This is a genomic window from Actinophytocola sp. KF-1, assembly GCF_054661535.1.
Map to the genome: position 1 here is coordinate 110,840 of NZ_BAAFVK010000009.1, position 45,847 is coordinate 156,686.

Consider the following 45,847-nt stretch of genomic DNA (forward strand, 5'->3'; position numbering starts at 1 on the left):
GGCAACAGAGTCAACGTCGACGAAGGGTCCCCTGCGATGGTCACCAGACGAACGGTCCTCGGCGCGGCCGCCGGCCTCGGTATCGGCATCGGGCTCGGTGGCGCCCGCCCCGGCACCGCGGCCGCCGCGCCCGCCGGGTTCCCCGACTACCGGTACCTCGGGGTGGCGTTCGACAAGAACGCGCTCGCCTACAACCCGACCGGCGAGCTGATCTTCCCGTGCATCCGCGGCACCGCGGGCCGGGTGGCGAACGCGCTCGGGCGCTACTACCTCTACTACGCGCCGCACGACGCGCCCGGCGGCATCTGCCTGTCCTACGGCGACCACCTGAACGAACGGTTCACCGAGTACCGGGGCAACCCGATCGTGACGCGGAGCTGGGCGCCGCACTACAACGTCTCGCACGTCTCGTCACCGCACGTCATGTGGAACGACGACGTGAACGAGATGTGGCTGTACTTCCACGGCGAGAACACCACGACCCGCCTCGCCCGGTCGAAGAACGGCATCGACTTCACCTACGACAAGGTGGTCCTGTCCACGTCCATGCTGTACGCGGGCGCCACCGAGGCCTCCTACGCCCGCGTGTTCCGCCACGACCTGCCCGCGGTCGGCGGCCGCTACGTCATGGTCTTCATGATCAACGACACCACGAACCGGCGGTCCATCGGCTGGGGCTGGTCGGGCGACGGCCGGAACTGGACGTTCTCGCAGACCCCGCTGATCCGGCCGCAGGACGTCGGCGTGCAGAACATCAGCGGACCGCACATCGTCAAGCGCAACGGCAGCACGTACGTGGTCTACCACTGCAACAAGGAGGCGGGCGGCACGCTGCTGATCACCGAGGTGGGCAACGACTTCACGCGTCGCGACCACCTCGGCGTGTTCCACCGGCCGCTCGCGGGCGCCCCCGACAACGGGCGCTGCGCCGCGCCGTCGTTCGGCACCGAAGGCGGTGTCGAGTACATGTTCTACGAGGCCGGTGAGCGCCTGTCCGGGGCGATCGCCGTGGCCCGCGCGGTCTGACCGGTCAGGTGGCGGTGTCCCGCACCGTCCTGGTCGCGCCGACGGACGCGGCCACGACGAGGAGCACCGCCACCCACTGGACCGGGGCCAGCACCTCCCCCAGCACGACCAGCCCGACGAGCGCGGCGACCGCGGGCTCGAGGCTCATCAGCACCCCGAACACGCGCGGCGGGATCTTGCGCAGCGCCTCCAGCTCCAGCGAGTACGGGATGACCGACGACAGCAGCGCGACGCCGAGCCCCACCGCGAGCACCCACGGCTCGAGCAGCGCGGTGCCGCTGTCGACGATGCCGACCGGCGCGACGACGAGCGCGGCCAGCGCCATGCCGAGCGCGAGCCCGCCGCCGTCGCTGGAGTGCCTGCCGAGCGCCGCGCCGAGCAGGATGTAGCTCGCCCAGCAGACGGCCGCGCCGAGGGCGAACAGGATGCCCGCGATGTGCAGGTCGCCCCGGCCCTCGGTGAGCAGCACGACCCCGCCCGCGGCGAGCAGCGCCCACAGCCCGTCCAGCCAGCGCCGCGACCCGCCGATCGCCACGGCGAGCGGGCCGAGGAACTCGATGGTGACCGCGATGCCCAGCGGGATCTTCGCCAGTGCCAGGTAGAAGCACAGGTTCATGGCGCCGAGCACGAGCCCGTACCCGGCCACCACGGTCCACGCCGGCCGCCCGATCCGCATGGTCGGCCGCCACACCACGAGCAGCACCAGCGCGGCGAAGAACAGCCGCAGCGCGACCGTCCCCGCGGAACCGACGACACCGAACAGCTGCTTGGCGAGCGCGGCGCCGACCTGCACGCTGAGGATCCCGGCCAGCACCTGCGCGGGCGGCGGCACCGCGCCCAGCGCCCGCCCCGCCAGCGCGACGAGGCCATCCCTCGGGATCGGACCGGGCCCCACCCGGTCGACACGCATCGTGGTCATGGCCGCATCCTCCGGGAGACCACCGACAGTCGTCGCGGGGCTTTCCAGATCGTGGGACCGGTAGTGTTTTTCGCATGCTGGGGAATGAAGTGGCGGCGCTGCGGGCGCTGACGGACGGGGACGTGGCCGCGGCGCGGGCGGCACTCGAGGACGGGGTGACGCGGCCGCTGCTGAACGCGGCCCTGCGCACCTACCTGGCCGCCGACGACGACGGGCACGTCTACGACCAGCCCGCGGCCTTCACGGCGTTCATCGCGGGTGGCGGCAACGTCGGGCTCTACCAGGCGGTCTCGTCGGCGCTGGCGGACCAGTACGACCGGCACGGCGTCACCTCGCTGGTCGACATCGGCTGCGGCAACGGCATGGCGGTGGTGCCTGCGGTCGCGGGCCGGGACGTGGCGGTGACGCTGGTCGAGCCGTCGCCCGCGCTGCTCGCCGAGGCGGTCGCGCAGCTCCCCGGCGCCACGGCGCACAACACCGACGCCGCGTCGTTCGTGTCGGGGCTGACCGGGCGGTTCGACCTGGCCGAGTCGACGTTCGCGCTGCACACGCTGCCGCACGAGGACCGCTCGGCGGTGCTGACCGCGTTGCGCGGGCACGTGTCGCGGCTGGCGCTGGCGGAGTTCGACGTGCCGGCCCACCCGGTCGGCAGCGACGAGCACCTGGCGTTCCTCGCCGACACCTACGAGCAGGGCCTCGCCGAGTACGACGCCGACCGGGACCTGGTGGCGCAGGGGTTCCTCATGCCGGTGCTCACCGGCCAGCTCGCCCCGGGCGCGACCCGCAACACGTGGGAGCAGCCCGCGTCGGCGTGGGTGGCGCAGCTCGAGTCGTGCGGGTACCACGACGTGAAGGTCGAGCCGCTGTTCGACTACTGGTCCTCGCCCGCGTTCCTGCTGACCGCCGAGGCTTCGCAGGTCTCGTAGACGTACCCGTCGTCGTCCGGTGTGGACACGTCGACGTCGCGGAGCACGATGCTCAGTTCGTCCGCCCACCCGGCACAGGCCCGGTCCAGGCCCTCCTGTGTGTACTCGACGACCACCACGTGGTCGCCGAACGCCTCGGTGTAGGCGCCGCATTCGCTGTCGTGGTAACCGCATTCCTCCACGACCGCGAAGTCCAGCCCGTTGTCCTCGCGGGCGCCGGCCAGCTCGGCGGTGTTCTTCTGCGCGATCGCCAGGCCGCGGGCGTGGGCGTGCGCGGACAGCAGCCGGATCAGCGCCTGGTTGTCCGCTGCGTCCAGCAGACCGTCCGGCACGCGCGTGAACGAGTCGTAGTTGTCCGGTTCGACCGCCTGGAAGCCCTTGTCCGCGCACTCGTCGACCCATGCGTTGACCGTCGCGGCGATGCGGTCGCGCTTGTCGCCGGAGCCGGTGTCGAGGATCGCCTCGCCCCAGTCCTCGTCGTACACGACCGCGCCGTCGGCGTCGCGGAGCAGCAGGTCGCCCCACTCGTCCTCGGCGCCGGGCTGGGCCTGGAACGCGTTGACGTAGCAGATGTTTTAGCGCCCGCCGGCCGGTTCCGCGCCGTGGTCGCGGGCGACGACCCGCACGCCGTCGGGCGGGGTGTAGGCACCGCCGATCTGGTAGTCCCAGAGCGCGTGCGGCGGTGGCAGCGGGATCGGGTCGCCCGCGGCGGGTGCCGTGGCCGTGCAGCCGGCGAGCGCCAGGACGACGGACAGTGCGCAGGCTCGGACCACGTCGGCCAACCTACCGGCCGCCGTCGTCGTGCTCACCGGTGACGTGCCACGATCGGGTCATGGACGGTGTGGTCTCGAAGGTCATCGAACGGCTCACGGCGGCGGCCGCCGAGCACGACGCGGGGCAGGCGAACCGGCTCGACCGGTGGCGGGTGCTGGAACCGGACGCGGGCCGGTTCGTGTGGTTCCTCGCGCAGAGCGTCGGGGCCCGGTCGATCGTGGAGATCGGCACGTCGCGTGGGGTGTCGACGCTGTGGCTCGCCGACGCCGCCCGCGCCACCGGCGGTACCGTGACCACCTACGACACCGATCCGGCCGCCCAGGACGACGCCCGTCGCACCACGGCCGAGGCGGGCCTGTCCGACCTGGTCGACTTCCGCCTGGCGGACGGCGGCGCTGCGCTGTCCACGCTCGCCGACGGGTCCGTCGACCTGCTGTTCCTCGACGCCGAGCGCACCGAGTACCCGTCGTGGTGGCCGCACCCGGTGCGGGTGCTGCGGCCGGGCGGCGTCCTGGTGGCGGACAACGCGCTGTCGCACCCGGACGAGATCGCGCCGGTCGAGGACCTGCTGCGCGCGGACCCGGCCCTGGCGGTCACCACCATCACCGTCGGCAAGGGTGAGCTGGTCGCGCTCAAGCGCTGACGTGTGGACGGCGCCTGCCTGGGGTATTGATGTCCCATGACGTCACAGGTGGACCCCGGCACCCTCACGACCGTCCTCGATGGACGGTGGGCGGAGCTGCGCGGGCGGCTGCGGGAGCGGATGACGGCCACGAAGCTCGCCGACTCCTACGACCTCGACCGCGAGACGCACCGCGCGCAGGTGCTCGAGCAGATGCGTGAGCTGGTCGCGACCGGGCACCCGAAGCTCGGGTTCGACCGGGAGTACGGCGGCGAGGGCGACATCGGCGGTTCGGTGGTGTCGTTCGAGATGCTCGGCTACGGCGACCTGTCGCTGATGGTCAAGGCCGGTGTCCAATGGGGACTGTTCGGCGGGGCCGTGCAGATGCTCGGCACGCGGCGCCACCACGAGCGGTACCTGCGCGACATCATGTCGCTGGACCTGCCCGGCTGCTTCGCGATGACCGAGTCGGGTCACGGCTCGGACGTCCAGCACCTGCGCACCACCGCCACGTTCACCGACGGCGGTTTCACGATCGACACCCCGGACGACGACGCGCGCAAGGACTACATCGGCAACGCGGCCCGCGACGGGCGGATGGCCGTGGTGTTCGCGCAGCTCGTGATCGGTGACCGGTCGCACGGCGTGCACGCGTTCATGGTCCCGATCCGCGACGAGGCGGGGAAGCCGGTGCCGGGGGTGCGGATCGAGGACTGCGGCCCGAAGGCGGGGCTGAACGGCGTCGACAACGGGCGGTTGTGGTTCAGCGGGGTGCGCGTGCCGAGGGAGGCGCTGCTGAACCGGTACGCGGACGTGGCTCCCGACGGCACGTACTCGAGCCCGATCGAGTCGGACGGCCGCCGGTTCTTCACGATGCTGGGCGCGCTGGTGCGCGGCCGGGTGAGCGTGGCGGGCAGCGCGGGCAGCGCCACGCAGCGGGCGCTGACCATCGGGGTGCGGCGCGCCGAGACCCGGCGCCAGTTCGCCCGGCCGGGTGGCGACGAGGAGATCGTGCTGCTCGACTACCTTGCGCACCAGCGGAAGCTGCTGCCCGCGCTCGCGACGACGTACGCACTGCACTTCGCGCAGGAGGAACTGGTCGCGATGCTGCACGACGTGCACTCGGCCGAGGTGCCCGACGAACGAGCGCAACGCGTGCTCGAGTCCCGCGCGGCGGGCATCAAGGCGGTGGCGACGTGGCACGCGACGGCCACGATCCAGGCGGTGCGCGAGGCGTGCGGCGGCGCCGGGTACCTGGCGGAGAACCTGCTGCCCGGGCTGAAGGCGGACACGGACGTGTTCACCACGTTCGAGGGTGACAACACCGTGTTGCTGCAGCTGGTCGCGAAGGGGTTGCTGACGGACTACCGGGACAACTTCGCGGACCTGAGCCCCCTCGCGACGGCCCGGTTGGTGGCGGAGCAGTTGATGGGGGCCGTGCTGGAGCGGTTGCCCGCCCGGCGGCTCGGGAGTCCCGAGCTGTTCGACCGGGACTGGCAGCGGGAGCTGTTCGCGGACCGGGAGCAGCACGTGCTGGCCGGGCTGGCACGCCGGTTGCGGGCGGCGGCGTCGTCGGATGCCGATCCGTTCGAGGTGTTCAACGATGCGCAGGACCATGTGCTGCGTGCCGGGCGCGCGCACATCGACCGGTTGGTGCTGGAGGCTTTCGTCGCGGGGATCTCGCGGTGTTCGTCGTCGTCGCCGGCTTCGGCGTTGCTCGAGCGGGTGTGCGATCTGTACGTGCTGTCCAACATCGAGGCCGACCGGGCGTGGTTCCTCGAACACGGGCGGCTGACACCGCCGGTCGCCAAGCGGGTGGTCGCTGAGGTGAACGGGTTGTGCAAGGAGTTGCGGCCACATGCTCGGACGTTGGTGGATGCCTTTGCCATTCCTGAGCAGTACGTGGTGACTGCCCTTGGGTAGGGCTGTGGATTGCCGGCGCGGTGTTGTCGGTGGTGGCCGGTAGGCTGGCTGTCGGGGGCCGTCGCCTGTGGACAACTCGGGTCTTGGCGGCTGGTCTTGTCGGTGGTCGGCTCTAGGCTGGAGTTCGGGGGCCGGAGGCCGGGGTTGATCTTGCTGGCCTGTGGTTGGGTTGGCGTTTGCGCTGCTTGGGCGCGTTGCTTGGGTTCGGCCGCTGCTCGGGTTCGGGCACTGCTCGGGTTCGGGCACTGCTCGGGTCCGGGCACTGCTCGGGTTCCGGGGTGCGTTGCGGCGCGGCTTGGGCGGGCTGCCGTGGTTCCCGGGGTTTGCGTTCCGTGGTGTTCGGTGGTGGCGGCGGATTGTGCGGGCGGCGCACTCACGCGTCAAGGGCGCCTTCGGCGTCCGGCTTCGCCGGATTGCTGTGCAACCCTTGACCCGCGAGCCTCCGCCACCCTAAGACAGGCCCTAACGGGCAGGCTGACGCCTGCCCGCCTCCTTGCCCGCCACCACCACCGAACCTTTTCCGGGGTATCCCGCAGGTTCGGCTTCCCGACGGGACGGGTGTTGGCGCCTTTCGGCGCCGGGCGGCTTCGCCGCCCTCCGCTCGGGTGGGCTTAGCGCCTTTGGCGCAGGGCGGCTTCGCCGCCCTTACCACCGGGTGGGTCTTGGCGCCTTCGGCGCCGGACGGCTTCGCCGCCTCTCGCTCGGGTGGGTGTTGGCGCCTTCGCCGCCCTCGCCCATCGGATGGGCCTTGCCACCTTCCTCACGTCGAGTGGGCGAGCTTCGCGTGTGTGGTCCGCAGTTCCCGCTTGAGGATCTTGCCGCTCGGGTTCTTCGGCAACGCGTCCGCGATCACCACGTACTTCGGCTGCTTGTACCCCGCCAGCCTGCCCTTCGCGTGCGCGCGCACGTCGTCGGCCGTCACCGTGGCGCCCGGTTTGGGGACCACCACCGCGGTCACCGCCTCTATCCAGTGCGGGTGGCTGATCCCGAAGACGGCCACCTCCGCGACGCCGTCGAGTTCGTAGATCGCCTCCTCCACCTCGCGGCTCGCCACGTTCTCGCCGCCGGTCTTGATCATGTCCTTCTTGCGGTCCACCACCGACAGGTAGCCGTCCGGGGTCATCACGCCCAGGTCGCCCGAGTGGAACCAGCCGTCGCGGAAGGCTTCCGCTGTCTTCTCCTCGTCGTTGTAGTAGCCGAGGGCGGCGTGGGGGCTGCGGTGCACGATCTCGCCGATCTCCCCCGGCGGCACCGGCTCACCCGCGTCGTCGACCAGCATCGTCTCCACGTTGATCGACGCCCGGCCCGCGCTGCCCGCCCTCGACAGCTGCTCGTGCGGCTTGAGGATGGTCGCCAGCGGGGCCATCTCCGTCTGGCCGTAGAAGTTCCACAACCGCACGTCCGGCAGCCGCTCCCGCAACTCCTTCAGCACCTCCACCGGCATCGGGGACGCGCCGTAGTAGCCCTTCCGCAGGCTCGACAGGTCCGTCGTGTCGAAGGCCGGGTGGCGCAGCAGCGAGATCCACACCGTGGGCGGGCAGAAGAGCTTCGTCACGCCCTCGCGTGCGATCGTCGCCAGCAGGGTCGCCGGGTCGGGGCCCGGCAGGATGACGCTGGTGACGCCCAGGTACACGTCCACCGAGAAGAAGCAGTCCAGCTGGGCGCAGTGGTACATCGGCAGCGCGTGCGCCTCGACGTCGTCGCCGGACATCTCGCCGTCGATCGCGCAGCTCACGTACTGGCTGATCAGGGAGCGGCTCGACAGCATCACGCCCTTCGGGCGGGACTCGGTGCCCGACGTGTACATCAGGCGCAGCGGGTCGTCGTCCGCGATCCGCACGTCCGGGGCGTCCGCGGGACCCGACCGCCACCAGTCGTCCACGTTCTCCCAGTCGGACGACGCGCCGGCCAGCGGGATGACCGCGCGGACGTCGACGGGGCGGTCGCCGATCGCCGCCTCGGCCACCGGGACCAGCGCGTCCTCCGCGACGACGCCCTTCGCGCCGGAGTGTGCCAGGATGTAGCCGACCTCGGGACCGGTCAGCATGAAGTTCACCGGCACCAGCACCACGCCGAGCCGGGCCGTGGCGAACGCCAGCACCGCGTACTGCCAGCAGTTGTGCGACAGCAGCGCCAGCCGGTCACCCTTCGCCAGCCCCCGCTCCGCGAGCGCGCCCGCCGCCCGGTTCACGGCCGTGTCGAACTCGGCGTAGGTCGCGCGCAGGTCGCCGGCGACCACGGCGAGCTTGTCCGGCGTCCGCCGGGCGGTGCGGTGCAGGAGGTCCCCCACCGAGTGCTGACGGGCACGGTCTACGGCGGCTGCGGTGCCCGCGGTGAACATCTGCTCCATGCGGCGAGTCTCGCACGTGTCCGGCACACAGCCGGTGCACGTTCGGCCATATGGGCCACCCCGGCGCACGTGCCGATGGGGCCGATCGGAGCTGTGTTGCCCGCCGACGTCCGATCTACTGTGGAGCCTCGGGTGGCCGGGCGGTGACTCCCGGACGGACGAACGAGGGGCCGGGCGTCAGGCCGCACGCGGAGGTCAGATCAAGGGCACGAAGAAAAACGTGTCCCGGCGCGCGAAGGTGCCGTCGGGATTGCAGTGGAAGAAGTCGGCGAAACGGGTTTCGACCGTTTCACCGCTGTGCAACGTGCCGTGGAATTCACCCTGCACGGCGATTTCCCCACCGTTCGCGACGAGCGTGCCGACGGTGTGCTTCCCCTCCTTGATCACCCGCTGGGACGAGTAGAACCGGAGCAGTTCTTCCTTGCCGCACAACGCCGGGTACCCGGGCCGGTGGTAGACGGCCTCCGGGTCGAACAACGCGACGAGACCGTCGACGTCACCCTGGTCGACGAGATCGTAGTAACGGCGGACGGCCTGCTCACTCACAATTACCTCCCGGTGATTCGGCCCTCAGGCTATTCTCGGGTCCGAGTACGTGGAAGGGGCCAAATGGCGGCGAATTCGCGGCCGTCCACGAGCCGCTGACGCTGTTCCCGGCCGGTGCCGTGCGCGACCCCCGCGCGGTTCGAACCGGCCGAAATGGACTGCTCACGCCGTGACGGCGGGCAACGGGTAACCGGTCAGCGCACCGGTCTTGGCGGTGCGGGTGGACAGCCAGGTGAGCAGTCCGGTCATCGGCCGGGAGGACAGCACCCGGTACGTCCGGTCGCGCCTGCGGATCGCACCCTCGGTCGCGGGCACGAGGTGCTTGCCCGCCTTCGCGGCGAACTTCTGCGACGCGGTGACCGGCGGCCGCATGGCCTCCTCGTAGCGCGCGAACGCCGTCTCGTGCCCGGCACGTGCCAGCTCGCCCGCGAGGGTGTACGCGCCGAGCATCGCGTGCCCGGTCCCGTTGCCGCCCGGCCCCGCGCACCACGCCGCGTCGCCGAGCAGGACCACCCGGCCCGCCGACCACCGGTCGAGGCGCACCTGGCTCAACGGGGCGAAGTACAGGTCGGCCACGTCGCGCAGCGCCGCCAGCAGTTCCGGCGTGCGCCACCCGACGTCGGCGAAGCGCTCGGCCAGCACCGCCTTCTGCGCGTCCAGGTCACCCCGCCGCGGCTCCAGCTCGGGCGCGGCGAACATGAGCGACACGATCGCGCGGGCGGTGTCGCGAGCGCCGGCCACGCCGACGTACCGGCCCGGCGCGTTGTGGATCACGCCGGTGTGGTCGAGCCCGAACGTGTTGGGCACCTCGAACGACGCGGCGTAGTAGCCGAGGTGGTGGCGGTGCCCGTCACCGAAGGTCAGCCGCCGGACGACCGAGTGCAGCCCGTCGGCGCCGACGACGAGGTCGTACCGGCGGCTGCCGCCGCGTGCGAACGTGACGTCGACGCCGTCCGCGTCCTGGGTCATGGCGGTGATCCGGTCGCCGAACACGTACCGGGCGTGCGGGGCGCTGTGCTCGTGGAGGATCCGCGCGAGGTCGGCGCGGTCGATCTCCAGCTCGCCGCTGAACACCGCCGCCGGGTACGCCGACCGCCTGCGGCCCGCCGCGTCGACGATCACCTGGTCCCCCATGCCGGTCCGGGCGGCGCGGATCTGCTCGAGCACGCCCATGCGGGTCAGCAGGGCGAGCTGGTCGCCGCGGAAGTCGACGGCGGAGCCGCTGGTGCGCGGACCGGGTGCCTGCTCGACCACCGTGACGTCGTCGCCGAGCCTGCCGAGCCAGTACGCGAGCGACGGCCCTGCGATGCCCGCGCCGGAGATGAGAACTGATCTGGTCATGCCCGGAACCGTACGCGACTCTTATCCAGTTGGTCAATCCATTTGGATAAACCGCGTGGCTGGCTATGCTCACGCGCATGGGAAACCGGGAGGACCTGCTGGCAGGGGCACTGGCGTGCCTGAAGGACAAGGGCTGGGCCCGCACGACGGTCCGCGACATCGCCTCGGCGGCGGGCGTCAACCACGCCGCGATCGGCTACCACTTCGGTTCCCGGGAGGCCCTGCTCATCGAGGCGTTCGTGCAGGCCATGGACGAGTGGGGCGGCGAGATCGAGGCCGCGGTGCGCGCGTCCCTGTCCCCCGGCGCGACGCCCAGGGAACGCTACGAGGCGTTCTGGCGCACCGCGATCGCGTCCTACGGCGCCAACCGCCGCCTGTGGCTGGCGTCGGTGGAGGCAGCGGTCGAGGCGGAACACAACCCGCGGGTGCGTGAGCTGATGACCGCCGCCCTCCGCGAGGGCAGAAGCGGCCTGGCCGCGGGCCTGGTCGGCGTCCCGGAGGACGAGCTGGACGACACGGACGTCCGGTCCATCGGTTCCGTGCAGCTGGCGCTCATGTCGGGCGTGCTCATCCAGCACCTCCTCGACCCGGACCGCGCCCCCACGGCGGAGGACGTCACGGACGCGCTGCTCTCACTGGCGGGGAGGCTCGCACCTTCGTCCGAGAGGTGACATTTTCTCGCGTCCCGGTCACGGTCACCGCCGCCGTTGGTGTGATCAGCTGACGACAGATGGTGACTGGGGGTCAGCATTGGGTGGTTGGCGACAGCAGGTCGACGAAGCGGTCGGCAAGCTCATGGCGCTGTCGAGGAACTCCGGTGAGAGCGGCTGGCGGCCACTCGCTGGGCAGTCACAACCCCTTGTCGCAACGGACTTCCCGGGAGGTGGTGATCGCCTGCCGCGGCGCGGCGTTCGCTCGAGCGCATGCTCGATGAACTGCATGCCGATGTTCTCGGCGATCCGCCGTCGTGCGACCGGTGCGGGCGGGAACTGGAGATCCGGCGGTCGTCGGCCAGGAAGCGTGGCACGCCGTACCTGTGGCGATGCCGCTCGTGCCGGCAGCGGCACGAGGTCGACCCGCCGAAACGAGGTCGCGAGCGCGGGGCGTGGCAGGCTGTTGATCGTGACCCGTTTCGCGATCGTCGGCACCGGGTGGCGTGCCGAGTACTTCTGGCGGCTGGCGACGGCACTCGACGGTCTCGACTGCGCGGGCGTGGTGTCGCGGTCCCCCAAGGACCTGCCGGTGCCGGTGTACCTGTCGCTGGACGAGTGCCTCACGGCGGCGAAGCCGGACTTCGTGGTGACGGCGGTGCCGTGGGAGGTGACGCCGTCGCTGGTGGTGTCGCTGGTCGAACGGGGTGTGCGGGTGCTCGCGGAGACACCGCCCGCACCGGACCTGGACGGGCTGCGGGCGCTGTGGACGGCGGTCGGCGCGAGCGGTCTGGTGCAGGTGGCGGAGCAGTACACGCGGATGCCTGCCCACGCCGCACGGCTCGCGCTGGTCCGGTCGGGCGCGATCGGCTCGCCGACGAGGGCGGACGTGTCGTCGACGCACCAGTACCACGCGGTGTCCCTGATCCGGACGATGCTCGGCGTGGGCCGCGGCCCGGTCGAGGTCAGGGCCATCCGGACGGTGGCGCCACTGGCCGACCCCCTGTCCCGCGCGGGCTGGGCCGACCCGGTGGAGATCCGCCCCACCACGACGACGATCGCCACGATCACGTTCACCGGCGGCGGTTTCGGGGTCTACGACTTCACCGACAACCAGTGGCACAACCAGCTCCTCACCAGAAGGCTGCTGGTGCGCGGCACGAACGGCGAACTGAGCGACGACGAGGTGGTGCGCATGGCCGCGGACCGGACGATCGTGCGCACCCCACTGGTGCGCAGGCAGACCGGCTACGACCTCGACCTGGACGGTTTCGACACCGACCACATCACGTGCGGCGGCGACGTGCTGTACCGCAACCCGTACCAGGGACAGCGGTGGAACGACGAGGAGATCGCGATCGCCACGCTGCTGGAGGACATGGCGGCCTGGGCGCGGGACGAGGGGCCGGAGCCCTACCCGCTCGCCGAGGGCATCGAGGACCACCGGATCGCCCTCGCGGTGGAGGAGGCGGCCGACAAGGACGCGGTGGCCCGCGTGGCAGCGGAGCCGTGGCACTGACCCCGCAGGCCCGCGCCTGCTTGCCCGCCGGCACCGAGTGGCACCCCACGGCCGAGCGGCACGATCAACCGCGGCCTCCGGCCCCCCGAAACCCAGCGTAGAGCCCACCACCGACAAGATCAGCCACCGACAGCCGGGTCATCCACAGGCCTCACTCAGTCCGAATCCCCCGCACCACCAGGCGACGTGCCCGATCGTCGTACGGAGAGCCGTCGAACCCGCCGAAACACTCCACGTCCACGAACCCGGCCTGCTCGAACAACGACCGCAACTCGGCAGCGCTGTACAACGACCACACGATCGACGCGTGCCGGGCGGACGACCCGCGCACCAACGTCCAGTCGGTCCGCAACCGGGTCCAGTCGTCGATGATCGTGTCGCGGGTGAAGACCGTCCCGCCGCCGACGTCGTCAGCGATGTCGATCGCCCCCCGCCTGCCGACGCGGCTCGCGACGATCTCCTTCCCCAGCACGTCCACCAGCAACGTCCCGCCGGGCGTGAGGCTCGCGTACGCGTTCCTCAGCACGGTGAGGTTGTCGCCGGGCTCGGTGAAGTACCCGAACGACGTGTGCGTGCTGAGCACCAGGTCGTAGGCGCCCGGCTCGACGTGCTCACGCATGTCGGCGCGCACGAACCACGCCGACACCCCCGCCTTGTCACACGTGGCGCGCGCTCTGGCGAGCATCGCGGGCGACAGGTCGACGCCCGTCACCTCGGCGCCCCGCCGTGCCAGCGCCACGACGTACACCGCGGGCCCGCACGCCATGTCCAGCACCCGCATCCCCGGCCTGACCTTGAGCAACGGGGACGCGGCGACCGATTCCTCCGCCGCCCGCTCCGGCAGTTCCGGAAACATGACGGACTGGAAGTCGATCCACAAATCCTCGTCCTCGTACCAGTGCATACCACTCCCGTTCCCCAGCGCCGGCGGTCCCAGCCTCATAGTCGGACGGGCACGCCGGGACGGTTCCCGAACTCTCTTGGGTCAAGCGAAAGTCGGGCGCGGAGTGTCACCACCGGCTACCGGCCAGTGGCCGGGGACCGCCACCGGCACTGGTTCCCGCAGCTCAGACGGGCCGCCGACGCGGATCGAGCCACGCGCGCCGACGGTGGCGACTGTGCGCGCCGTGTGCACGCCCACGGCCTCGGTCCGCCGGACCGACCAGCTCACAACCGCTGTCCGCGTGACCCGCCGCGCGCTAGGTTGTGCGGCGATGGAACCGGGTGAGCTGGTCGCCGGCCGCTACCGCGTCGTCTCCGTTGTCGGGCGTGGGGCGATGGGTGTCGTGTGGCTCGCCCGGGACGAGCGGCTCCAGCGGGACGTCGCGGTCAAGGAGCTGCGGCTCGACGGCGACGCCGCGGGCGACGCGGTCGCGCGGACCATGCGCGAGGGCCGGATCGGGGCCCGGCTGCGGCACCCCAACGCGATCGCGGTGCACGACGTCGTCATGCACGGCGGCATGCCGTGCCTCGTCATGGAGTACCTGCCCGCGGAGAGCCTCGCCGACGTCGCGGCCACGCGTGGCGGGCTGCCGCCCGGTGCGGTGGCCGCGATCGGCGCGCAGGTGGCGGCCGCGCTGGCCGAGGCGCACGCGAACGGTGTGGTGCACCGGGACGTCAAACCCGACAACGTGCTGCTCACCGCGGACGGCACCGCGAAGATCACCGACTTCGGGGTGTCCAGGGCGGCCGGGCTCGCGTCGGTGACCGCGACCGGCATCCTCGCGGGCACCCCCGCCTACCTGGCGCCCGAGGTCGCGGGCGGCGCGGAGGCCGACGCCCGGTCCGACGTGTTCTCGCTCGGCGCCACGCTGTACGCGGCGATCGAGGGCACACCGCCGTTCGGGCTGGAGGACAACGCGATCGCGTTGCTGCACAAGGTGGCGCGCGATCCGGTCGTCCCGCCGCGCAGGGCCGGGCCGCTCACCGACCTGCTGCTGTGGCTGCTGCGCCGCGACCCCGTCGAACGGCCGACGATGCGCGTGGCGCACGAGGCGCTCGCGGCCGCCGCCTCCGGCCAGGCGGTGCGCGTGCCCGCGCCGCGCACGCCGACGCTGCTGCTCGACCAGCCGCGGCGGACCGTGTCACGGCGGGGCGTGGTCGCCGGTGTCGGCGCGGCAGCGCTGGTGGCGGGCGGGGTCGTGCTCGGGCTGGTGCTGGACGGCGAGGAACCGCGTGGCACCGCCTCGACGGCACCCAGCACCACGACCACCACCTCCGCGCCCACCGACCAGGCCTGTGTCGCGTCCTACGAGGTGGTCGACTCGTGGCCGGGCGGCTTCCAGGTGCGGGTGGTCGTGCGCAACGACGGCGACCGCGCGCTCACCGGCTGGGAGGTGCGCTGGACGCTGCCGGACGGCGAGGACATCGCCGGGCTGTGGCAGGGCAGGCTCAGCCGCGACGGGAACGACGTGATCGTCACCAACGAGTCGTACAACGTCACGGTCCCGGCCGGGGAGTCGACCGAGTTCGGCTTCAACGGGTCGGGTGACGACCCGAGGGTCCCGCCGGTCAGCTGCCGGGAGCCGTGACCTTCTTCGGCGCCCCGACCTCGATGAACGCCCGGAGGCCCGCGACGATCCCGTCGATCGGCACCGGCTTGGTGGTGCGGGCGGCGATGTCGCCGATGACCTTCGCGGGCAGGTCCGGCAGGCCGACCAGCCCGGTGGCGACCCACGCGGCCGTGCGGCTCGGGACCTTCGGCAACCGGGCGAGCCCGTCGGCGACCGCGGCCAGTTCGGCGTTGGCCACCGCGATGTCCGAGCGCGCCTCGTCGTCGAGCACGGGCCGGGAGACCCGGTCCTCCGCGTTCTTGCGCAGCACCACGCTCTTCGCGGCGGGCAGCGCGACCAGCGGCTCCGCGCACACCCCGCACGCCGCGTCGTGCCTGCCGAACGGGCCGCGGACCGTGCAGCTGGTCCGGTCGGGCGCGGTGGACAGGAACCAGAACGCCCAGCACGACTGGCAGCAGAACACGTCGGTGGTGGCGCCGTTCCACTGCCGCTCGGCCGCCGCCTCCTGTTCGCGCACGAGCCGCTGCGCGAACTCCTCGCGCTCGACGACCTCGCGCCGCGCCGCCTCCTCCAGCTCCGCGACCGCACCGCGCAACGACGCGTTGGCGCCGAGCAGGTCGGTGTTGGCGGCGGTCAGCTCGGCGAGCTTCGTCCGCACGTCGGTCAGCTCCCGTTCGGCGCGGGCGAGCGCCTCGCGGTGCCGTTTGCGCTGCCGGTTCTGGGCTTCCTCGGTCTCGTCCATGACGCGTTCGACCGCGGCCCGCACCTGACCCCGCACCGCCTCCCGCACCGGTGCGACATCGAGGAGCCACGACCAGACCCGTCCCGCCATGCCCGCAACCGTATCGAGCCGGGCCCATGATCCACTAGGGCCTGGTGGTACCCACGGGCGCGGCCCGCGTGTTGCTCTCCCCGTCGGGCATCAGCGCGATGCTCGGGCACCGGGCACCGGTCACCGGTCCGCGTACCCGTCGATGCCGGTCGCGAGCACCGTCAGGTCCTCCGGCAGCAGCGTGCCGGTGTCGACCAGCACCCGCTGCAGGTTGGCCTTCAGCGCCTCGGCGGGCGCGGTCTCGCGGGTCAGCCGCTCGATCCCGGCCGCGGTGAACCGGTGGCGGACCCCGTCGACGACGGCCTCGGCCTTGCGGTCGTTCCACCCGGACTGGCCGGGCACGGTGTTCAGCAGCTTGCCGGTCTCGTTCCAGGACAACGGGAGCGCCTGGTCCTCGCGGGCGAGCACGGCGGAGAACATGGCGACCAGCACCAGCCACTCGCGGCGGGTGAGCGGGAGGCGCAGGTTGCCGGTGCTCGTCTCCGGCGACACCCCGCCCCGGTGCCTGCGCCCGGCGCTGACCAGCACCTCCACCACGTGCAGCTGCGAACCCTGGATGTAGAGCGGGGTGTAGCCGACGGGCAGCGGCGCCTCGTGCGAGCGCAGCAGCGGCGCGGTGCCGGGCAGCCGGATCGGCAGCTTGCCGCCGTTGCGCAGCACCCAGCGCGTGCCGGTGCCGTGCGCGACGCAGCGCAGCGTCGCGTGTTCCCTGCTGACGTAACCGTCCGCGCCGCCGATCGCGACGTGCACGTCCGGTGCGTTCCGCCCGAGGACCAGCGACCGCCCGGCCACCGCGGCCGCCGCGTACCCGCCCGCGTCCCCGAGGACGAACAACGTGCCCGCCGGTGCCGCCGCGCCCGCGAACAGCGGCTCCTGCCGCACGAGGCTGGGGGTGAGGCGACCGAGCGGGTACATGCCCTCTGTCATGCCGACCTTCTCGGGTGTCAACGTGTCGATGTCGTGCACGCTACGGACCGGACCGCGGGAACCCTCCCGGAACCTTCCGGTGGTCGAATCCGACCGTTCCGGCCCGGAGGGCCGTGGGCGGTCAGTAATCTTCCGCTCGTGACGCTGCTCGGCGGGCGGTACCGGCTCGAAGGCCTGCTCGGCAGGGGCGGCATGGGCGAGGTGTACCGCGCCGTCGACACCGAGGGCGACCGGCCCGTCGCGATCAAGGTCCTGCCCGCCGCCGCGGGACAGCACCACGCCGACCGCCTGCGCCGCGAGGCCGGTATCGCCGCGAGCCTCCACGACCCGCACATCGTCGAGGTCCTCGACACCGGCACGGACACCGACAGCGGCGACACCCGGCTCTACGTGGCCATGCGGCTGGTCGAGGGCGCGGACCTCAAACGCGTCCTGGGCGGCGCGCCCATGGACCCGCCCCGCGCGCTCGCCCTCCTCACCCAGGTCGCGCAGGCACTGGACACCGCGCACGCGGCCGGTGTCGTGCACCGGGACGTCAAGCCGTCCAACATCCTCGTCGGGCCGGACGACACCGCCTACCTCACCGACTTCGGCATCGCCCGGCCGCTGGACCCCGAGGCCACCAGGATGACGGTGACCGGCGGCTACGTCGGCTCGCTCGACTACATCGCGCCGGAACAGTTGCGCGGCCTCGACGTCACCGGCGCCGCCGACGTGTACTCGCTCGCCTGCGTCCTCTACGAATGCCTCACCGGGCACGTGCCGTTCCCGGCGGCCGACCCGGCCGCGAAGCTCGCCGCCCAGCTCAACACCGTGCCCGCCGCGCCGTCCGCCTACCGGCCCGCCGTCCCGCCCGCGCTGGACCTGGTCGTCGCGACCGGCATGGACAAGGACCCGCGGCGCCGGTACGCGACCGCGGGCCAGCTGATGGCCGCCGCGCAGGCCGCGGTGCGGCAGGCCGAGGACCGCACCACCCCGGCCGTCCCGCTGCCGCACGGCGACCCGGCACTGCCCGGCCAGCAGGTGATCATGCGGGCCATCGTCGCGACGGCCGCGCGCCGGGGCGGCGACCCGGCCACGCCCGCCGACCGGTCCGGCGACGTGTGCCCGTACCCGGGCCTGCGCAGCTTCGGCACCGGCGACGCGGGCTGGTTCTTCGGCCGCGAGGGCGAGACCAGCGACCTGCTCGTGCGGCTGTCCGGTCAGCTCGGCGCGGGCGGCCCGCTGGTCGTGGTCGGCGCGTCCGGCAGCGGCAAGTCGTCGCTGCTGGTCGCCGGGCTGCTGCCCGCGCTGGACGAGGCGGCGCACGACGCCGGCCGCACCCGGTGGCCCCGCGTCGTGCTCACCCCGGGCGACCGGCCGGTCGACACGCTCGCGGCCCGGCTGGCCGGTGTCATCCAGGTCGACCCCGGTACCCTCGCCGCCACCGTCCGGCACGACCCCGCGCGGTTCGGGCAGCAGGTCAGGGCGGCGGCGGAACGAGCGGCGCGGGACGGCGCGCGGCTGGTGATCGTCGTCGACCAGTTCGAGCAGCTGTTCACCGACGGCGCGAGCGGGCCGGAACGGGTGGCGTTCGCGACCGCGCTCGCGAGCGCGTGGCCCGCGCTGGTGATCGTCGCGGTCCGGGCCGACTACGTGCCGGACTGCATCGCCCTGGCACCGTTGCGGGCCGCGCTCGACACCCCGTTCGTCGTCGGCCCGCTCGACGCGGCCGCGTTGCGCGAGGTGATCACGCTGCCCGCCGCGCGTGCCGGGCTGGTCCTGGAGGACGGCCTCGCCGACCGGCTGATCGGCGACGTCGGCGCCCGCGACGGTGCCGGCTTCACCCAGGGCGCGCTGCCCCGGCTCGCGCACGCGCTGCGCGCCACGTGGCAGAACCGCTGGGGCAACGTGCTGACGTTGCGCGGCTACCAGGCCACCGGCGGCGTCGACCGGGCCGTCGCCGTCACCGCGGACCAGCTGTACGGCCGCCTCCACCCGCACCACCAGGACGTGCTGCGGGCGACGCTGCTGCGGCTCGTGCGGGTGCTGCCCGACGGCGGCCTGACCCGCCGCACCGCGGCGCGCGGCGAACTCGACGCGCGGGCCGTCGCCGGGCTCGTCGAGGCCCGCCTGGTCACCGCGGACGACGACGGGGTGCGGCTCGCGCACGACGCGCTGCTCACCGCCTGGCCCCGCCTGCGCGCGTGGGCGGACGCCGAACGGCAGGACCTCCTGCTGCGCCAGCGCCTCGACGAGTCGGCCGCGAACTGGGTGGAGAGCGGCCGCGACCGCGGTGACCTGTACCGCGGCGCCCGGCTCGCCGCCGCGCTCGACTGGGCCGCGCACCACCCGCTCACCCCGCCGCAGCAGGAGTTCCTGCGTGCCAGCGAACGGGACCAGCGCCGCGGCACGCGCAGGCTGCGGACCGTGATCGCCGCGCTCGCCGTGCTGCTCGTCGCGTCGCTGGTGGCGTCCGTCATCGCCTACTACCAGACCGAGGTGGCCGACGACCGGCTCGCCGAGGCCGAGTCCCGGCGCCTCGCCACGCTCGCCGAGCAGGCGGCGGACACGTGGCCGAGGCAGTCGCAGCTGCTCGCCGCCGCCGCGTGGCGCCGGGCGCCGACCAGGCAGGCGCGGGAAGCGTTGCTGGCGACGGAGAACCAGCGGCTCGACACGCTGCTGTCCGGGCACGATGGGCCGGTGCAGGCGGTGGCGTTCAGCCCCGACGGCCGCCGGCTCGTCAGCGGCGGGACCGACGGCACGGTGCGGGTGTGGGACATGGCGACGCGCGCGGGCCGGGTCCTGTTCGAGCCGGGCGAGGCGGTCAACGCGGTCGAGTTCTCGCCGGACGGCAAGCGGCTCGCGGTCGGCAGCACCGACGAGTCGCTCTACCTGCTGGACGCGGAGACCGGCCAGGTGCGGCGCCGCATCGAGCACGGCGCGCCCGTGGTGGCGGTCGCGTTCAGCCCCGACGGCCGCACGGTCGTGTCGTCCAACGGGACCCCGCGGCTGTGGGACGTCGGCAGCGGACGGCAGCTCGGGCAGCCGCTCGCCGGCCACGACGACATCGTGACCAGCGTCCTGTTCACCGCCGACGGCGAGCGCGTCCTCACCAGCGGCCCGGACGGCACGATCCGCGTGTGGGACGCGGCGACGCAGACACAGGTCCGCTCGATGACGACGGCGGGTCCGTGCCTGTTCCTCGCGTACGACCCGGAGCACGAGCAGGTCGCGTGCCGGGACGGGATCGCGATCGGCCGGTTCGACATCGCGACCGGTGAGCACGTCGGCGAACCGCTGTCCGGGCACAACAACACGATCCAGGACCTGGCGTTCGGCATGGGCGGCCTGGTGCTGGCGTCGACGAGCGAGGACCGCACGGTGCGCCTGTGGTACCTCCCGACGGGCGAGCAGATCGGCGAGCCCATGCGCGCGAGCGACGACGACACGTTCGGCGTCGCGTTCAGCCCGGACAACCGGGTGCTGGCGGTCGCGAGCGGCGACGGCAACATCGTGCTGTGGCGGCCCGCGCTGCCCGCGGCGGCGGGCCGGGCCACGTTCAGCGACCTCAGCCGGGACGGCACGGTCGTCGCGTTCGGCGACAACGAGGGCGTGGTGACCACCTTCGACACGGCGACGAGCGAGCCCAAGGGCCCGACGATGACGTGCGCCGAGGGCGCCGTCGGCCCGCTCGCGTTCGCGCCGGACGGGGAGCGGCTCGCGGTGCCGTGCGGGGAGGGCCTGGTGATCCGCACGGTCGGCGGCGACGAGGTGGTCACGCACGAGGACGTCGACGCGATCGCGGTCGTGTGGTCCCCGGACGGCGACACCCTGGCGGTGAGCACCGACGGTCCAGGCAAGTCCAGCGCGCTGCTGCTGGTGGACGCCGACAGCGGGCGGCAGCGCACGCTGTGGGAGACCGGCGACGACACCGGCGCGGTGTGGAGCCTCGCGTTCAGCCCGGGCGGCGACCGCCTCGCCGCGGGTACGCTCAACGGCCGGATCACGTTGTGGGACACCACGTCCGGGGAGCAGTCCGGCGCCACGATGACCGGGCACATCGACACCGTGCAGGACATCGACTTCCAGCCGCACGGGCACCTGCTCGCCACCGCGGGCTGGGACAACACGGTCCGGTTGTGGGACCTGGACACGGGCAAGCAGGCAGGCCCCGCCCTCACCGAGCACACGGACCGCCCGATCCGGGTGTCGTTCTCGCCGGACGGCACCCACCTCGCGACCGCGGGCTGGGACGGCGTCCCCCTGATCTGGAGCGTCGCCGACCAGCGTGTGCAGGCCGCGCTGCGCGAACCGGGCGACATCCAGGCGATCCGCTACCTGCCGGACGGCACCCTCATCGGCACCGGCGCCAACGGTCTCATCGTCAGGTGGCACGCCGACCCGGTGACGGCACTCGACGACGTGTGCCGCCGCCTCACCCCCCTCGACGAGGACGAGTGGCGCCAGTTCGCGGCGGACGTGGACTTCGTGCCCCAGTGCTGAGCCGTCAGTCGGTGATGTTGAACCACTCGATGCGTCCCGGTTTGAAGTCCATCCCGTTCTGCACGCCCTGCCCGGTGAAGTCGGTGGTCAGTGTCTGCCAGGTCTGGCCGAGCCACACGCGGAACGTCTGCCGCGCCTCCTCCACGTCCCTGCCGTACCAGCGGATGAACACCACCTTGGAGCCCATGCCGCACGCGATGACGTAGGCGTTCGCCCCTCGTGCCCGCGGCGCACCGAGGGGTTCCAGCACCGGGTCGATCCCGTACCGCCGCTGGTAGCTGATGCTCGCCGGCTCCCGAAAACTCACCATGTCGAGTCGCCCCCATCCGAGGTGATGTGAGGATGATCGGCCCGTTCACGGTGCCGTTAGGCCGTCCACGCGACACTGTCAAGAATTTGTCACGAGAGGTGCGCGTGCAGTAGCAACGGCGATGCGGTGCGTTCACGTCGGCGCACGAACGGAACAAAAAGCCCATTCCCGTGGCGAGGGCGGCGAAGCCGCCCGGCGCCGAAGGCGCCACCCCACTCCGTCGAGAAGCCGCACGAACGGGATACCCCGGTATTGGTTCGGTGGTGGCGGCGGGCAGAGAGGCGGGCAGGCGCCAGCCTGCCCGTGAGGGCCTGGCTTAGGGTGGCGGAGGCTCGCGGGTCAAGGGTTGCGCAGCAATCCGGCGAAGCCGGACGCCGAAGGCGCCCTTGACGCGTGAGTGCGCCGCCCGCACAATCCGCCGCCACCACCGAACACCCCGGAACGGAGAACCCCGGGACCTACCCAAGCCGCACCGCAAACACACCCCGAACCCAAGCAGCGGCCAAACCCGAGCAGCGCCCGAACCCAAGCCGCGCCAACGCCAGCCCAACCAGAGGCCAGCAAGATCAACCCTGGCCTCCGGCCCCCCGAAACCCAGCGTACCGGCGACCACCGACAAGACCAGCCGCCAAGACCCGAGTTGTCCACAAGCGACGGCCTCCGGCCCCCCGACATCCAGCCTAGCGGCCATCACCGACAACACCGCGCCCCGGCAACGAAACCATCCACAGCCCGGCGCGACCGTCCACAAGCGACGGCCGCCGGCCCCCGGCGCTCAGCCTACAAGTCACCACCGACGAGACCGGCCGCCGCGAGCGGGGTTGTCCACAACCGTTCTGCCCGGAGCGTAACCACTGCGCCCACGTCGCCCGCCGATGTCAGGATGGCCCCATGGCGGACATCCTCCCCTTCCACCGGAAACCCGACCGGAATCCCGACCGGGACCGTGCACAGGAACGAGAACCGGGCCGGCAACCCGATCCCCTCTGGCGGGACGTGCTGGGACCCCGCCTGCGCACCACTCGCGAACAACAAGGCGAACGCCTCGTCGACACAGCCGAGAAGGCAGGCATCTCCCCGCAGTACCTGTCCGAGATCGAACGCGGCCGCAAGGAACCGTCGAGCGAGATGATCGCGGCGGTGGCCGGGGCGCTGGGCCTGGACCTCGCCGACCTGCTGATCGGTGTGGCGAGCGACGTGCGGCGGCTCCGCGTCGCCACCGCACGTCCCTCCGGTCCGGTGTTGCTCGCCGCCTGATCAGGGTCGCTGGTCCAGCACGTGGTCGGCGAGCCCGTAGGCCACGGCGTCCACGGCGTCGAACACGCGGTCGCGGTCGGTGTCGTGGCGCAGGTCGGCCGTGCTGCGGCCGGTGTGCGCGGACAGGATCTCCTCGAGCTGGTTGCGCACCCGCACGACCTCGTCCGCCTGGAGGATGAGGTCGGGGATGGTGCCGCGGCCCTGCGCGGCGGGCTGGTGCAGCACCACCCGCGTGTGCGGCAGCACGGCACGGCGCCCCGGCTCGCCCGCCGCCAGCAGCACCGCCGCCGACGCCACCGCCTGGCCGACGCACGTGGTCGCGACCGGCGCCTTGATGTACCGCATCGTGTCGTACAGGGCCAGCGCCGCCGACGGGTCACCCCCCTCGGAGTTGATGTACAGGTCGATCTGCTGTTCCGGGTTGTCCGCCTCCAGGTGCAGCAGCTGCGCGATCAGCGCGTTCGCCACCCCGGAGTCGATCGGCGTGCCGAGGTAGACGATCCGGGACGTCAGCAGGTGCGAGTAGACGTCCATGATCCGCTCGCCGCCCGGGACGCGGGAGATCACGTTGGGAATGGTGTAGGTGCTCATGCCGACAACCCCAGTTCGTGTGTGCGCACCGGCACGACCTGGCCGAGGCTCGCGACGATGTGGTCGATGAAGCCGTACTCCCGCGCCTGCTCCGCGGTGAACCAGCGGTCGTGCAGCGAGTCGGCGAAGATCCGGTCCACGGGCTGCCCGGTGTCCTCCGCGATGAGGCCGAGCACGGTGTCCCTGGTGTGGCGCAGGTCGTCGGCCTGCACCTCCACCTCGACCGCGGACCCGCCGATGCCCGACGAGCCCTGGTGCATCAGGATCCTGGCGTGCGGCAGCGCGAACCGCTTGCCCGGCGTGCCCGCGGACAGCAGGAACTGCCCCGCGCTGCAGGCGAGTCCCAGCGCGAGCGTCGACACGTCACACGGCACGAGCCGCATCACGTCCCGGATCGCCAGCATCGACGGCACCGACCCACCCGGCGAGTGGATCCACAGCGCGATGTCCTTCTTGGGGTCCTCGCTCGCGAGCGACAGCAGCTGCGTCGCGAGCACCGTCCCGTTGTCGTCGTCGAGCACGCCGTCGAGCACCAGCACGCGCTGGCTGAAGAACCGCTCCCGCAGCCGGTGGTCGAACAGCGGTGCCCCGTTGTCGTTCGTCATGACTCCGACGATGCCGCGCTACGGGCCTCGCCCGCCGCCGGTGCTGCTGTGAGCGGATCCGCCCACAGCAGCGCGGTCCGCGGCTACTTCTCCGCGACGGCGCTGTAGGCGAGGGCGTCGATCTCGTCGCCGGACTCGACGGTCCACCGCAGCGGGCGCAGACCCGGCTCGCGGAGGCGCCACGGGCCGAAGAGCGCGCGGAACTCGTCGGCGGTGCGGCTGAGCACGGTGATGCCCGCCTGCCGGAACAGGCCGACCGCCTCGGCGACGACCGACGGGTCGAGCGTGTCGCCGCTCGCGTGGGTGGCCGCGACGCGGCTGCCGGAGGCGAGGCGGGCGTGGTAGCGGCGCAGCACCTCCGCGGGCGGGACCGCCGCGTCGTCGGGCAGGCAGTGCAGCACGGCGGCGGCGAGGACGCCGACGGGCCGGTCGAGGTCGAGGACCGCGCGGGTCACCGGGTGGTCGAGCACCTCGTCGACCGCGCTGACGTCCGCCTGGAACACGCCGACGTGCCGCGTGCCCTCGATGCCCGCCCGGACGTGCTCCACCGTGACCGGGTCGATGTCGACGTACACGACGCGGGCGCCAGGGTCCTTCGCCTGGGCGACCAGGTGGCTCGACTGCGGGGTCAGCATGCCGCAGCCGAGGTCGAGGACCTGCGTGACGCCCGCGTCGACGAAGTCCGCGACCGCCTGGCGCGCGAAGGCCAGGTTCGCCATGGCGAAGTACCGGTAGCCCGGCATCAGCTCGAACACCCGCTGCAGCAGCCCGCGGTCGATGGCCGTGGTGCTGGCGCCGCCGACGGCTCCGTTGTACACGCGGGACAGCGCGGGCTTCTCCACCGAGGGCTCCATGCCGGACAAGCTATCGGCCACCGGCGGGCTCGCCAACCGCGCCCGCCGCCCAGCGTCCCGGCTCGCCGCCGCTCACGAGGTGGTCGCCGAGCGTGGTGCGCCGGTACAGCACGGCGCGCCCGTCCCGGCGCGCGGTGACGATGCCCGCGCCCTGCAACGACTTCAGGTGCGCGTTGAGCGTCGGCGCGGCGAGCGCGAGCTGGGCGGCGAGCTGCGTCGTGGACATCGGCAGCTCCAGCAGCGCGAGGATCGCGGCCCTGGTGCGGCCGACGACCCCGGCGAGCGGCGACTCGGAGACGTCCGGCGCCGACTCCCACAGCCGCCCGAGCCCGCGCGGCGAGTACGTGAGGCTCGGCCGCGGGTCGGCGGTGCTCACCAGCACGTCCGGCCACACGAACGCGCACGGCACCAGCAGCAGCCCGCGTTCCCGCAGCCGTGCGCGGCCGTCGTAGTACTTGACGATCGTCAGCAGGTCACCGCGCATCGCGACCGACGGGTGCAGGGTGGCGAAGAGCCCCGCGACGCCACCCGCCGCCAGCTCGTCGAGCCGGTGAGTGAGGTCGTCCCGCAGGAGGGCGTGGATCCGCGGCCAGTGCGGGGCGATCGCGGCGTGCCAGTAGCGCCGCAGCGCGGTGACGATCCGCTCGACGGCGCGGGCGGGGTCGGCGAGCAGGTCCCGCATCAGCTCCGCCCGCTGCGCGGCGGCCGGCCCCTGCTGCGCGACCGGGTGCTGGGCGAGGTGGGCCAGCTCGTGCGTCACGACGGCGAGGTCGGTGGCGGCGATCCGGGCGAGGCCGGTGTCGAGGTCGCCGGTGCGGCCTTCCGGGGTGGGCAGCAGGAAGTCCGGCACGTAGCCCGCGGGGCGGACGACGGCGGTCAGCAGTGCCATGTCCACGTCGTCGAGCCGGGCGCCGACGGTCGCGAGCCACGGGCCGTGCACGCCGTTGCGGCGGCCCGCCGACAGCGCGCGCAGGCTCGTGACGGCCTCGGCGACGGGTGAGAACGCGAACCGGATCCGCCGGTAGTCGGCCGGGGTGAACTCCAGCTCGATCACGCCCGGAGATTAGTCCTGTGCCTAATCGTCGACCAGCGGCCGGGCCCGGTGCGATCGTCGGCGCCATGAGCGAGACGCTGCTGGCGGCCTACGAACGGCTGCACGACCACGGCCCCGAGTTCGGCGGCGACGAGGAGGGCAACCACGGGCTGACCAACCACGGCCCGATGGCGGCCGAGGTGATGGTGCGCCGCGGCCTGCCCGTGGACGTCGACCGGTGGCTCGACGGCTACGTGCGCAGGCTGGCCGACCTGCCGACGCCGTCGGAGCGCATCACCGACTGGCGCGCCGCCCTCGGCGACGCCCGGCGGATGCCCGACTGGACGGCGTACTTCCGGGCGGAGCTGCGGGCCGCGCCGTGGCGGGACGTGCTCGCCACGTGGTGGCCGCGGCTGCTGCCGGGCATCGCCGCCGGTTCCACGCACGGCGTCATCCGCGTCGGGCACGCGGTCCGCACCCTGACCACCGCCACCAGCCCGCAGGCACTGGACGAGCTGGCGAACGGGCTCGCGTTCTGGGCGGGCCGGTGGCGGCCGGTGCCCGTCGACGGCGCGGGCGCGGCGGCGGCCGGTGCCGCCGAGGCGCTGGCGGCGCTGCCGGAACTGCCGGACCGCAGCGGGTTCATCGCCCACCGCCTGACCCGCCTGGCGGCGATGCCCGAGTGGCCCGCCGCCGTCGCCGCCATGCCGGTGCCCACCGCGGACGACGACGTGCCCACGGCACTCGCGACCCTCGTCGACGCGGCGACCGTGCGGTACCTGCGCGTCGGCCGGCACTCGCCGGTGCTGCTCGTGCACACGGCGACCGCGCCGAACGCGGTCCTGCACTGCCTGCCGGTGCTGCCGAAGACGGTGTGGCGGGCGAGCCTGGTGGCCGCGTGGGCCGCAGCGGCGGCGATCACCGTCACCTACGCCGGCCCGCCCGCCGACCGCCCGGCCGCGCTGCTGAACACCGGCGACCCGGCGGGCACGCTGCTGGACCGGGCCGCCGACCACCGCGACGAGCACGTCCTCAAGTTCGCCGACACCGCGATCGAGTCCTACGACCGCACCGGTGACGCGGCCGCGCTCGCCGCGGTGCACCTGGCCGCGGACCTGATCGAGCCGCCGCGCCAGTGAAGCAGGGCGGTGGCGCCACCCCCAGAGACGCCACCGCCCGCGTCCACGCTCCTCACCGGGTGTGAAGGCGTTCTTGTGGAAATCTTGAATCCCGGGAACGGGCCGGTTGCGAGGCCCGCGGCGCACCGGATACCAAGGGGGAAACGGAACGAAGGAGCCGAATGCCCGTCGAGTTCCGGTTGCTGGGGGCGGTCGAGCTGCGGGTGGACGGCGTCCCCGTCGACCTCGGTCACGCGCGGCAGCTGAGCGTGCTCGCGATCCTGCTCGTCGACGCGAACCAGGTGGTGCCCGCGGACCAGCTGATCGACCGGGTGTGGGGCGAGCACCCGCCGCAGACCGCGCGGAACACCCTCCACGGCTACCTGCACCGGCTGCGGCAGACGCTCGCCGGTGTGCCGGGGGTCGCGATCGGGCGCGGGCCCGGCGGGTACGTGCTGACCGTCGACCCCGATGCCGTCGACCTGCACCGCTTCCGCGGGCTGGTCGCCGCCGCCCGCGGCACGACCGACCCGCTCCCCCTGCTGGACGAGGCGCTGCGGCTGTGGCAGGGCGACGCGCTGCCCGGCGTCGCCACCCCGTGGCTCGACGACGTGCGGCGCGGGCTCGACCGCGAACGGCTCGCCGCCGAGCTGGACCGTGCCGACGCCGGCCTGCGCGCGGGCAGGCACGGCGAGCTGGTGTCGACGCTGTCCGCGCTGGCCGAGGCGCACCCCCTGGACGAGCGGCTCGCCTGTCAGCTGATGCTCGCGCTGTACCGGGACGGGCGGCAGGCCGACGCGCTCGCCCGCTTCCAGCTGACCCGCGACCGGCTCGTCGAGGAGCTGGGGGTCGATCCCGGTGCGCCGCTGCGGGAGCTGCACCGGCGGATCCTGGCCGCCGACCCCGCGCTCGCCACCACCGCCGCGGTGCCCGTGCCGCGTCAGCTGCCCGCCCGGCCGCCGCTGTTCACCGGGCGTGCCGCGGACCTCGCGCAGCTGGACAAGGCGCTCGCCGCCGACAGCCTGGCGCACGTCGTCGCGGTCACCGGCGCGGGCGGGGTCGGCAAGACGTGGCTGGCGCTGACCTGGGCGCACCGCAACGCCGACCGCTTCCCCCACGGCCAGCTGTACGTCGACCTGCGCGGGTTCGCGCCCGCGGGCGAGCCGGTCGCCCCCGCCACGGCGCTGGCCGCGTTGCTCGACGCGCTCGGTGTCGAACCCGGCGCGCTGCCCGCGGGCGAGGACGCGATGGCCGCGCGGTACCGCAGCCTGCTCGCGGGCAGGCGGATGCTGATCGTCCTCGACGACGCCCGCGACAGCGCGCAGGTGCTGCCGCTGCTGCCCGGCACCGGCACGTGCGCGGTGCTGGTCACCGGCCGCAACCGGCTGACCGGACTCGCCGCGGCGCACGGCGCGACGACCGTCGAGCTGGACGTGCTGACCGAGTCGGAGGCGAGGGACGTGCTCGCCGGGCACGTCGGCGCGGACCGGGTCGCCGCCGAACCCGGCCCCGTCGCGGGGCTGCTCGCGGCGTGCGCCGGGCTGCCGCTCGCGCTCAGCGTCGTCGGCGCGCGGGCCGCCGCCCACCCGGCCTTCCCGCTCGCGGTGCTCGCGGACGAGCTGCGGGACGCGGCGACCCGGCTCGACGCGCTCGCCACCGGTGAGCTGACGGCGGACCTGCGGGCCGTGCTCACCACGTCCAGCCGCGCGCTCTCCCCGGCCGCGGCCCGGCTGTACGGGCTGCTCGGCGCGGTGCCCGGTCCGGACATCGGCACCGCCGCGCTGGCGGCACTCGCGGAGGCGCCCACCGCCGCGGCCCTGCGGGAGCTGGAACGCGCGCACCTGGTGCGCAGGCACGTGCCCGGCCGGTACCGCATGCACGACCTGACCCGGCTCCACGCCGCCGAGTCCGCGCCGCCCGGCGCGCTGCGCAGGCTCGCCGGCCTGTACCTGGCGACCGCCCACCACGCCGACCGCGAGCTGAACCCGCACCACCAGCCGCTGGAACCCGAGCCGGACCCGGGCGCCGAACCGGTCGACCGGCCCGAGGGCCGGGCCAGCGCGAAGGAGTGGTTCGACCGTGAGCTGGCCGTGCTCCTCGCCGTGCAGGAGGCCGTCGCCGCGCGCGGCTGGCACACCCCGGCGTGGCAGTTCGCGTGGGTGCTCGACGGGTACCTGTGGCGGTCCGGGCACCTGCTGCACCACGTCGCCACGTGGCGGATCGGGCTCGCCGCGGCGGAACGGCTCGGTGAGCGCACGATCCGGGCCCGCGCGCACCGCAGGCTCGGGCAGGCGTTCGCGCGGGCCGAGCAGCACGCCGCCGCGCTGTCGCACCTGGACCAGGCGCTCGCCGCGACCGACGACCGCATGGAGCGGGCGCGGGCGCACGACGTGTACGCGTGGACGTGGGCGCGGCACGGCGACCACCGCAAGGCGCTCGAGCACGCGGAACACGTGCTGCGGCTGTACCGGGAGCTCGCGCTGCCCGCACGGGTGGCGAACGCGCTCAACACCGTCGGCTGGTACCACGCGCACCTCGGCGAGTTCGACCGCGCACGCGCGCACTGCGAGCAGGCGGTCGCCATGCACCGCGCGCACGGCGACCACGACGGCGAGAGCTGCGCGCTCGACAGCCTCGGCTTCGTCGCGCGGCAGGCGGGCCGGTTCGGCGAGGCCGCGGGCCACTACCGGGCCGCGCTGGCCGTGTTCCGCCGGATCGGGAACGCCTACGAGGAGGCGAACACGCTCGACAACCTCGGTGACGTCCTCGACGCCACGGGCAGCCCGGCCGGCGCGGCCACGGCCTGGCGGCAGGCGCTCGACCTGTACCGCGCGCAGCGCCGCACCAGGGAGATGACCGCCGTGCAGCGCAAGCTCGCGCGCTGACCTGCGGATACAAGATTCCTCCCAGCCTTGTCTCACCTCGCGGCGGCATCGTGTGCCGGGTGGAGGACACGTTGCGCACGCACCGCGAGAACGCGCAGGAGATCGGCGCCGCGTTCGCCGGGGAGGCGGACCGGATGGCGGCACGGCTGCGCGAGCTCGCCGCCAGGATGGTCACCGAACCCGCGCTCGGCGACCCCGCGAGCGCGGACTTCGCCGCCGCGCTGAACCGGCGGCTCACCGACGGCGACGGCTCGTACCTCGGGCGGGCACGCCAGTACGTCGAGGAGCTGCGCGCCGTCGCGGGCACGGGCGGGCGGTCGCCGGGCACGACCGGGACCGCGCCCGGGACCGGCGTCGGCTACCACCGGTACGAGGGGTACCCGCTCGAGGAGAAGATCGCCTGGGCCGCGCGGGACGGCGGCACGCGGACCCTGGTGGCGGCGCAGGACGCGCTGCGCGCGCTGGGCCGCGAGCTCGTGGCGAGCGAGACGCGGCTGCGCGCGGTCGTCACCCGGCTCGGCGGGAGGTGGCTCGGCACGGCCGGGACCACGGCGGTGTCCGCGATGGTGGCCGCCACGCAGCTCGGGGCGCAGCTCGAGGCGGTGAAACGCGCCAGGTACGCGATGCCCCGTGCCGCGCCGCCCCGCGACGGCGTCGACCGCGCCGACGGCCGCATCGCGTACCTGTTCGACGTCCAGACCGACGTCGACGAGCGGGTGCTGCGCCGCCGGGCCGCGGAGGACGAGGCGGACCGGCAGCTGTACCTGCTGGAGTCCGCGTCCCGCGTGCACCTCGCCGCCATCCCGGTGCCGGGCGGGCAGCCGTGACCGAACTGTCCACTGTGGAGTTCGAGGTGTGCTGGGACCGGCTCGGCCTCGGCCCGTTGCCGCCGGTGCTCGACATCCCCAGCACCGGCCGGACCCACGAGGAACGCCGGGCCACCGTCACCGCCGCGTTCGACGCGCTGCGCGCCGCCGGGCTCGCCGACTGGCACGGCCCGAGCGCCGCCCTCGCCGCGGACCTGGCTCTGCTGCGCCGGTGCACGTGGGCGGTGGACGCCCGCGTGATGACCGGGCGGCTCGTCCGGGCCCGCGCCGCGGTGGCCGGCGGCCGGGGTGTGCTCGCCGTGCTGGACGGCGACCGGGTCGTGCTCCGCGCCGTGCCGGTGCACGAGGTGGTCGACGAGGTGACCGCGCTCGCCGGGGCCGCGCCGCCGGGCCGGATCGAGTCGGTGAGCGTGCGCGCCGACGCGCTGGACACGGCCGCCGCGGTGGCGAACGACGACCCGGTGGCGTTGTCCGACGGGCTGGTCACGCTCGGCGAGCAACCCGCGGACGCGAGCGCGGTCGCCCGGATCTGCCACGGCGCGCACACCAGGGGGCAGTTCGCGATCCGCCCGGAAGGCCGGGAGCCGGTGGCCTTCCACACCACCACCGAGGCCCGCTACCTGCACCTGCGGCGCGACGGGCAGGTCACCTTCACGTCCGACCCGGGCCCGCTGCTCCCCGCGCGGGTGCGCGGTGCACTGCCCGCGACCACACCGTGCCCGCCGACGGCACCGTGCGGTCACCGACCTGGCTGATCAGCCGCGCCGGCCGGTCAGGTTCACGCGGTTCCTCCCGTGAGCCGCGCACGCCGCCGTGGCAGGCCGGCGAACACCACGAGCAGCGCCAGCGGCACCCCGGCGCCCACCGCCAGCGCCACCTTGTGTCCCACGTCGTGCGGCAGGAGGAACATGAGCGTGCAGGCCATCGCGGGCACGCAGAGCACCAGTGCCGCCCGCCTGCCCTCGCGGGTCCGGACGCCGGCCGCCGCGTACGCGCCGACGGCCAGCACCGCCGACGCGAGGAACCACGGCACGACCCGCTCCAGCCAGTACCCCTCCATCCCCATCACGGCGGGGAAGCGCAGCACCGCCCACGTGTCGAGCGACTTCATCACCAGCACGACACTCGCCACGACGGCCACCGCGAGCACGGCGACCCGCCTGCCGCTCACGAGTTCCCACCCGCGGGCGGGCCCCGGCGACCACGTCAACGCGGCGGCGACCACCGCGCCGAGCAGCAGCCACCCCACGTCGGCGATGACGGTGTCCAGGTAGAAGATGTAGTAGAAGTCGTCGATCCACGGCACGACCAGGAACCCGGCCGTGCCGAGCCACGCGCCGACGGCCGCGGTGCGGCGCATGCGGAACAGGCTCAGCAGCGCCACCACGAACCAGGTGGCCCACACCGGCGCAGGCGTGAAGTCGTGGATCCACGCCGCCCACATGCCGAGCTGCACCACGGTGGCGGCCTTGTCCACGACCGCCGCGGCACCGGCCAGCATCATGACCGGCCCGAGCAGGCTGACGATCGCCAGCACGTCCCGGTGGTCGATGCCGCCGTCCGCGCCGACCACGCGCCTGGCGTGCAGGCGCAGCGCACCCAGCAGCAGGTCGGCGGTTTCCCCGCGACTGGGCCGGGTCCGGTCGCCCGCCCCGGCGAGGAGCACCCCCAGCATCTCCTCGCCGTGCCGCTCCCGGTGATCACGCGGGTACCACCCCAGCAGCCCGCGGTACCGGCCGGCCAGGTCCTTCGGTTCGCTCACGCCATCCCTCCAGTCCGCCGGGGCAGACCGCCCAGCACCACGAGCACGACGACCGGCACGCCGTAGCACACCACCGCGCCCACCACGAAGTCCGCGCTCCTCGGCATCACCAGCATCAGCAGCGTCACCACGACGGGCACGGCGAGCACCAGCGCGGCCCGGCGCCCTTCCCGGGTCCGCGGGCCCGCGGCGACGAGAGCGCCGGCGACCAGCACCGCCAGCGCGACACACCAGATCACCATCCGGACGCCACCGGTCCCGTGGTGGAGCACGTTGTAGGTGCCGAGCGACCCCACCACCAGCACGACGCCCACCGCGACCGCCGCGGCGAGCAGCACGACACGCCTGCCCGGCACCAGTTCCCCGCCGCGGTCCGGACCCGGCGAGAACGTCAACGCCGCCGCGACCAGCACGCCCAGCAGCAGCCAGCCCGCGTTGACGAGCACCTCGTCGTAGAACGAGGCCCGCCCGAGGAGGGGACCGGGCAGCAGGCCGAACGACCCGATCCACGCGCCCACCGCCGCCGAGCGCCGCATGCGGAACAGGGTCAGCACCGCCACCACGAACCAGACGGCCCAGAACGGTGCGTCCGGGCTCGCCATCGTCCGCGAGCCCACGCGCACCCACGCGGCCAGCCGGTCCAGCACCGGCGCGGCGCCCGCCAGCATCATGAGCGGCCCGAGCAGGCTGACGATCGCGAACACGTCCCGGTGGTCGACGCCCGCGCCCGCCACCCGCCTGGCGTGCAGGCGCAGCGCGCCCCGCAGCAGGTCGGCGGTTTCCGCGCGGGTCGGGCGCGTCCGCTCCCCCGCCCCGGCGAGGAGCACCCCCAGCATCTCCTCGCCGTGCCGCTCCCGGTGGTCACGCGGGTACCACCGCAGGAGCCTGCGGTACCGGTCGGCCAGGTTCATGCGGTGCCTCCGGACAGCCGCGCACGCAGGCGTTGCCGCGCGGCACGCGTGTGCGCCTGCAGCCGTTCCACCTCGGCGGCGAGCCGTGCCGCGCCCGGTTCGGTCAGCCGGTAGTAGCGGCGGAGGCGGCCGTCCACGACCTCCTCGCGGTCGACGTCCACCCACCCGTCGGAGCTGAGCCGGTCCAGCGCGGCGTAGAGGGTGCCTGCCTGCAGGGACACGCGTCCTTCCGAGATCTCCTCGACGTCGCGCAGGATCCCGTACCCGTGCTGGGGCCGGGCCGCGAGCGCCGTGAGGATCAGGAAGGTCGGCTCCCGCAACGGAGCATTGGGCATGGTGATCTTTATATACAGATCACCTGACTATGGCAAGCCCGGCGGCTACGCGGGCACGAGCATCCCGTGGCGGACGAGGTCGCGGACGATCGGCAGTGCCGCCCCGGTGTCGATGCCGTCGTAGGCGATCTCCAGCAGTGCCAGCAGATCCGACAACGGCAGCGCACCGCGGCACCCCGCGAGGAGCTTCGCGGTCGGCTCGTCGATCTCGTGCTGCCAGCCCGGCCCGTCCATCCGGTGCAGCCGCCGCACGACCGGTTCCCAGCCCTCGTCCCCCGGGGACGAGACCTCCTCCAGCACGACCGTCGGCGGCACGGTGAACCGCGTCTCCGCGAGCGCGTCGCCGTGCGCGCGCAGCCACGCCACGTTGTCCAGCCACCGCGCCGACTCCGGGCCGAGCGGGTCGTCGTAGTGGTGCCGCAGGTCCTCGCACACGACCTCGGGGTCGGCGACGTCCGCGCGGCGCAGCGTCACGTACCCGAAGCCGACGCCCTCGACGTCGTTGTCCGCGAACCAGTCCAGCCACGCGGACGCCTTCTCCCTGCCCTCCGCCGACCGCGGGTCGATGCCCGCGTCCCGCAGCCACGTGCCGACGTACAGCCCCGGGTCGGCGACGTCCCGCTGCACGAACCACGCGTCCACGCCCGGCGGCAGCCACGACGTGACCCGCTCCGCCCAGTCCTGGCCCGCGCGGTGCAGCCACGACGCGAGCAGCTGCCCGACGCCGCCCTCCGCGAGCAGCGCGGGCATGGTCCGCACGACCAGTTCGCTGGCGCCGTCGCCCGCGAGACCGGAGTCGCGGTAGGTGTAGTCCACGCGCGCGGGCCCGACGACGAACGGCGGGTTGCACACGACCTGGTCGAACCGCCTGCCCGCCACCGGGTCGAACCACGGCCCGGCCAGCAGCTCCACGTCCAGCTCGTTGAGCAGGAACGTGCCGCGGGCCAGCGCGAGCGCCCGGCCGGACAGGTCGGTGGCGGTGATCCGTTCCGCGTGGGTGCTCGCGTGCAGCGCCTGGACGCCGCACCCGGTGCCCACGTCGAGCAGCGTGCCGACGGGCCTGCGGGCGGTGGCGCGGGCGAGGCTGATCGACGCGTGCCCGACGCCGAGCACGTGGTCCTCCCGCACGGCCCCGCCGCGCTGGTCGGCGTCGAGGTCCGCGACCACCCACCAGTTCTGCTCGTACGGCCGGATGTCCAGCCCGGCCCGCCCGTCCGCCGTGAGCACCTCGTTCGCGACCGCGTCGGCCAGGTCGACCGGGCCCAGGGCGGACCGGATCGCCTGCTCGGGCTCGGCGTCGCCGAGCAGGAACAGGCGGATGAGGGTGCCGAGGTCGCCCGCGTCCCGGCTCGCCCGCCGCGCGGGCTCCGGCTCGCCCCGGCCGAGCGCGGCGTGCGCCTGCGGGCCGAGGGCCACGACGACCCCGTCCGCGGTGTACCCGGCCGTCAGGAACGCGTCACGCAGCCGAGCGCAGAGGTCGGCGGAAAGATCAGGAAGCACGGAACGACATGCTGTCACGCCACCACAGCCCTCGCGACACTAGACTGCGCAGGTGACCGACCCGGACGCCGAACTCCGTGCCTGGGCGCCGAAACCCGGCGATCCGACCACCCCCGGCCCCCGGCTGCCGGGGTACAGCGACTTCCGGCTCGTCGCCGAGGGCGGCGAGGGCACCGTCTACCGCGCCCGGCAGGACGGGCTGGACCGGTTCGTCGCCGTCAAGGTGATCAACGTCGAGGACCCGGCGCGGCTCGCGCGGTTCCGGCGCGAGCTGGAGATCACCGTGCGGCTCGGCCGCCAGCACCCGCACATCGTCACGGTCATCGACACCGGCACGACGCCGGACGGGCGGCCCTGCATCGTGATGGAGTACCACGACCGGGGCTCGCTGCAGGACCGGCTGCGGGCACACGGGCCGCTGCCGGCCGGCGACGTGGTCGCGGCCGGGATCGCGGTCGCCGACGCGCTCGCGTTCGCCCACGCGCAGGGCTACCTGCACCGCGACGTGAAGCCGCAGAACATCCTCGTGCTGCCGACCTCCTACGTGCTCGCCGACTTCGGCATCGCGCGCATGGCCGACGGGGCGATGACCTCGTCGCTGCAGCTGGTGAGCTACTGGCACGCGGCGCCGCAGATGCTCGACGGCGCGGAGCCGTCCCCCGCCGACGACCTGTGGTCGCTCGGGTCCACGCTGTTCACGCTGCTCGACGGCGCCCCGCCGTTCGCGACGGACGACGACACGATGCTGTCGTACCTGGCCCGCGTGCGGACGGCCGACCCGCGGCCGCTGCGCCGCGCCGACGTCCCGCCCGAGCTGGCCGCGATCCTGACGCGCTGCCTGAGCAAGCGCCGCGAGGACCGTTTCCCGGACGCGGCGGCACTGCGGGCGGCGCTGTCGGCGGTCGAGACCGGGACGCGGGGCTGGACGCCGTCGGTGCCGGTCGCCGAACTGCCCGACTTCGGGCCCCGGCCGGCGGCGCCGCTGCCGGAGATCCCGCCCGACGACGAGGACCCGACGTCGCGCGACCTCACGGTGGCGGGCCCGGGCAGCGAGCTGGCCGGGCTGACCGTGCGGCTCCCCGACGCGCCGCCCGCCGTCGTGCCGCCGCCCGCCGTCGCGCCGTCCGCGCCGGCGGACGAGCCCGCGCCGCGGCGGAAGGGCAGGACGGGCCTGGTGCTCGGGATCGCGGCGGTGGTCGCGGGCGTGACGGCCGGCGTGGCCGCGACCGTCCTCAGTGGACGCGACGAGACGGGTGCCCGGCCACCGGCGACCACCACGACGCCCGCCACCACGGCGACCACCACAACGACCACCACAACGACCACCCCGACGACCACCCCGACGACTCCGCCGACGGCGAGCGCCCCGGTGACCGGCAGCGACCCGGCGTTCGCCCCGGTGCTGCGGCCGCTGGCGGACCGGGGCGACAGCGTCACGCTCACGTGGACCGACCCGACCGACGGGGGTGCGGAGTTCGTGGTCGTGGACGCGACCGGAGAACAAGGGCAGGCGCTCGTGCAGCTGCCGTCCGGCACGACGACCCACACCGTCGAGGGGCTCGACCCGGCCGCGGACCGCTACTGCTTCGTGGTCCTCGCCATCGGCCTGGACGACCCGGCCACCGACCGGGGCGTGTCGGAGCGGCGCTGCACCGACCGCTAGCGCCGCCACAACGGCCGGGGGTCCACGGCCCAGAACACCCTGCGGTACCAGGGAATCCGGCGGCGCAGCTCGGCACGCACCTGCCGCGCCAGCGGCCACGCCGCCGGTCCCGGCGGCCGCTCCGGCGCGAACGCGGCGCGGTCGGCCAGCGCCGCGAGCCCGTCGGCGCCCGGGACGGCGAGGTCCGCGGCGATCTCCGGCGCCGGCCGGTGCCGCGCGGGTGTCCGCCCGGCCAGGAGCAGAGTGTCCAGCACGTACGCCCACGCCCCCGCGGCACCCGCCCGCCGCAGCCGGAACCGCCGCCCGGCGCGCAACGTCCCCAGGAACGCCACGACGAGGATCGGCACCCCGGCCACGAGCAGGAACCACGGCCGGCGGACGGGTTCCGGTGCCGCCGCCGCGGCGTCGGGCTCGTCCGCGGTCGGCAGCGGCGGTCCGGTGGTGTCCGGTGTGGACGGTGTGGAGGCAGGCGTCGCGAGGCGGTTGATCACCTCGCGCCGGGACGCGGTGCCGGGACCGTCGTCGGTGCCGGAGACCGGGTCGAACGGCACCCAGCCCCAGCCCGAGAAGTACACCTCGGGCCACGCGGTCGCGTCCCGCGCCCGGACCACCGACACCCCGTCGGGCCCGGGTGCCACCGGGTGGAAGCCGACCACGAGCCGCGTCGGCAACCCGACGGCACGCGCGAGCACCGCGAAGGCCGACGCGAACTGCTCCGCCGTCCCCGCCGCCGCCCCGGACGTGCCCGGCGCGCCGAACAGGAACGTCTCGAGCCGCGCGTACGACGACCCGACCGGCGCCTCCGCGTCCGGGTGCCGGCCTGCGCGCACGACCTCCTCGATCGCGACCGCCTTCTCGAACGGGGTGCGCGCGTCGGCGACGGCCCGCCGCGCGTACTCGGCGAGCGAGTACGGCAGGCCGGGCAGCGCGAGGTAGCGGCGCGCGGTCGCGGCGTCCGGCACGCCGGCCGCGAGGAGGTCCCCGTCCGCCGGGGCGTCCACTGTGGACGTCACGGTGTAGGTGAAGCCCCTGCCCGCCCCCGAGGGCAGGACCATCGACCCGGAGTCCGGGTCGACGACCGCGTCGTCGGCGCTGGTGGCGACCGGCCTGCCGGTGGTGGGCAGCCACGGGACCGCCAGGTCGCCGATGGTGACCTCGACCTCGGTCTGGGCACGGCGGGCGCCGTCGGGCAGCAGCGGCGGGGCGACCGTGCCGAGCGGCCCGTACAGGGAGGACGCCTGCCAGGTGGCGCCGGTGTAGTCGGTCAGCGCGACGAGCCGGGTCGGCGTCTCCGCGCCGCGCACGCGGAAGAGCTCGGTGTCGCCCCGCGCCGCCCAGGACGCGAGCCGCGGCAGCGGGCTCGACACGGGCAGGTCGCTCACCGGTGGTGTGACGAGAGTTCTCGGCTCGAAGGGCGCGCGGGCGGGCAGGAGCGTCGCCACCGCGGCGACGGCGGCCAGCCCGACGACGAGCGCGGCGGACAGCGCGGCGGGGCGGTCGACCACGACCCACCCGACGGCGATCACGGCGAGGAGGGCGACCGCGCCGAGCCCGTGCGGGTCGGCCTGCCCGGCGGTGAGGAGCGCGGCGGCGACGTACAGGACGGCGCCACCCACGGCGGGCACGACCAGCGCCGCGCGGGCGAGGGTCATGGCGCTGACGAGCGCGACGGCGACGACGAGCAGCACACCCGGCACGAGCAGGCCGGCGGTCGGCGGCGCGGGCCGGGGCGCGGTGAGCAGGCGGGGCACCGAGTCGAGCACGGCGTCGAGCGGCCCGGGCGCGGGAGCCGCGTAGTAGGCGCCGACGACGGCCGCGGTCAGCACCACGAGCACGGTGAGCCCGGCGGGCACCCCCAGGGCACGCGCCCCGAGCACGACGCCGAAGGTGCCCACGACGGCGGCGACGAACACGATGGCCGCGACCACCCCAGCCCAGCCCGCGGCCAACTGCACGGCCCCGACCCCGAGCACGACGGCGGACCACCCGGCACGAGCGATCACCGCGGCCACCGCCCTGTCGCACAGGGAAAGCGCGTCCTCGCCCCGGCCGTCACCGCACCACCACCGTGTCCCACAGCGACAGCACGTCCTCGGCGCGCGGCCCGGTCAGCACCAGCACCGTCCCGACGGCGGCGACCGACGGCGCCTCGGCGGACCGGTCCACCACCAGGACCACCCCGGCCGACGCCCGTCCCGCCTCGAGCAGCAGCGGCGCCTGCTCCGCGCCCGGTCCGGAGACCACCGCCACCACGTCGAGGTCCCGCGCGGGCACCGACAACGCGCCGGTGCCGTCCGCCGGCGCGATGTCCGCGAGCGCGGCGAGCACGTGGTCGGTGTCCCCCTCCACCTCCAGGTCGACCGCACCGGAGGCGGCCAGCAGCCGCGCCGGGTGCCCCGCCCCGGCCGCGGTGCCGAGCAGCGACGCCGCCACCTCGACCGCGTCCTCGAACCCGTCGGCGTCCGGGTGGCTCGCCACCCGGTCGTCGAGCAGCACGGCGAGGTGCGGGCGCGCCGGGTCGGCGTCCTCGCGGATCATGAGCGTGCCGGTGCGCGCGCTGGTGGCCCAGTGCAACCTGCGCAGGTCGTCGCCCGGGACGTACTCGCGCAGGCCGACCAGGTCGGTGCCGCCGCGCTCGACCCGTTCGTCGGCGCCGACCTGCCCGCGCCGCACCCCGGACGGCAGCCCCCGCACCGGCAGCACGCGCGGCACGACCCGGACGTCGACGGTGCCGCCGAGCACGGCACGGGACTCGGTGAGCCCGGCCAGCCCGTGCCTGCGCAGTTCGAGCGGCCCGACCGGCAGGACCCCGCGCCGCGCGGTCGGGATCGGGTACTCGACCGTGCCGCTCTCCCCCGCGGCGAGCGCAGGCACGGCCACCGGCACCCGTTCGCCACCGACCGGCTCGACGGCGTCCAGCCGCACCGGCAGCCGCCGCGCCGTGCTGGTCAGTTCGAGGGTCCCGGTGCACGCGTCGAGCCGGTGCACGGTCCTCGGCCGCACGGACCGCGCCGCCCGCACCGGTGCGGGCACGACCACCGACACCACCGCGGCGGCCACCAGCACGGTGAGCGCGAGCCCGAGCCCGGCCACGCCCGGATACCGCCACCACAGCCCGAGCCCGGCGAGCAGCAGCCCGAGCACCAGTGCCCCGCCGCCACGCCAGGTGAGGCGCACCCGCCCGCTCATGACGGCCGCGGCACCGGCACGCGCTCGACGACCGCCGCCAGCACGTCCTCGGTGGTCGTGCCCGCCAGCAGCGCCTCCCTGGTGAGCACCAGCCGGTGCGCCAGCACGGGCGCGGCGAGCCGCTGGATGTCGCTCGGCACCACGAAGTGCCTGCCCTGCGCGGCCGCGTACACCTGCGCGCACCGCACCATCGCCCGCAGGCCGCGGGTGCTGGCGCCCAGGCGCAGCGCGGGGTCCGTGCGCGTCGCGGTGCCCAGTTCGCTGATGTAGCCGAGGATCGGCTCCGCGACGTGCAGGTCGGCGAGCAACCTGCCGTAGCCCGCGACGGTCTGCGGGTTGGTCACGGTCGGCACCTGCGCGACCCGGCCCGCGCTGCTGCCGGGCCGCAGCACGTCCAGCTCGTGCGCGGGGTCCGGGTAGCCGATCGAGGTGCGCAGCATGAACCGGTCCAGCTGCGCCTCCGGCAGGCGGTAGGTGCCGTCGAGGTCGATCGGGTTCTGCGTGGCCACCACGAGGAACGGCTCCGGCACGGCGTGCGCGACCCCGTCCACGGTGACGGTGCGTTCCTCCATCACCTCGAGCAGCGCCGACTGGGTCTTCGCGGCGGCACGGTTGATCTCGTCGGCCAGCACGACGTTCGCGAACACCGGGCCGGGCCGGAAGCTGACCTGGCCGCTGCGCGGGTCGTACACGGACGTGCCGGTGACGTCCGACGGCAGCAGGTCGGGCGTGAACTGCACCCGGCGCGACAGTCCGCCGAGCGCACCGGCGACGGCACGGGCGAGCGTGGTCTTCCCGGTGCCCGGCACGTCTTCGAGCAGCACGTGCCCGCCCGCGAACAACGCCACCAGCACCAGGTCGACCACGTCCCGCTTGCCGCGCACCGCGGTCTCCACGGCGTCCGCCACCTGGCCGTGCAGGACCGCGAACTTGGCGATCTCGTGCTCGCCGACGCCCTGGCCGGTCACCACGGTCATGAGTCGTTCCTCCTGGCGTACAGCAGCACCGCGATGACCAGCAGGCCGAGTCCGGCGCCCGCCTGCCCGAACCGGACGGGCCGCTCGACGGGCGACAGCTCGAGGATCTTCCCGGTGCTGAAGCAGGCGTACTTGCCGCACGTGGGTTCGCGCGGCCCGGCCACCGACTTCGGCGCCGAGTCCACCGACCGGCCGTCGCTCGCGTGCGCGCGCACGACGAGCCGGTTGCTGCCCTCCTCCACGGCGATCTCCGCGGCGGTCGCCGAGCAGGCGATCGCGGTCGTGTAGCCCTGCGTCGTGTTGACCAGCTCGCAGCGGCCGTCGTGGTTCGCCCAGTCACTCGGCGGGTTCAGCGCCATCGTCCTGGTGTAGTCCAGCCGCCCGCCGGCCAGGACGCCGCCGATGATCGACGCGCCCGCGGACGGCAGCGACGGCGATGGCGGCGGTGGCGGTTCCTGTGTCGTCGTCGTGGGCGGCGGCGCGGGCGGGTTCGTCGTGGTTACCGGGGGTGGTGCGGGCGGGTTCGTGGTTGTGGTCGGGGCGGGCGGCTGGGTGGTCGGGGCAGGCGGCTGTTGCTGCGGCGGCGGCACGTTCCACGAGGCGGTGCCGGCGGCGCCGCGCCCGGACCGGTTGGCCGCGGTGACGGCGACGTCGAGCCTGCCGTTGTCGCAGAACGTGGTGCCCGCGCAGGGGAACGTGAGCCGCACGCTCGTGTCGGTGGTCTGCGCCGACTGGCTGCCGCCCGTGAAGTCGCCGCTCGCGACGACCGCGTACGACGTGATCGCGGAGCCGTTGCCGGCCGGCGTGCCCCAGCTGACGGTGGCGGTCAGTTCGGTGGCGGTGCGCTCGGCGAGCATGACCGTGACCCCGGGCGGGGCGCTCGGCGTGCCGCCCCCGCCGCCACCCGGCTGGGACGGGCCGGTGGTGCTGCCCGGGCCCGGTGCGCTCGGCGGCCGGGGCTGGTCACCGCGCCCGGGCCGGGCCGGCTCCTCCGGTCGCGGGCTCGGCCGCGGCGGCGACGGCACCTCCGGGATCGGCGGCCGGTCCGGGTTCACGACGGGCAGTTCGGGGCTGCGGATGGTGACCGGCTTCGTGGCGCCGTCCGCGTCGACGACCACGCCGCGCTCGGCGCCCGGGCCGCTGATGAACAGCCGCCCGTCGTCGAACACCAGCTGCGGGTCGCCGCCACCCGGGGCGGGGATGTCCCTGGCGCCGCGCTTGCCGCCGCGGTCCAGCACGACGACCTTCCCGGCGCCGAGGCACGGCACGTACACGCGGTCGCGGAACACGACCGGCCTGCCGGGCCGCGCGCAGCCGAGCGCGGTCGCGTCGACCCGCACCACGCGTTCGCCGGTGACGAGCACGACCGCGCCCTGGTCCGGCACGGCCGCGGGCACGAGCCCGGACGGGCTGTTCTGGGCGGCGAGCACCTCGCCCGGCAGGCGCGGTGTCGCGCCGCTGACGTCCTGCCCGGTGCCGACCTGGACGACGACGCCGTCGTCGAGCCCGAAGAGCGTGACCCCGGAGCGGTGCGGGACGAGCACGGTCGCGGGGCCCGCGCCACGCACGGTCTCGTCGGACTTCTCGCGGAACGCCCGGTCGTCGTCGGACCACTCGAGCGCGTGCAGGTGCCCGTCGTGGTCGACGGCCCACACGACAGCGGCGTCGTCGACCACGACGTCCGCGAGCGGCCGCCCGGCCCGCCACGGCTCGCCGACGTCGGCGAGCGTCACCGGATCGGCGTTGCTGATCGTGCCCGCCGCACGGTCCACGACGTAGACGCGGCCCTGCGCGACGAGCACCTTGCCGGCCTGCCCCGGCGGGACCTGGCGCCGCCCGCTCGCGAGCAGCGTCGCGAGGTCGATCACGGTGAGCTGCCCGGTGCGCCGGTCGAGCACGACCAGCACGCCGTCCTTCTGCGTGATCTCCAGCCGCGCGCCGCCACCGGCGACCCGCAGGCGGACCTCCGGGCGGCCCGAGGCCGGGTTCACCTGGACCACCTCGCCACGCGGGTCGTCCGGCAGCCACGTCAGCCCGTCGGACACGTCGACCGCCGTGCGCGCGACGCCGGTGCCGAGCACGGCGCCTGCGATGAGCAGCACCCCGAGCGACGCGGCCCCGAAGCTCGCCGAGTCACGCACGCGGCCCCGCGTGCCGAACAAACGCCGGGCAATCCCCTGAAGCACGGCTGAATCCCCAAGTCTCCCCGACCTGCGCGCGCGATGCTACCGACCTGGTCCGGCAAGGACCATCGGAACCGACGACACCGTTTCCACTCCGTGTTCGGAGCACGCGCCCGCGCGGTTGGGGGACTCACCAGTTCAGTGCCGGCCCGGCGTCGAGGAGCTTGAAGTTGGTGTTCGTACGGCCCTCGGCGGGGGTGTTCTCGCCGTCGTGCACGACCAGCAACCCGTTGGGGTACCGGCGGCCGAGCGGCGTGGTCGTCACGGCGGCGCCGTCGCTGTGCTGCACGCCGTCGATCGACGGGCCGTCGGTGATCTCGAACCCGCTGACGTGACGCAGGCCGTCCCGGGTGATGCGGTAACGCGCGAACCTGCTGTCGCCCTGGCTGGAGGCGAGCAGGACACGCGGGCCGCCGTGCCGCGGGTAGGCGATCGTCAGGCCCTCGGCGTCGGCCGTGAGGTGCGTGCCGGCTTGCGGGGGCGCCGGTGCGGTCGGCACGCACTCCTCGGTCTCCTCGTCGTAGCGCGCGGGCTGCCCGAAGCTCCGCACCCGGTCGACGAGCACCGGTGTGCCGAACCCCGTGGTGGACAAGGGGATCCGCCAGATGCCGACGTCCTCCTGCGCCGCGTACAGGACGTCGTCGACGCGGTCCACGACCATGCCCTCGACCTGCGGCCGCTCCCCCGGCTCGGCGCACGGCGTCCAGGTGCCGCCGCCGACGCGGAAGGTGCCCGGCAGGTCGATCAGCGCCGTCCTGCGGTAGGTGACGCCGTCCGCGGCCCGGACGAGGCGGAACAGGCCGAGGCTCGTCTCGTGCCGTCTGCTGGCGACCACCCACGGGGTGCCGCCGGGACCCGCCCAGGTGGTGAGGCCGTAGGCGGTGCGCTGCTCCTCGACCTCGGCCGCGCCGGCGCTGAAGACGAGCGGCGGGTGGGAGGTGGTGACGTCGGCGAGCGTGCGGTCGACCTCGTACACGCGGAGGTGGTCGAGCCCGCGGTCGCTGACGACGGCGTACCGGCCGACGACGTCGACGTTGTTGAAGCGGCCACCGGGTGCCGTGGCGATGTGCTGGAGTTCCCTGCCACGCAGGTCGACGACCGTGAGGCCGCCGTTCTTGAGGGTGCCGATCACCACGCTGTCCTGCGGTCGCTCGTGGTCGATCCAGATGGCGGGGTCGTCGGCGTCGGCGTCACCCCCCACCTCGTCGTCGAAGTTCGGGGCGGTCTCGGCCTGCGCGTGGAGGCGGTCGAGGGGCGCCGCCGATGCGGTCGCCGGGACGGTGAGCAACGCGGCGAGCGCGGCGGCGGCGATGGCGGGGAACCGTGACATGGCGGCAGTCTCCTCACCCGAGGTGTACGGCCGGTGAACGCGGTCGGTCATCATGTACGACTGTGGAGTCCACCCGAGTGGACCGCTGGCTGTGGGCGGTCCGGCTGACGAAGACCCGCTCGGACGCGGCCGCCGCCTGCCGCGGCGGGCACGTGCGCGTGAACGACCGGCCGGCCAAGGCCGCGACCAGCGTGTCAGCCGGCGACGAGGTGCGGTTGCGTGCGCACGGGATCACCAAGGTGGTCGAGGTGACCCGGGTGATCCAGAAACGGGTCGGCGCACCGGAGGCGGCGATGTGTTTCATCGACAAGACCCCCAAGCCGCCGCCGGAGGCGTTGGTGCCCGTCGCCCGGCGTGATCGTGGCGCGGGGCGGCCCACCAAGCGGGATCGGCGTGTGCTGGACAAGTTCCGGCAGGGCGGGTAGGGCGGTCTGTCCACAGGTGCTGTGGTTATCCACAGGTGGGTCTTGTGGCCCGCGGGTTGTCGGTGGGTGCCGGTAGACTGGACAGCGGGGTGCCCCCGGGAGTGGTGGGGGCTGCCCGTATGTACTGGGGCTGCGGCTTTCTTTCGGTTTTCGCAGGTCAGCGGTTTGTGTCCCGGGTTTTGTGGTTGGCCTTGTTGTGGGTTTTTCCCTCCGGGGGGTCCTCGCCGGACGGGCTGGTCTCCGGGATGGCAGGGGGTCGGGCACGGGGCTGGTTTGGCAAGGACTGGTGTCCGTTGTCTGCCTGCCATCCCGTCGACCTCCCGGAGGGCTATCACACCGCGTCAAGGGGGCCCGGCGGCTTGGGCATCGGGCTGGTTCGTGCTTCGGGCCCCCTTGACCCGGTGCGATCGGGCTTCGCCAGGTCGACGGGATGGCAGGCAGGCAGGTCCTTGGTGAGCTGCGCTCGGCTTGGGCGGGCGAAGCCCGCTTCGCGGGCCGGGCGCGCAGCGCCCGGCTTCCCGGGTGGCGGTTGGGCCGTGAAAGGCGCGTTCGCGGCATCGGCGGGTACTGCGAAAGGCGCGTTCGCGGCATTGAGCGCCGGTAACGCGCCCTTCGCGGCATCACTGGTGCTGGCAACGCACCTTTCGCGGCGTCAGCTTGCCCGCTTCGCGGGCCGGGCGCGCAGCGCCCGGCTTCCCGGGTGGCGATTGGGCCGTGAAAGGCGCGTTCGCGGCATCGG

General features: G+C 74.1%; 39 protein-coding genes. 16 read left to right on the forward strand and 23 right to left on the reverse strand.

Annotation, left to right across the window (positions count from 1 at the left end; genetic code table 11):
• Nucleotides 1-36: 36 nt before the first annotated feature.
• Nucleotides 37-1,026, forward strand: a complete 990-nt coding sequence (locus ACYQ77_RS26725) for a glycoside hydrolase family protein (protein WP_459716011.1) — start codon at nucleotides 37-39, stop codon at nucleotides 1,024-1,026.
• 4 nt (nucleotides 1,027-1,030) lie between these two features.
• Here the strand turns inward: ACYQ77_RS26725 and ACYQ77_RS26730 are convergent, their stop codons facing one another.
• Complete coding sequence (locus tag ACYQ77_RS26730) at nucleotides 1,031-1,945, reverse strand: EamA family transporter (RefSeq protein WP_459716013.1); 915 nt, start codon at nucleotides 1,943-1,945, stop codon at nucleotides 1,031-1,033.
• 74 nt (nucleotides 1,946-2,019) lie between these two features.
• On the opposite strand from ACYQ77_RS26730, the gene ACYQ77_RS26735 reads away from it, so the two are divergent.
• Complete coding sequence (locus tag ACYQ77_RS26735) at nucleotides 2,020-2,871, forward strand: class I SAM-dependent methyltransferase (RefSeq protein ID WP_459716014.1); 852 nt, start codon at nucleotides 2,020-2,022, stop codon at nucleotides 2,869-2,871.
• Here the strand turns inward: ACYQ77_RS26735 and ACYQ77_RS26740 are convergent.
• Complete coding sequence (locus tag ACYQ77_RS26740) at nucleotides 2,817-3,443, reverse strand: endo alpha-1,4 polygalactosaminidase (protein WP_459716456.1); 627 nt, start codon at nucleotides 3,441-3,443, stop codon at nucleotides 2,817-2,819. The two genes, ACYQ77_RS26735 and ACYQ77_RS26740, sit on opposite strands and share 55 nt — an antisense overlap.
• A 3-nt stretch (nucleotides 3,444-3,446) precedes the next feature.
• The gene (locus ACYQ77_RS26745; protein ID WP_459716016.1) at nucleotides 3,447-3,644 is read right to left on the reverse strand and encodes a hypothetical protein; all 198 of its coding nucleotides are present in this window, start codon (nucleotides 3,642-3,644) and stop codon (nucleotides 3,447-3,449) included.
• Nucleotides 3,645-3,703: 59 nt separating this feature from the next.
• Here ACYQ77_RS26745 and ACYQ77_RS26750 point away from each other — a divergent pair, with 59 nt between their 5' ends.
• Both ACYQ77_RS26750 and ACYQ77_RS26755 read left to right on the forward strand, forming a co-directional pair.
• Nucleotides 3,704-4,288 carry an O-methyltransferase gene (locus ACYQ77_RS26750; RefSeq protein WP_459716018.1) on the forward strand — a complete coding sequence of 195 codons (585 nt, stop codon included), beginning with the start codon at nucleotides 3,704-3,706 and terminating at the stop codon, nucleotides 4,286-4,288.
• Between the two features lie 36 nt (nucleotides 4,289-4,324).
• A complete protein-coding gene (locus ACYQ77_RS26755; protein ID WP_459716019.1) occupies nucleotides 4,325-6,190 on the forward strand; it encodes an acyl-CoA dehydrogenase family protein in 1,866 nt (621 codons plus the stop codon).
• A 760-nt stretch (nucleotides 6,191-6,950) separates the two neighbouring features.
• Here the strand turns inward: ACYQ77_RS26755 and ACYQ77_RS26760 are convergent.
• The 3 genes from ACYQ77_RS26760 to ACYQ77_RS26770 form a co-directional block, all read right to left on the reverse strand.
• Complete coding sequence (locus ACYQ77_RS26760; protein ID WP_459716021.1) at nucleotides 6,951-8,540, reverse strand: acyl-CoA synthetase; 1,590 nt, start codon at nucleotides 8,538-8,540, stop codon at nucleotides 6,951-6,953.
• Nucleotides 8,541-8,735: 195 nt separating this feature from the next.
• Nucleotides 8,736-9,086, reverse strand: coding sequence for a nuclear transport factor 2 family protein (locus ACYQ77_RS26765; RefSeq protein WP_459716023.1), 351 nt, complete (start codon nucleotides 9,084-9,086; stop codon nucleotides 8,736-8,738).
• Nucleotides 9,087-9,248: 162 nt separating this feature from the next.
• Complete coding sequence (locus ACYQ77_RS26770; RefSeq protein WP_459716025.1) at nucleotides 9,249-10,427, reverse strand: FAD-dependent monooxygenase; 1,179 nt, start codon at nucleotides 10,425-10,427, stop codon at nucleotides 9,249-9,251.
• A gap of 77 nt (nucleotides 10,428-10,504) precedes the next feature.
• Here ACYQ77_RS26770 and ACYQ77_RS26775 point away from each other — a divergent pair, with 77 nt between their 5' ends.
• Both ACYQ77_RS26775 and ACYQ77_RS26780 read left to right on the forward strand, forming a co-directional pair.
• Nucleotides 10,505-11,098 carry a TetR/AcrR family transcriptional regulator gene (locus ACYQ77_RS26775; protein WP_459716026.1) on the forward strand — a complete coding sequence of 198 codons (594 nt, stop codon included), beginning with the start codon at nucleotides 10,505-10,507 and terminating at the stop codon, nucleotides 11,096-11,098.
• Nucleotides 11,099-11,549: 451 nt separating this feature from the next.
• A complete protein-coding gene (locus tag ACYQ77_RS26780; protein WP_459716028.1) occupies nucleotides 11,550-12,596 on the forward strand; it encodes a Gfo/Idh/MocA family protein in 1,047 nt (348 codons plus the stop codon).
• Nucleotides 12,597-12,747: 151 nt separating this feature from the next.
• On the opposite strand, the gene ACYQ77_RS26785 is transcribed toward ACYQ77_RS26780, so the two are convergent.
• Nucleotides 12,748-13,500 carry a class I SAM-dependent methyltransferase gene (locus ACYQ77_RS26785; RefSeq protein WP_459716029.1) on the reverse strand — a complete coding sequence of 251 codons (753 nt, stop codon included), beginning with the start codon at nucleotides 13,498-13,500 and terminating at the stop codon, nucleotides 12,748-12,750.
• A 310-nt stretch (nucleotides 13,501-13,810) separates the two neighbouring features.
• Here ACYQ77_RS26785 and ACYQ77_RS26790 point away from each other — a divergent pair, with 310 nt between their 5' ends.
• A complete protein-coding gene (locus tag ACYQ77_RS26790; protein WP_459716032.1) occupies nucleotides 13,811-15,127 on the forward strand; it encodes a protein kinase domain-containing protein in 1,317 nt (438 codons plus the stop codon).
• Here the strand turns inward: ACYQ77_RS26790 and ACYQ77_RS26795 are convergent.
• Together ACYQ77_RS26795 and ACYQ77_RS26800 are read right to left on the reverse strand one after the other, a co-directional pair.
• Complete coding sequence (locus ACYQ77_RS26795) at nucleotides 15,108-15,941, reverse strand: hypothetical protein (protein ID WP_459716034.1); 834 nt, start codon at nucleotides 15,939-15,941, stop codon at nucleotides 15,108-15,110. The genes ACYQ77_RS26790 and ACYQ77_RS26795 overlap by 20 nt on opposite strands.
• Before the next feature lie 120 nt (nucleotides 15,942-16,061).
• Nucleotides 16,062-16,907 carry an FHA domain-containing protein gene (locus ACYQ77_RS26800; RefSeq protein WP_459716035.1) on the reverse strand — a complete coding sequence of 282 codons (846 nt, stop codon included), beginning with the start codon at nucleotides 16,905-16,907 and terminating at the stop codon, nucleotides 16,062-16,064.
• Between the two features lie 99 nt (nucleotides 16,908-17,006).
• Between ACYQ77_RS26800 and ACYQ77_RS26805 the strand changes: the two genes are divergently transcribed.
• On the forward strand, nucleotides 17,007-21,353 hold the full coding sequence (locus ACYQ77_RS26805) for an nSTAND1 domain-containing NTPase (RefSeq protein ID WP_459716037.1): 4,347 nt from the start codon (nucleotides 17,007-17,009) through the stop codon (nucleotides 21,351-21,353).
• 4 nt (nucleotides 21,354-21,357) lie between these two features.
• Here ACYQ77_RS26805 and ACYQ77_RS26810 read toward each other — a convergent pair whose 3' ends face one another.
• Complete coding sequence (locus ACYQ77_RS26810; RefSeq protein ID WP_459716040.1) at nucleotides 21,358-21,663, reverse strand: hypothetical protein; 306 nt, start codon at nucleotides 21,661-21,663, stop codon at nucleotides 21,358-21,360.
• A gap of 891 nt (nucleotides 21,664-22,554) precedes the next feature.
• Between ACYQ77_RS26810 and ACYQ77_RS26815 the strand changes: the two genes are divergently transcribed.
• Nucleotides 22,555-22,920 carry a helix-turn-helix domain-containing protein gene (locus ACYQ77_RS26815; RefSeq protein WP_459716041.1) on the forward strand — a complete coding sequence of 122 codons (366 nt, stop codon included), beginning with the start codon at nucleotides 22,555-22,557 and terminating at the stop codon, nucleotides 22,918-22,920.
• Here ACYQ77_RS26815 and ACYQ77_RS26820 read toward each other — a convergent pair whose 3' ends face one another.
• The 4 genes from ACYQ77_RS26820 to ACYQ77_RS26835 all read right to left on the reverse strand — a co-directional run bounded on the left by ACYQ77_RS26820 (nucleotide 22,921) and on the right by ACYQ77_RS26835 (nucleotide 26,024).
• On the reverse strand, nucleotides 22,921-23,511 hold the full coding sequence (locus ACYQ77_RS26820) for a ClpP family protease (protein WP_459716044.1): 591 nt from the start codon (nucleotides 23,509-23,511) through the stop codon (nucleotides 22,921-22,923).
• The gene (locus ACYQ77_RS26825; protein WP_459716046.1) at nucleotides 23,508-24,116 is read right to left on the reverse strand and encodes a ClpP family protease; all 609 of its coding nucleotides are present in this window, start codon (nucleotides 24,114-24,116) and stop codon (nucleotides 23,508-23,510) included. The genes ACYQ77_RS26820 and ACYQ77_RS26825 overlap by 4 nt, the downstream gene beginning before the upstream one ends.
• Before the next feature lie 83 nt (nucleotides 24,117-24,199).
• A complete protein-coding gene (locus tag ACYQ77_RS26830) occupies nucleotides 24,200-24,970 on the reverse strand; it encodes an SAM-dependent methyltransferase (RefSeq protein ID WP_459716048.1) in 771 nt (256 codons plus the stop codon).
• A 10-nt stretch (nucleotides 24,971-24,980) separates the two neighbouring features.
• Nucleotides 24,981-26,024 (reverse strand): ArsR/SmtB family transcription factor, encoded by a 1,044-nt coding sequence (locus ACYQ77_RS26835; protein ID WP_459716050.1) that lies wholly within the window; start codon nucleotides 26,022-26,024, stop codon nucleotides 24,981-24,983.
• 65 nt (nucleotides 26,025-26,089) lie between these two features.
• On the opposite strand from ACYQ77_RS26835, the gene ACYQ77_RS26840 reads away from it, so the two are divergent.
• The 4 genes from ACYQ77_RS26840 to ACYQ77_RS26855 all read left to right on the forward strand — a co-directional run bounded on the left by ACYQ77_RS26840 (nucleotide 26,090) and on the right by ACYQ77_RS26855 (nucleotide 31,588).
• Nucleotides 26,090-27,142, forward strand: a complete 1,053-nt coding sequence (locus ACYQ77_RS26840; protein ID WP_459716052.1) for a hypothetical protein — start codon at nucleotides 26,090-26,092, stop codon at nucleotides 27,140-27,142.
• A gap of 161 nt (nucleotides 27,143-27,303) precedes the next feature.
• A complete protein-coding gene (locus ACYQ77_RS26845; protein WP_459716054.1) occupies nucleotides 27,304-30,006 on the forward strand; it encodes an AfsR/SARP family transcriptional regulator in 2,703 nt (900 codons plus the stop codon).
• A gap of 59 nt (nucleotides 30,007-30,065) precedes the next feature.
• Nucleotides 30,066-30,833, forward strand: coding sequence for a hypothetical protein (locus tag ACYQ77_RS26850; RefSeq protein WP_459716055.1), 768 nt, complete (start codon nucleotides 30,066-30,068; stop codon nucleotides 30,831-30,833).
• Nucleotides 30,830-31,588, forward strand: a complete 759-nt coding sequence (locus ACYQ77_RS26855; protein WP_459716057.1) for an ESX secretion-associated protein EspG — start codon at nucleotides 30,830-30,832, stop codon at nucleotides 31,586-31,588. The genes ACYQ77_RS26850 and ACYQ77_RS26855 overlap by 4 nt, the downstream gene beginning before the upstream one ends.
• Before the next feature lie 23 nt (nucleotides 31,589-31,611).
• Here the strand turns inward: ACYQ77_RS26855 and ACYQ77_RS26860 are convergent, their stop codons facing one another.
• The 4 genes from ACYQ77_RS26860 to ACYQ77_RS26875 are packed head-to-tail and all read right to left on the reverse strand — an operon-like array spanning nucleotide 31,612 to nucleotide 35,341.
• On the reverse strand, nucleotides 31,612-32,595 hold the full coding sequence (locus ACYQ77_RS26860; RefSeq protein ID WP_459716058.1) for a hypothetical protein: 984 nt from the start codon (nucleotides 32,593-32,595) through the stop codon (nucleotides 31,612-31,614).
• Nucleotides 32,592-33,506, reverse strand: a complete 915-nt coding sequence (locus ACYQ77_RS26865; RefSeq protein WP_459716060.1) for a hypothetical protein — start codon at nucleotides 33,504-33,506, stop codon at nucleotides 32,592-32,594. The genes ACYQ77_RS26860 and ACYQ77_RS26865 overlap by 4 nt, the downstream gene beginning before the upstream one ends.
• Entirely contained in the window at nucleotides 33,503-33,841 is a 339-nt protein-coding gene (locus ACYQ77_RS26870) for a PadR family transcriptional regulator (RefSeq protein WP_459716062.1), read from the reverse strand. Before ACYQ77_RS26870 ends, ACYQ77_RS26865 begins: the two co-directional genes overlap by 4 nt.
• Before the next feature lie 45 nt (nucleotides 33,842-33,886).
• Nucleotides 33,887-35,341, reverse strand: coding sequence for a DUF7782 domain-containing protein (locus ACYQ77_RS26875; protein WP_459716064.1), 1,455 nt, complete (start codon nucleotides 35,339-35,341; stop codon nucleotides 33,887-33,889).
• Between the two features lie 52 nt (nucleotides 35,342-35,393).
• On the opposite strand from ACYQ77_RS26875, the gene ACYQ77_RS26880 reads away from it, so the two are divergent.
• The gene (locus ACYQ77_RS26880) at nucleotides 35,394-37,004 is read left to right on the forward strand and encodes a protein kinase domain-containing protein (protein ID WP_459716066.1); all 1,611 of its coding nucleotides are present in this window, start codon (nucleotides 35,394-35,396) and stop codon (nucleotides 37,002-37,004) included.
• Here the strand turns inward: ACYQ77_RS26880 and ACYQ77_RS26885 are convergent.
• The 5 genes from ACYQ77_RS26885 to ACYQ77_RS26905 all read right to left on the reverse strand — a co-directional run bounded on the left by ACYQ77_RS26885 (nucleotide 37,001) and on the right by ACYQ77_RS26905 (nucleotide 44,683).
• Nucleotides 37,001-39,007: a transglutaminase family protein gene (locus ACYQ77_RS26885; protein ID WP_459716067.1), complete on the reverse strand. Its 2,007-nt coding sequence runs from the start codon at nucleotides 39,005-39,007 to the stop codon at nucleotides 37,001-37,003. The two genes, ACYQ77_RS26880 and ACYQ77_RS26885, sit on opposite strands and share 4 nt — an antisense overlap.
• Before the next feature lie 49 nt (nucleotides 39,008-39,056).
• The gene (locus ACYQ77_RS26890) at nucleotides 39,057-40,193 is read right to left on the reverse strand and encodes a DUF58 domain-containing protein (RefSeq protein WP_459716069.1); all 1,137 of its coding nucleotides are present in this window, start codon (nucleotides 40,191-40,193) and stop codon (nucleotides 39,057-39,059) included.
• The gene (locus ACYQ77_RS26895; RefSeq protein WP_459716070.1) at nucleotides 40,190-41,170 is read right to left on the reverse strand and encodes an AAA family ATPase; all 981 of its coding nucleotides are present in this window, start codon (nucleotides 41,168-41,170) and stop codon (nucleotides 40,190-40,192) included. The genes ACYQ77_RS26890 and ACYQ77_RS26895 overlap by 4 nt, the downstream gene beginning before the upstream one ends.
• Nucleotides 41,167-43,311, reverse strand: coding sequence for a hypothetical protein (locus ACYQ77_RS26900; protein ID WP_459716072.1), 2,145 nt, complete (start codon nucleotides 43,309-43,311; stop codon nucleotides 41,167-41,169). Before ACYQ77_RS26900 ends, ACYQ77_RS26895 begins: the two co-directional genes overlap by 4 nt.
• A 172-nt stretch (nucleotides 43,312-43,483) precedes the next feature.
• A complete protein-coding gene (locus tag ACYQ77_RS26905) occupies nucleotides 43,484-44,683 on the reverse strand; it encodes a phytase (protein ID WP_459716074.1) in 1,200 nt (399 codons plus the stop codon).
• A gap of 62 nt (nucleotides 44,684-44,745) precedes the next feature.
• Between ACYQ77_RS26905 and ACYQ77_RS26910 the strand changes: the two genes are divergently transcribed.
• Both ACYQ77_RS26910 and ACYQ77_RS26915 read left to right on the forward strand, forming a co-directional pair.
• Nucleotides 44,746-45,108, forward strand: coding sequence for an RNA-binding S4 domain-containing protein (locus tag ACYQ77_RS26910; protein WP_459716075.1), 363 nt, complete (start codon nucleotides 44,746-44,748; stop codon nucleotides 45,106-45,108).
• A 536-nt stretch (nucleotides 45,109-45,644) separates the two neighbouring features.
• The coding region (locus tag ACYQ77_RS26915) for a hypothetical protein (RefSeq protein ID WP_459716077.1) at nucleotides 45,645-45,847 on the forward strand (203 nt) is incomplete at its 3' end.

Coding starts and splice junctions, on each gene's coding strand:
- ACYQ77_RS26725 (WP_459716011.1), top strand. CDS start 37: ATGGTCACCAGACGAACGGTCCTCGGCGCGGCCGCCGGCCTCGGTATC.
- ACYQ77_RS26730 (WP_459716013.1), bottom strand. CDS start 1,945: ATGACCACGATGCGTGTCGACCGGGTGGGGCCCGGTCCGATCCCGAGG.
- ACYQ77_RS26735 (WP_459716014.1), top strand. CDS start 2,020: ATGCTGGGGAATGAAGTGGCGGCGCTGCGGGCGCTGACGGACGGGGAC.
- ACYQ77_RS26750 (WP_459716018.1), top strand. CDS start 3,704: ATGGACGGTGTGGTCTCGAAGGTCATCGAACGGCTCACGGCGGCGGCC.
- ACYQ77_RS26755 (WP_459716019.1), top strand. CDS start 4,325: ATGACGTCACAGGTGGACCCCGGCACCCTCACGACCGTCCTCGATGGA.
- ACYQ77_RS26760 (WP_459716021.1), bottom strand. CDS start 8,540: ATGGAGCAGATGTTCACCGCGGGCACCGCAGCCGCCGTAGACCGTGCC.
- ACYQ77_RS26770 (WP_459716025.1), bottom strand. CDS start 10,427: ATGACCAGATCAGTTCTCATCTCCGGCGCGGGCATCGCAGGGCCGTCG.
- ACYQ77_RS26775 (WP_459716026.1), top strand. CDS start 10,505: ATGGGAAACCGGGAGGACCTGCTGGCAGGGGCACTGGCGTGCCTGAAG.
- ACYQ77_RS26785 (WP_459716029.1), bottom strand. CDS start 13,500: ATGCACTGGTACGAGGACGAGGATTTGTGGATCGACTTCCAGTCCGTC.
- ACYQ77_RS26790 (WP_459716032.1), top strand. CDS start 13,811: ATGGAACCGGGTGAGCTGGTCGCCGGCCGCTACCGCGTCGTCTCCGTT.
- ACYQ77_RS26795 (WP_459716034.1), bottom strand. CDS start 15,941: ATGGCGGGACGGGTCTGGTCGTGGCTCCTCGATGTCGCACCGGTGCGG.
- ACYQ77_RS26810 (WP_459716040.1), bottom strand. CDS start 21,663: ATGGTGAGTTTTCGGGAGCCGGCGAGCATCAGCTACCAGCGGCGGTAC.
- ACYQ77_RS26815 (WP_459716041.1), top strand. CDS start 22,555: ATGGCGGACATCCTCCCCTTCCACCGGAAACCCGACCGGAATCCCGAC.
- ACYQ77_RS26820 (WP_459716044.1), bottom strand. CDS start 23,511: ATGAGCACCTACACCATTCCCAACGTGATCTCCCGCGTCCCGGGCGGC.
- ACYQ77_RS26825 (WP_459716046.1), bottom strand. CDS start 24,116: ATGACGAACGACAACGGGGCACCGCTGTTCGACCACCGGCTGCGGGAG.
- ACYQ77_RS26830 (WP_459716048.1), bottom strand. CDS start 24,970: ATGGAGCCCTCGGTGGAGAAGCCCGCGCTGTCCCGCGTGTACAACGGA.
- ACYQ77_RS26840 (WP_459716052.1), top strand. CDS start 26,090: ATGAGCGAGACGCTGCTGGCGGCCTACGAACGGCTGCACGACCACGGC.
- ACYQ77_RS26845 (WP_459716054.1), top strand. CDS start 27,304: ATGCCCGTCGAGTTCCGGTTGCTGGGGGCGGTCGAGCTGCGGGTGGAC.
- ACYQ77_RS26865 (WP_459716060.1), bottom strand. CDS start 33,506: ATGAACCTGGCCGACCGGTACCGCAGGCTCCTGCGGTGGTACCCGCGT.
- ACYQ77_RS26870 (WP_459716062.1), bottom strand. CDS start 33,841: ATGCCCAATGCTCCGTTGCGGGAGCCGACCTTCCTGATCCTCACGGCG.
- ACYQ77_RS26890 (WP_459716069.1), bottom strand. CDS start 40,193: ATGAGCGGGCGGGTGCGCCTCACCTGGCGTGGCGGCGGGGCACTGGTG.
- ACYQ77_RS26895 (WP_459716070.1), bottom strand. CDS start 41,170: ATGACCGTGGTGACCGGCCAGGGCGTCGGCGAGCACGAGATCGCCAAG.
- ACYQ77_RS26905 (WP_459716074.1), bottom strand. CDS start 44,683: ATGTCACGGTTCCCCGCCATCGCCGCCGCCGCGCTCGCCGCGTTGCTC.